The sequence below is a fragment of the Enterobacter sp. HMSC16D10 genome, from assembly GCF_001807145.1.
GTDB classification, from domain to species: domain Bacteria; phylum Pseudomonadota; class Gammaproteobacteria; order Enterobacterales; family Enterobacteriaceae; genus Enterobacter; species Enterobacter roggenkampii.
In genome coordinates this window covers 1-54,904 of sequence record NZ_KV787884.1, presented here as the reverse complement: position 1 = coordinate 54,904, position 54,904 = coordinate 1, and the positions used below count along the sequence as shown (strand labels likewise).

Sequence of the window (54,904 nt, the reverse complement as noted above, 5' to 3'; positions counted from 1 at the left end):
CGTAGGCCCGTGCAAGCGCAGCGCCGCCGGGCAATATGATGACGCCGAAGGCGCGCGTAAGCGTAGCGCCACCCGGCAAAAAAGATTACTCAGCCGTCAGCAGGTTCGCCACGGTACGCACGCCCAGACCGGTCGCGCCCGCGGACCACTGTTCTACCGCCGCTTTACGGTAGGTTGCAGAGCAGTCAATGTGCAGCCAGCCCTCGTGGTAGTTCTCAACAAAGTGAGACAGGAACCCTGCTGCGGTGCTTGCCCCCGCCGGGTACGCCGCGCTGGCGGTGTTGTTCAGCTCGGCAAAGTTGGACGGCAGCTGGCTACGGTGGAACTCGGCCAGCGGCAGACGCCAGAACGGTTCGTTTTCCGCCGCGGCGCTCGCCAGCAGGCGTGCGGCCAGCTTGTCGTCAAAGCTGAACAGCGCGTGGTAGTCATTGCCCAGGGCGGTTTTCGCCGCACCGGTCAGGGTCGCCATGTCGATAATCAGCTCTGGCTTCTGCGCTGAGGCGTCGATCAGGCCATCGGCCAGCACCAGTCGGCCTTCGGCGTCAGTGTTCATCACCTCAACGTTTTTGCCGTTACGGTAGCGAATGATGTCGCCCAGCTTGAAGGCGTTGCCGCTCACCATGTTGTCCGCGCAGCACAGGTACAGCTTCACGCGCTTTTTCAGACCGCGGGTGATGGCAAACGCCAGCGCGCCGGTGATGGTGGCCGCGCCGCCCATGTCGGACTTCATGGAGTCCATGAACGCGCTCTGCTTCAGGCTGTAGCCGCCGGTGTCGAAGGTGATGCCTTTACCTACCAGGCAGGCAAAGACAGGGGCGTCTTTATCGCCGGTTGGGTTGTAGTCCAGCGCCAGCAGCACCGGTGGACGCTCAGAACCACGGCCCACGGTGTGGATACCCATGTAGTTCTGCTCGCGCAGGTCTTCACCCTTGGTGATGCGGTAGGACATCTTGTCGCCCGCCACGCCGCACAGCAGGTCAACGGCGCGCTGCGCCAGCTGCTCAGGGCCTAACTCTTCCGCCGGAGCGTTAATGGTGTCGCGTACCCAGTCGATGATTTGCAGACGGCTTTCCAGCTCTTTCTGACCGGCTTCGTCGAGGTTCGCCCACTCAATTTTGCGGGTGCCTTTCGGCCCTTTGTAACCCGCCCAGAACGCCCAGCTGCGGTCGGTGTCCCAGCCTTCGCCTTCCAGCGAGACATGCTTAATGCCCAGACCGTCAATTTTACGCGCGGCGCGCTGGATCAGGCCCAAATCATCGTTGCCCGTCAGGTGCAGGGTAATACCGTCGTTGTTGATGCTGTAGCTGGCTTTCTCGCCCCAGCGTGCGTCAGCAGGCTGATTCGAGAGCGTAATCTTCATCGCTTCGGTCATTTTATTTTTCCTTATTAGCAACTAGCAAACGGGCCGCCTGAAGGCAGCCCGTTTTGTTATTTATTCTGCTTCATCTAACCAGACTAACAGAATCGCCTCCAGAATTTTTTCATTGGATGCGTTTGGATCGTCGTCGAAATCTTCCAGATCGCAGATCCACTGATGCATATCGGTGAATCGTACGGTCTTCGGATCGAGATCCGGGTTCGCGTCGTAGAGCGCTTCGCCGATTTCACGGCTGTCTGTCCACTTCAGTCCCATATTAATGCTCGCGTGCGTGGTTGATGGTGTAGCGTGGGAACTCCACGACCAGATCTTCATCGGTCACCGCAGCCTGGCAGCTTAAGCGGCTGTCTGGCTCTAGACCCCATGCTTTATCCAGCATGTCGTCTTCGTCTTCGGTGCTCTCGGCGAGAGAGTCAAAACCTTCACGCACGATGCAGTGGCAGGTGGTGCAGGCACAGGATTTTTCACAGGCGTGTTCCACTTCGATACCTGCACGCAGGGCAACATCGAGAATGGTTTCACCGGTCTTCGCTTCCAGAACAGCGCCATCCGGACAGAGGTCCGCATGAGGCAAAATTACAATCTTTGGCATATTAAACCTCGTCCACGGACTGGCCTTTCAGCGCGACGCGGACAGATTTGTCCATGCGGCGAGCAGCAAAGTCCTGGGTTTGTTTATCAACGTTTTTAATGGCTTCTTCTATTGCGTCAGCGTCATTGCCTTCGGCCACGGCGCTTAAGCGCGCGGCGGCTTCGTCAATCACCTGACGCTCAGCGGCGCTTAACAGCGCGGCGTCGGCAGCGAGCGCGCCGTTCAGGCTCTCCAGCACGCGTGCGGCTTCCACTTTTTGTTCAGCCAGCATACGCGCCTTCACATCCTGCTCGGCGTAGCTCATTGAGTCCTGAATCATGGAGGCGATTTCGCCATCGGTCAGGCCGTAGGACGGCTTCACCTGGATGGACGATTCCACGCCGGTGGATTTTTCCATCGCCGTGACGCTCAGCAGGCCGTCCGCGTCCACCTGGAAGGTGACGCGAATATGCGCCCCGCCCGCCGGCAGCGCCGGGATGCCTCGCAGCGCAAAGCGCGCCAGAGAGCGGCAGTCCTGCACCAGCTCGCGTTCGCCCTGCATCACGTGGATGGACATCGCGGTCTGGCCGTCTTTAAAGGTGGTGAACTCCTGCGCGCGCGCCACCGGAATGGTGGTGTTACGCGGGATCACTTTCTCCACCAGGCCGCCCATGGTTTCTAAACCGAGAGACAGCGGGATGACGTCCAGCAGCAGCATTTCGCTGTCCGGCTTGTTGCCGACCAGTATATCGGCCTGAATCGCGGCGCCCACGGCAACCACTTTGTCCGGGTCGATGGAGGTCAGCGGCGTGCGGCCAAAGAATTCGCCCACGCGCTCGCGCACCAGCGGCACGCGGGTCGAACCGCCCACCATGACCACTTCCAGCACTTCGCTAGCCTCAACGCCGGCATCTTTCAATGCGCGACGGCAGGCCAGTAAGGTGCGTTTCACCAGCGGGGCAATCAGTTCGTTAAACTGGTCGCGGGTGATGTCACCCTGCCAGCCCGCAACATTGACGGTAACCGTCTGCGCATCGCTCAGGGCGATTTTAGCGTCGATGGCCGCATCCAGCAGTTCACGCTGTATGCGGGCATCGCTGCGATCGCTGATGCCCGCCTGCTCGCGGATGTAGTCCGCCAGCAGATGGTCGAAGTCATCGCCGCCCAGCGCGGAATCCCCACCGGTCGCCAGCACTTCAAATACCCCGCGGCTCAGGCGCAGGATAGAGATATCAAATGTCCCGCCGCCGAGATCGTAAACCGCGATCACCCCTTCCTGACCGGAATCGAGGCCGTAGGCAATCGCCGCCGCCGTCGGTTCGTTCAGCAGACGCAGCACGTGCAGGCCCGCCAGACGCGCGGCGTCTTTGGTGCCCTGACGCTGTGCATCATCAAAGTAAGCAGGAACGGTGATCACCACGCCGTCCAGATCGCCGCCGAGCGTGGCCGTGGCACGCTCCGCCAGCGCTTTGAGGATGTCAGCGGAAACACGAATCGGGTTCAGCAGACCGGCCGCGGTCGCAATCATCGGCAGGCCGTTTTCACTGGCCTGCAGCTGATACGGCAGATGCGGGTAGCGGGTCTGAATATCGGCCAGCGAGCGGCCCATCATGCGCTTGACGGAGCTGATGGTGTTGGCCGGATCGCGCGCGGCGTTCGCGCGGGCGTCATAGCCTACCGCGTGACCCTGCTGCTGGTAGTGGACCACGGAAGGCAGCAGATGGCGGCCCTGCTCGTCAGCCAGCGTTTCCGCCTGGCCGCTGCGCACGGTCGCCACGAGGGAATTGGTGGTGCCCAGATCAATACCCACCGCCAGACGACGCTGGTGCGGTGCGGCACTTAAGCCAGGCTCACTAATTTGTAATAAGGCCATAATTGCTTCCGAAATTAAAAATCGAGCAGCTTTTCTTCGAGTTGTTCAGCACTGCTTCGCAGTTTATCGAGAAAACGGAGTTTGCGCACAGTGTCTGCCGCCACGTCCCAGGTCTCGTTGTTCAGTTGCTCCACCATCTGCTGATGGCGGGTATCGAACATGCCCTTCACGCGCGTGATGAAGCTTTCCAGACGCGCTTCGTCTTTGGCCTGTTCAATCTCATCCAGCTCTTCGCGCAGCTCCAGCTGCTCCATCAGAAACGCCGTGTCGCGCACGGTGTGCTGTTCGCTCGCCAGATCAAAACCGTGGAGCGAGAGCAGATACTCAGCGCGCGCCAGCGGATGGCGCAGCGTCTGCCAGGCCTGGTTGATGGTCGCGGATTGCGACACCGCAGCCAGCTGCTCTGCCTGAGTACCGCTCGCGAATTTGTCCGGATGGTACTGACGCTGCAGATCCTGAAAACGGATCGTCAGCGCCTGGAGATCGATCGGGTATTGAGCGGGTAGTCCGAAGAGAGTGAAGTAATCCATAACAATCTCAGGGGTAGCCTGTTAGAACAAACCCCACGCGTAGCGGGTAACGCCACGGTGGGGTTTCGGATGACGCGCGGTTAAACGTGGAAGCTTTCGCCGCAACCACACTCGTCTTTGACGTTCGGGTTCGTAAATTTGAACCCTTCGTTCAGGCCTTCTTTGACGAAGTCCAGCTGAGTGCCGTTGAGGAATTGCAGGCTTTTGCCATCGACCACCACCTTCACGCCCTTGTCTTCAAACACGATGTCGTCAGACGCCGGCTCGTCAACAAACTCCAGTACGTAAGCCATACCAGAACAGCCGGAGGTACGTACGCCCAGTCGCAGGCCAAAGCCTTTACCACGGTTCGCCAGAAAAGAGCTTACTCGCGCGGCAGCGCTGTCGCTAAGGGTAATCGACATACTCAAACCTCAATTATTTTGCTTCACGTTTGCTTTTGTAATCCGCAATGGCGGCTTTGATCGCGTCTTCTGCCAGAATTGAGCAGTGAATTTTCACCGGTGGCAGTTCGAGTTCTTCAGCAATATCCGTGTTCTTGATTGCCTGTGCTTCGTCCAGAGACTTGCCCTTCACCCATTCGGTGACGAGGGAGCTGGACGCGATAGCAGAACCGCAGCCGTAGGTCTTGAAGCGCGCGTCTTCAATGATACCTTCATTGTTGACTTTGATCTGCAACTTCATCACGTCGCCACACGCTGGCGCACCGACCATGCCGCTACCAACAGATTCGTCGCTGTTGTCAAAAGAGCCAACGTTGCGCGGGTTTTCGTAATGATCGATGACTTTTTCGCTGTATGCCATGATTGAATTCTCCTTATGTACCGATTAGTGATGTGACCATTCAATGCTGTTCAGATCCACGCCCTGCTTGAACATTTCCCACAGTGGAGAAAGGTCGCGCAGACGGCCAATGGAGTTGCGAACCAGCTTGATGGTGTAGTCAATCTCTTCTTCGGTAGTGAAACGACCTAAAGAGAAACGGATAGAGCTGTGTGCCAGCTCGTCAGTCATACCCAGCGCGCGCAGCACGTAGGATGGCTCAAGGCTTGCAGACGTACAGGCAGAACCGGAAGAAACCGCCAGGTCTTTCAGCGCCATGATCAACGACTCGCCTTCAACATAGTTGAAGCTGACGTTGAGGATGTTTGGTGCGCCCTGCTCGAGATCGCCGTTCAGATACACTTCTTCCATATCTTTCACGCCGTCCCACAGACGGTTACGCAGCGTGCGCAGGCGTGCCATCTCGGTTTCCATCTCTTCTTTTGCAATGCGGTAGGCTTCGCCCATGCCCACGATCTGGTGAACAGGCAGCGTACCGGAACGCATGCCGCGCTCGTGACCACCGCCGTGCATCTGTGCTTCGATGCGGATACGCGGTTTACGACGAACGTACAGCGCGCCGATGCCTTTCGGGCCATAGATTTTGTGGCCGGAGAAGGACATCAGGTCAACTTTCAGCTGGCTCAGGTCGATAGGCAGTTTGCCCACGCTCTGGGTCGCGTCCACGTGGTAGATGATACCGCGCGCGCGGCACATTTCGCCGATGGTCGCGATGTCTTGTACCACGCCGATTTCGTTGTTGACGTGCATGATGGAGACCAGAATGGTGTCATCACGCATGGCCGCTTCGAGCTCTTTCAGATCGATGATGCCGTTGCTCTGTGGCGCCAGATAGGTAACTTCGTACCCTTCACGCTCCAGCTGGCGGCAGGTGTCCAGCACGGCTTTGTGTTCGGTTTTGCTGGTGATAATGTGCTTGCCTTTTTTCTGATAAAAGTTGGCTGCACCTTTGATCGCCAGGTTGTCGGATTCGGTCGCACCGGAGGTGAAAACAATCTCACGCGGGTCGGCACCCACCAGGTCAGCAATCTGATTACGGGCGATATCAACCGCCTCTTCAGCATGCCAGCCAAAACGGTGTGAACGGGAAGCTGGGTTACCAAAGTTTCCGTCCAGGGTCAGACACTGCATCATTTTCTCGGCAACACGCGGGTCCACCGGCGTGGTTGCGGAGTAATCGAGATAAATCGGTAATTTCATTGCTCTTTAAACTCCGTACATCGCTTCAATGCAAGGAATCAGGCAACCGGCTGGATGTACGACCGAGTACACGGGGCGAGTCTACGCCCCGGCCTGATTCTGAAATACTTATCGTTTTATTACGCGCGTAATTTGACGTCGATAGCGTCCTGCGCGCGGGTGCTGCGTTGGGAATCATGGCTGTGCTGACGCCCCGAAACATCCAGAACTTCCTGGTTATTCACCAGCTCACCGAGGGTGATGTTGTTCAGGAAGCCGGTCAGACGGTCGCTCAGATCGCGCCACAGCGCGTGGGTCAGGCATTTATCGCCGCCCTGGCAGCCGCCTTTACCCTGGCAACGGGTCGCGTCAACGGATTCGTCAACGGCGCTGATCACTTCGCCAACTGCAATACTGCCCGCGTCTTTACCCAGCAGATAACCGCCGCCTGGGCCACGAACGCTGGAAACCAGTCCATTTTTACGCAGTCTGGAGAACAGCTGTTCCAGATAAGAGAGGGAGATCCCCTGTCGTTCAGAAATATCAGCCAACGGAACCGGGCCCGCTTCGGAGTTGAGCGCAACGTCCAGCATCGCGGTCACGGCATAACGCCCTTTAGATGTCAGTCTCATGTCTTACTTAACCTCAAACTCGCCCCTGCCCGGGGTTTTTTATTGTAAAATGGGGTATTGCATAGCAGGGCCAAGTCTGACATTCCTGACTAAAATGGTCAACTATTTACTTGACTGTTTTAGTCAGGTATTTAACCTTCTGTGCCGTTTTTTGTCGGGTGGCGCTTCGCTTACCCGACCCGCGGTTTTGTAGGCCGGATAAGCGAAGCGCCACCCGGCGAACAGACGACACTACTCTTTATTTTTCTGCTCAATCGACGCCAGGATCCCGCGCAGGATGTTCAGCTCCTGGCTTTCCGGACGCGCGCGGGTAAACAGACGGCGCAGCTTGTTCATCACCTGACCCGGGTGGCCTTCACGGATGAAACCGGTAGAGAGCAGCGTCTGCTCCAGGTGACCGTAGAAGCGCTCAAGGTCGTCCACCAGCGGATAGGCCGTCTCTTCTTTAGGCTCAATCTCTTTTTCCTGCGTCGCCAGCCACGCCATACGCACTTCGTAGGCGATAACCTGCACCGCCATCGCCAGGTTCAGCGAGCTGTACTCCGGGTTTGCCGCAATCGCCACGTGATAATGACACTTCTGCAGCTCGTCGTTGGTCAGGCCAACGCGCTCGCGGCCGAACACCAGCGCAACCGGTGCTTGTTCAGCCTCAGAGACACTTTTCAGGCCGCATTCACGCGGATCGAGCATTGGCCACGGCAGCGTGCGCGAACGCGCGCTGGTACCGACAACGAGGCTGCAGCCGGCCAGCGCTTCGTCAAGGGTATCGACGATCTGGGCGTTGCCGATCACGTCGCTGGCTCCGGCCGCCAGGGCGATGGCCTGCGAGTCTGGCTTCACCAGCGGGTTAACCAGCCACAGGTTCGTTAAGCCCATGGTTTTCATAGCGCGGGCAACGGAGCCCATGTTGCCGGTGTGCGATGTTTCGACCAGCACGATTCGAATGTTTTGCAGCATAATTTTTAATGTCTGGATTCAGTGTCTGAAGAATATTCGGGCATATTATCATAAACGGGAGACATAATCCGATCCCGCTGCTATACTCTGCGCCGATTTTCCTGTTCTTTAACATCCAGTGAGAGAGACCGATGCATCCGATGCTGACCATCGCCGTGCGCGCAGCGCGCAAGGCGGGTAATGTAATTGCCAAACACTACGAAACGCCAGACTCCGTAGAAACCAGCCAGAAAGGCAGCAATGATTTCGTGACGAACGTCGATAAAGCCGCAGAAGCGATTATTATCGAAACGATCCGCAAATCTTACCCACAGCACACCATCATCACCGAAGAAAGCGGTGAACATGAAGGTACCGATCAGGATGTTCAATGGGTTATCGATCCACTGGATGGCACCACCAACTTCGTCAAACGCCTGCCACACTTCTCTGTGTCTATCGCCGTACGCATTAAAGGCCGTACTGAAGTCGCCGTTGTGTACGATCCAATGCGTAACGAACTGTTCACCGCGACCCGCGGTCAGGGCGCGCAGCTGAACGGCTACCGTCTGCGCTGCAGCAACGCACGCGATCTGGACGGCACCATCCTGGCGACCGGTTTCCCGTTCAAGGCGAAACAGCACGCGACCACCTATATGAATATCCTGGGCAAACTGTTCACCGAATGCGCGGACTTCCGTCGCACCGGTTCTGCTGCACTGGATCTGGCCTACGTAGCAACCGGCCGCGTTGACGGTTACTTCGAACTCTCACTGAAGCCATGGGATTTTGCTGCGGGCGAGCTGATCGCGCGTGAAGCAGGCGCCATTGTTTGCGACTTCACCGGCGGCCATAACTATATGTCTACCGGCAACATCGTTGCGGGTAACCCACGCGTTGTTAAAGCCATGCTGGCCAACATGCGTGATGAACTGAGCGATGCGCTGAAGCGTTAATCCAGTTTGTTAAGCCCGGTGGCGCTACGCTTACCGGGCCTACAAAATCCCTCAGTACGCTAGAAAGGCCGCAATCCCCTTCCCACCGGCACCGCGCTCATCCACATCGTCACCGCCGCCACCAGCAGAATCACTCCCCCCGCCAGCGCAAGCGTTGTCCACCCTATCTGTCGCCACAGCACCGGCGTTTTACTGCCGCTGAGTTTGACCGCCAGCTGACGGAAGCTGTGAACCAGCAGCGCTAAAGACGAAATGGTGAGAGAGGTTCCTGCCGCCATCGCCAGCGCCGACAGCATTCCCCAGCCAAAGACACCTATTATCTTACTGAACAGCAGCACCATAATGGCACCCGAGCACGGGCGCATCCCCATCGAGAGAATAATCATCAGCCGGGCGCGCCAGTCGTCGCCGTTCTGTAATTGTTCCTGCGTGGGCAGATGCTGATGACCGCAGCCGCAGTGTTCATCATGAACGTGGTGCGGCGTAAAGGATTTGAACGTGGGCTTTTTCAGCAGCGCGCGCAGTTTTTTCAGCGCCCGCCAGCAGAGGATCAGCCCCAGCACGCCTACCAGCGCATAGCTGCCCTTCTCCAGCCAGAAGCTGCTCATGTGCAGCTGGCGCGCCGGAAGCTGTAATAGCGAAAGCACAACAACAACCAGCGCAATCGCCACGCTGCCCTGAAGCAGCGAAGAGGCCAGCGTCAGGCCGATGCTCGATTTCAGCTTTGACGGATGGGTGGCAAGCCAGGTGGTGATGACGACTTTGCCGTGCCCCGGCCCCAGCGCGTGCAGAACGCCATAGACAAAACTGAACGCCAGCAGCGAGCCGCCCGCTTTGGCCGGGTTATCCGCCACCGCCTTCAGCAGTCCGCTCATCTGCTGGTTGACTTCACGCTGCCAGATAATGCTTTTCATCATCACCTGCGGCCAGGCCTGCCACAGCCACAGCGCCCCACAAACCGCGAACAGCAAAAAGAGCGCCAGCGGCCAGAGGTGTAGCCAGCGGCGAGACTTCCGAACTGGAGAGGAGATCACTGACATTGTAACGTCACCTCCTGCGCGAACTGTTTACCCAGCTCCATGTCCTCAGGCGGGGCATCTGCTTTATCCAGCGAGATCGCAAAATTCAGCGTCTCTTCGCTGGGTTTCGGGGTGTGCACGCCAATTTTGCAGCTTTTTTGCAGCGCGTCCGGCAGCCGTACGTCGCTGTCTTTGTCATAGCGCATGTCGACATAGTAGGTTGGGTCAAAAGTGGAAAAGCGGTACGTTTGCCCGGCCAGCGGCTGAGGATGCGCCAGCGGAAGCACGAACGTCAGCACCGCCTGATGCCCGTCACGCGTCATCCCGTATTCCGTTGGACGGTTCTGAAATTTGACCTTTTGGCCGTTATGCCAGAATTCGGTGAAGTAGTGCTGGCCGAGCACGTTGGCCATTACTTCCGCCGCCAGTTTTTTCCAGATGTCGTCGCCGGGCTTCGCGTTTCCCGCATCATAGAGCAGGTCAGCCGAAGTGATTTCATCCATCGTCCAGCGCATTTTCAGGCCGCTCAGCTGCGTGCCGTCGGTGACCAGCTCGGTCTGGAGACCAATAAAACTGTGAGGGTGGGCGCTGGCGGTGAAGGTGATAACCGCCAAAAATAACGCCATCGCACTTTGTTTAACTGTTTGCATCAATTCCTCACGTCAAAAATTCTGTGATGTTCCCCTGCAATCCTGAGTGAAAGGCCTGCCGGCGCGCTTTTCAGCGCTCATCCTTTAGCTATTCTTATCAAACATTCACACTGGATACCCGACAGATGATGACGACGCTTGAAATTCCATCTGTGCTTTCCAGTTCGCAGCGCCGCTGCCAGGTGCTTTTGATGCTTTACCTGCCCGATGCTGCCGTCACCGCACAGAGCATAATCGCTGCCAACGGCGTGGACGACGCGATGGCACGGCAAGATATAGCCGAGACGCGCGATGAAATCCAGCGCTATCACCGGCTGGATATCGTCACGCACCACGACGGCTGCTACCGGATTGAAGGCACAGCCCTGAATCAGCGTTTATGCCTGCTGCACTGGCTGCGTCGGGCGCTGCGGCTCTGCCCGCAGTTTGTCTCGCACCAGTTTACCCCCGCATTAAAAACCGCGCTTAAACAACACGGCATCGCGCGCCCGCTTTACGACGATGCGAACCTGCGGGCGCTGATCGGCTTCTGCTCTCGCAAGCTGCAGCGCCAGTTTGAATGCCGCGATGTGCAGTTTTTACAGCTCTATCTGCAATATTGTCTTATTCAGCACCAGCTCGGGAATACGCCGCAGTTTTCGCATGCCCAGCGCAGCTGGACCCAGTCGCGGGGAGAGTATTTTACGGCGCAGGAGATTGTCCGCCACTGGAAGCGGCGCGTGCCACAGGGCGCGCACGTGGATGAACAGCTGTTTCTGGCGCTGCTGTTTATGATGCTCCGCACGCCCGATCCGGTTCTTGATAAGCACCAGCAGGATCAGCGTCTACGCCGGGCCATCGTGCGCATGGTGGCCCGTTTTCGCTCGCAGACCGGAATGAACTTCAGCGATGAGCAGGGGCTGACCGATCAGCTGTATATCCATCTGGCTCAGGCGCTGGACCGTTCGCTGTTTGAGATCGGCATCGACAACAGCCTGCCGGAGGAGATCCATCGCCTTTATCCCCGTCTGTTACGCACCACGAAAGAGGCGCTGTTTGAGCTGGAGGCGGAATTCGGGCTGCGTTTTTCCGACGAAGAGATGAGTCTGGTGGCGGTAATTTTCGGTGCCTGGCTGATGCAGGAAACCGATCTGCATGAAAAACAGGTGATCCTGCTGACGGGAGACGATAAAGCCAGTGAGGAACAGATCGAACAGCAGCTTCGCGAGCTGACGCTGCTGCCGCTCAACATTCGCTACCTGACGCTGCAGGCCTTTCAGAAAGAGGGGGCGCCGCGCGAAGCCGCGCTGGTTATCACCCCCTACCCTACGGCCCTGCCGCTGTTCTCGCCGCCGCTGATCCATGCCGTTGAGACACTGAACGCGCAGCAGCAAGAACATATTCGCGCCATGCTGGAATCATAGCGACGCGCGGGCGGCCACTTTAGGGCGAACAACAGTGGCGGGCAAGGCAACGAGCGCCATCACCCAGAAGACGCCGTGCCCCAGATGCTGATAGAGGAACCCCGCAAAGACCGTCATGATCGCAATACTGCCCCCCATTGCCACTGCCGAATAGACGGCCTGCAGGCGAATCACGTCCCCGCCCTCGCGCGCAGCGATATAGCGCATGGCCGCCAGATGGCACACGGTAAAGGTGCCGCAGTGAAGAATTTGCGCCACAATCAGCCACGGCAGATCGGTCGTCCAGCCCATAATCCCCCAGCGCGCCACGCCGCACACGGCGGAAAGCAGCAGCAGGTCACGCGCGCCAAAGCGACGGAACAGTTTTTTGCTCAGGGCAAAGATAATGACTTCGGCCACCACGCCCAGCGACCACAGATAGCCCACGGCGGAAGCGGAATATCCTGCGCCTTGCCAGTAGATGGCGCTGAAACCATAGTACGCCGCATGTGCCCCCTGAAGGAGGCATACGCACGCCAGAAAACGCCAGCTCTGTGCGACCAGGCTCCGCCAGGCGGGCCAGCCTGCGCTCTCCTGATGGCGGCTTTCCCCCTGCGGCATCACCGACGGTCGCAGCAACATACCCAGCAGCATTGAGGCAATACCGATGCTCAGCAGGGCAAGAATGGCGCGGTAATCGTAAAGGCTGACCAGTTTGCCCACCAGCGCCGAGCCAATCACAAAGGCGATAGAGCCCCACAGGCGCACGCGACCGTAGTCCATGGTGATCTGTTTCTGCCAGGTGTTCGCCAGGGCATCCGTCAGCGGCACCAGCGGTGAGAAGAACAGGTTAAAGCCGACCATCACCACCATCAGCCAGGCAAACTGGTGGCTGACCCAGAAGCAGGCCACAAAGACCAGGGTCAGCAGAGCCAGAATGCGTACGGCCTTGATCAATAAGGAGGGATCGCTGACGCGCGGGGCGATCAGGAGGCTGCCGAGGAAACGCGCCACCAGCCCGGCCCCCAGCAGAACGCCGATGGTCTCGGGCGTCAGGCCGATACCCTTAAGCCAGACGCTCCAGAAAGGCAGAAAAATGCCGTAGCTAAAGAAATAGGTGAAATAACTGAGCGCCAGCCAGCGCGTGGAATGCAAGACCATGAATCCCTCCCGAAATCGAGGCCATAGTCTGGCGAGAATATAAAAATTAAGCAAGTAGATAGCCTGCTATAAATTAACGAAAAATTAACATCTTGTGCAGTCGTCTGGCTTATGGCAGGGAATGAAAATGTGTATTACGTTTAAATTACTCCATTTGCAGAGGTATTTCTGCCATGAACTCACTACGTTATCTCGATTTTGGTCAGTCGCGTCATCTGCTGCTGCTCATTGGCCGCATCGCGCTTGTCGTGCTGTTTATTATCTTTGGTTACCCGAAACTGACGGGGTTTAGCGGTACCGTACAATATATGACCTCGCTGGGTACGCCGATGCCCATGCTGGCGGCCATTATTGCGGTGGTGATGGAAGTGCCTGCTGCGATCCTGATCGTACTGGGCTTTTTCACCCGTCCTCTCGCGGTACTGTTTGTCTTCTATACGCTGGGCACGGCGATTATCGGTCACCACTACTGGGATATGACCGGTGATGCGGTCGTACCGAATATGATTAACTTCTACAAAAACGTCAGTATTGCTGGCGCCTTTATTTTGCTGGCGATTGTCGGACCTGGCGCCATCTCCCTGGACCGGCGTTAAGCCATAAAAAAAGGCCGCATGCGCGGCCTTTTTTATTTCTGCAAAGCAGAGGAATTATGCGTATACCGGGAAGCGTGCGCAGATATCCAGAACTTTACCTTTAACGCGCTCGATAACCGCTTCGTCATTGATGTTGTCCAGAACGTCACACATCCAGCCCGCCAGCTCTTTTACTTCCGCTTCTTTGAAGCCGCGGCGAGTCACGGCCGGAGAACCGATACGGATACCGGAGGTCACGAACGGGCTCTTCGGATCGTTTGGCACGCTGTTTTTGTTCACGGTGATGTTGGCGCGGCCCAGGGCAGCGTCAGCTTCTTTACCGGTCAGGTTCTTATCAACCAGATCCAGCAGGAACAGGTGGTTTTCAGTCCCGCCGGATACCACTTTGTAGCCACGGTTCAGGAACACTTCCACCATCGCTTTGGCGTTCTTAGCAACCTGCTGCTGGTAAACCTTGAACTCTGGCTCCATCGCTTCTTTCAGCGCGACCGCTTTTGCCGCGATAACGTGCATCAGCGGGCCGCCCTGCGCGCTTGGGAACACCGCGGAGTTCAGTTTTTTGTACAGCTCTTCGTCACCGCCCTTCGCCAGGATCAGGCCACCGCGTGGACCCGCCAGGGTTTTGTGGGTGGTGGTGGTCACAACGTGCGCATGCGGAACCGGGTTAGGGTAAACGCCAGCAGCGATCAGGCCCGCTACGTGCGCCATGTCAACGAACAGGTAAGCACCGATGCTGTCTGCGATTTCACGCATTTTTGCCCAGTCAACGATGCCGGAGTAAGCAGAGAAGCCACCGATGATCATCTTCGGTTTGTGCTCTTTAGCCTGCTTCGCCATGTCTTCGTAGTCAATTTTACCGGACTCATCAATACCGTAAGGGATGATGTTGTACAGTTTGCCGGAGAAGTTAACCGGGGAGCCGTGAGTCAGGTGGCCGCCCTGCGCCAGGTTCATACCCAGAACGGTATCGCCCGGCTGCAGCAGCGCGGTGTAGACCGCGAAGTTAGCCTGAGAGCCAGAGTGCGGCTGGACGTTTGCATAGTCAGCGCCAAAAAGTTCTTTCGCACGATCGATAGCCAGCTGCTCAACGATATCAACGTACTCGCAACCGCCGTAATAGCGTTTGCCCGGGTAACCTTCAGCGTATTTGTTGGTCAGCTGAGACCCCTGCGCCTGCATCACGCGCGGGCTGGTGTAGTTTTCGGAGGCGATCAGTTCGATGTGCTCTTCCTGACGTACTTTTTCCTGCTCCATAGCCTGCCACAGTTCGGCATCATAATCGGCAATGTTCATTTCACGCTTTAACATCCGCATCTCCTGACTCAGCTAACAAGTAAATTTTGGCCTGAAAAGGCAGTCCTGTTGGACGACGGGCAACAGTATAACTGATTAGTTCTGTGATAACAGGTCTTGACAAACGATTTTACGCAAACGTTTTCCTACCCGCCACGCAAGGGTTTGAGGAATAAAGCGCTCGCCCTTTCCAGCGGATTTCTTTTCAGGTTTGTGATGCATATTTTTCATCTTGCAAAGAACCATTTACAACGCAGGGGTATTTTTTATAAGATGCATTTAAAATACATCATTAAAATGACATCAGAAGGACGCGCTCATGCTCGACGCTCAAACCATCGCTACCGTAAAAGCCACTATTCCCCTGCTGGTGGAAACCGGCCCTAAACTCACCGCCCATTTCTACGACCGCATGTTCACGCACAACCCGGAGCTCAAAGAGATTTTCAACATGAGCAACCAGCGTAACGGCGATCAGCGTGAAGCGCTGTTCAACGCCATCGCGGCTTACGCCAGCAATATTGAAAACCTGGCTGCGCTGCTGCCCGCGGTGGAAAAAATCGCGCAGAAACATACCAGCTTCCAGATCCAACCCGAGCAGTACAACATCGTCGGCACTCACCTGCTGGCGACGCTGGACGAAATGTTCAGCCCGGGTCAGGAGGTGCTGGACGCGTGGGGTAAAGCCTACGGGGTGCTGGCAAACGTGTTTATCAACCGTGAAGCGCAGATTTACAGTGAAAACGCCCGCAAGAACGGCGGCTGGGAAGGTACCCGCGCATTCCGCATCGTTGAGAAAACGCCGCGCAGCGCGTTAATCACCAGCTTCGAGTTTGAGCCGGTGGACGGTAAACCGGTGGCCGATTACCAGCCAGGACAGTATCTGGGCGTGTGGCTGAAGCCTGAAGGTTTCCCGCATCAGGAGATCCGCCAGTATTCTCTTACCCGCAAGCCAAACGGCAAAGCCTACCGCATTGCGGTGAAGCGTGAGGACGGCGGTCAGGTTTCCAGCTGGCTGCACAACGAAGCTAACGTGGGCGACGTGGTCTATCTGGCCGCGCCAGCGGGCGACTTCTTCATGGCCGTTGAAGCGAATACCCCGGTGACGCTGATCTCTGCGGGTGTCGGCCAGACGCCAATGCTGGCCATGCTCGATACGCTGGCAAAATCACACCACGGTGCGCAGGTTAACTGGTTCCATGCCGCCGAAAACGGCGACGTGCACGCCTTTGCGGATGAGGTGAAAACGCTCGGAGCCTCCCTGCCGCGTTTCACCGCGCATACCTGGTATCGTCTGCCGACGGAAGCGGATCGCGCTGCCGCGCAATTTGACAGCGAAGGGTTGATGGATTTACGCCAGCATGAAGGTGCGTTCAGCGCACCGGAGATGCAGTTCTACGTCTGTGGACCGGTGGCGTTTATGCAGTATGCCGCGAAGCAGCTGGTTGAGCTGGGCGTGAACAAAGACAACATTCATTACGAATGTTTCGGGCCGCATAAGGTGCTGTAATGCAAAAAGCCCCTCGTTTGAGGGGCTTTTTTTCGTCGGGTGGCGGCTGCGCCTTACCCGGCCTGGAAAATGTTTAAATCGCGGCGTCGTCTTCTTCGCCGGTACGGATACGGATCACGCGCGCCACGTCAAAGACGAAGATTTTACCGTCGCCGATTTTGCCCGTCTGCGCCGTGCGGATAATGGTGTCCACACAGGTATCGACGATATCGTCGCTGACCACGATTTCAATTTTCACTTTCGGCAGAAAGTCGACCATGTACTCTGCGCCACGGTAAAGCTCGGTGTGACCTTTCTGACGACCAAAACCTTTCACTTCCGTCACGGTCATCCCGGTGATGCCGACTTCCGCCAGCGCTTCACGCACATCATCCAGTTTGAAAGGTTTAATAATCGCATCAATCTTTTTCATGGTGGGTCCTTAAACTCTTGCCTGTAAGCTGCCTCGTAATCGATTGCCCACAGTACCATATTCAGGCAAATTTTGCGGTACTACTCTTTAAAATCGTTCGCTTCCAGCTCGTGGCGCGAGAGCAGCTTGTAAAACTCGGTGCGGTTGCGCCCGGCCATCCGCGCCGCGTGGGTCACGTTGCCTTTGGTGATCTGCAATAGCTTGCGCAGATAGTTCAGCTCGAACTGATTCCGCGCTTCGGCAAACGTCGGCAGCGCCGTGTTTTCCCCTTCCAGCGCCTGCTCCACCAGCGCATCGCTGATGACCGGTGAGGAGGTCAGCGCCACGCACTGCTCAATCACGTTGACCAGTTGACGCACGTTACCCGGCCAGCTTGCGGCCATCAGCCGCTTCATCGCATCGGTGGAAAACGCGCGCACGAACGGTTTATGACGATCGGCCGCCTGACGCAAAAGATGGTTCGCCAGCAGCGGGATGTCTTCCGCACGTTCGGCCAGCGCCGGGATCTTCAGGTTGACCACGTTCAGACGGTAGTAGAGATCTTCGCGGAACTCGTTGCGGGCCATCACTTTTGGCAGATCGCGGTGGGTAGCGGAGATAATTCGCACGTTAATATCGATATCGCGGTTGCTGCCCAGCGGGCGCACTTTGCGCTCCTGCAGCACGCGCAGCAGCTTGACCTGCAGCGGCGCGGGCATGTCGCCAATCTCGTCCAGGAAAAGCGTGCCGCCTTCCGCCGCCTGGAACAGCCCTTCACGGCTGCTTACCGCGCCGGTGAATGCGCCGCGGGCATGACCAAACAGTTCGGATTCAAGCAGCTGCTCCGGTAGCGCGCCACAGTTAATGGCGATAAAGGCGTTTTTACTGCGCGGGCTGGCGTTATGAATCGCCTGCGCCAGGATCTCTTTCCCGGTTCCGCTCTGGCCGTTGATGAGCACGCTAACGTCCGACTGCGCCACCATCCTCGCCTGTTCAAGCAGGCGCAGCATCACGGGACTGCGCGTGACGATAGACTCCCGCCACGCTTCATCCCCCGCCGGAGCGGCATGTTCCAGCGCGCTGTCGATAGCCTTATACAGCGCGTCTTTGTCCACCGGCTTGGTCAGGAAGCTGAATACCCCCTGCTGCGTCGCGGCAACCGCATCCGGGATCGACCCGTGCGCGGTCAGGATAATCACGGGCATCCCCGGCTGCTGCTTCTGGATCTCCGCAAACAGCTGCAGGCCGTCCATTTCATCCATCCGCAGGTCGCTTATCACCAGATCGATTTTCTCGCGGCTGAGAATTTTCAGCCCCTCCAGCCCGCTTTCCGCGGTCACGACGCTGTAGCCTTCACTCACCAGACGCATCCCCAGCAGCTTTAACAGACCGGGATCGTCATCCACCAGTAAGAGATGGGCTGGTTTACGGCTCGTCATGCTTCACATCCTCTTGTTTCGGCGTATCGCTGTCCGGCGCAGCGGAGGAACTCCCCGGCTGATATTTACGCGACGAGAGCTGTCTTTCGATATCGGTCAGGTTCTCCAGCTTACGCGTCGTGGTATCCAGCTGCGTACGTAAATGTTGCTGCTGTTGGCGCAGTGTATCAAGCTCGCTATCGGTTGACTGTTGCAGCTTGCTGTAGCGGGAGCGCTCTTCAGAAAGCTGAAGCTGTAGCGTCTGGCCATCGCGCCAGAGCTGGTATACCGGGCGGATCTGTACCGGAAGATTGACGACAAAGGTGTCCAGCCGGGTCACGTTGGCGCGGCGTTCGACGGGGGTAATTTTCGCATCTGCGAGTAAAATCCCACGCTTGAAGGCGTCCTGCCAGGTGTCATCATCCAGCATCGCCGCTTTCGCGCGGGCGTCGACCGGCGCCAGACGCTGGGCGCAATCTATCCCGCGCAGCCAGAACAGCGGGTTAGTTTCGACGTCATGGCCTGAGAGGTTCCAGATGTCGTCACAGCGGGTTGAGAGGAAATCAGCCAGCTGGTTATCGGGCCATTTATCTTCTTGTTTATCGCTAATCGCACTTTGTGGCACATGGGAAACACACCCTGCCAGAAATACACAGGGCAGGCTCAGGCGAAGCGTGCTGCGGGAAAACACCGCGCGTACGGCGCGGGAAAAGACGTGTGACATACTCACCAGACATAGATTCATTTTATTGATTTTTCCGGCTCAGGGGCAGTTCAATACGGAAGCAAACATCCGAACGTTCGTCCGTGGCGATGTTAAGCTCACCCTGCATGCGTCGTATGCAGTCCCGGGCGATGCTTAAGCCCAGACCACTGCCTTTCACCGCACCTTTCCGCTGATGACTCCCCTGGAAAAAGGGCTCGAAGATCATGGTTTTTTCGTCATCGGGGATCGGGGTGCCGGTGTTAGCGACGTCTATAAACACCCGGGAACCCTTCGTATAGCTTCGGATATAAATGTTACCGGATTCAGTACCATAGTGCACCGCATTGGAATAAAGATTATCCAGCACGCTCATTAACAGCATGGGTTCAGCGAGACAGGTCGGCGCATTCAGCTCTACACCGGTATGCATCATTTTAGCTCTTGCTGGCAGGCTATGGGCGGAGATCACCATATCCACCAGCGGTTCAATGTCGACGTTTTCCAGTACGACCGCTCCGTCAGCCAGCTTGCGGTTGTAATCCAGCAGCTGCTCAATCAGCTTCTGCAGATTGCGGCTGCTGTTATCCAGGATCTCGACAATTTCTTTCTGTTCGGGCGTAAGCGGCCCTGCCACTTCGTCCGCCAGCAGTTCCGTCCCTTCGCGCATGCTGGCCAGCGGCGTTTTAAGCTCATGGGAGATATGGCGCAGGAACTGATGACGCTGTGATTCAAGCCACGCCAGGCGCTCGGACAGCCAGATAATACGCTGACCGACGGAACGCAATTCGCGGGGACCTTTAAAAGCGACCGTATCACCCAGCGATTTTCCCTCCCCCAGGCGGTTGATCATCCGCTGGATCCCCTTCACCGGGCCGATGATCATGCGGGTAAAGAGCAGAACCAGCCCGAGGCTCACGAGGAACAGCACCAGCGCCTGCCAGCCGAAGAACTGGCCGCGCTCGGCAATCTCCTGCTGAAGCTGCTGGCCGCGAGAGAAAATTACCGTGCGGGTTGACTGCACCATCTCGGTATTGGCGTTGGCGAAGGCTTCAAGACGCGCGGCGGCGGCGGCATCGGGTCCACTGTTGTGGCACTGCAGCTGCGCAAGATCGTTCAGATCCTGACGTAACGCCTGATACAGCTTGTCGTCAGGCAATACGCCGGCGTGGGCGTCCAGCATTTCGCTATAGCGCTTGCGCTGACTCTGGTACACCTTTTCCAGCGTGCGATCGTCAAGCACGCAGTATTGACGATAGCTACGCTCCATCTCAAGCGCGGCGTTGGTCATGGCTTCACTGCGTCTTGCGTCAATAAGCGTCGTGCGGTTCGTCAGTGCCGCCTGGGCACTCAACGCGTTCAGGCTTTGCCAGGCCTGCCAGGCAAGGATCAGCAACGGCAGCAGGATCAGCAGGAAGGCCATCATCACGAGCTGTCGCAGGGAACGGGGAAAGACGGGCCAGCGTTTCAACGCATTACTCTCTTAATGGGGATATACGCAGAGCGTAACTGAGTCTGCCCTTCAGATACAACAAAGCCGGGTAAAAACCCGGCTTTGTCATGGAATGAGGCGGTGCCTAACTCGACGTTTCGCCCTGGCCTGATAAAGCATCGCTATGATCAGTAGTTGGACGGCAGGCACCTTTTTGTGCGTCATTCGAAGTTTATGTAGCACGTCCCGAAGGGGCTGACATAAGAAGGTGAATGAGCCACTGGTTAATATTATGCAACACCCATGCCAAAATGCAAAACAAAATATTAACACATTGAAATATATGCTTTTTATTCACTTAACCCGTTCATTATCGGTTGAATGATTTCCAGGCTAAGTGTCGCTATTCAGCAACACCTTAACGGGAACCTTTTCTGCCACATATAAATCAATGGGTTAAATGTCTCCTTTTGGAGACACTTAAACCAGAGGGTTGTCGCGATTTTGCGACAGAGACAAAAAAGCCCGGTGGCGCTCGCGCCTACCGGGCCTACAGTCAGGATGCTGAAACTTAACCCAGCTGTTTACGGGCGTTGCGGAAGATGCGCATCCACGGGCTGTCCTCGCCCCAGTTTTCCGGGTGCCAGGAGTTGCTCACGGTACGGAACACACGTTCCGGATGCGGCATCATGATGGTTGCACGACCGCTTTCACTGGTTACCGCGGTAATACCGTTCACCGAACCGTTCGGGTTAGCCGGATAGGTTTCTGTCACCTTGCCGAAGTTATCGACAAAGCGCAGCGCCACCAGACCTTTGCTCTCCAGCTGAGCCAGATGCGCAGCATCACGCACCTCTACCTGACCTTCACCGTGGGAAACGGCGATTGGCATTTGCGACCCGACCATCCCCTGCAGCAGCAGAGACGGGCTCTGAGTCACTTCTACCAGGCTGAAGCGCGCCTCAAAGCGGTCTGACTGGTTACGCACAAAGCGCGGCCAGGCTTCGCTGCCTGGGATCAGTTCGCGCAGGTTAGACATCATCTGGCAGCCGTTGCACACGCCCAGCGCCAGCGTTTGCGGACGGTGGAAGAAGGTTTCGAACTCGTCGCGCACGCGGCTGTTGAACAGAATGGACTTCGCCCAGCCTTCGCCCGCACCCAGCACGTCGCCGTAGGAGAAGCCGCCGCACGCCACCAGCGCCTGGAAATCTTCCAGACCGGTACGGCCTGCCAGCAGGTCGCTCATGTGGACGTCGATAGCGTCAAAGCCCGCGCGGTGGAAGGCAGCCGCCATCTCAACGTGGGAGTTAACGCCCTGCTCGCGCAGCACGGCCACTTTCGGACGCGCGCCGGTCGCAATGTACGGCGCGGCGATGTCTTCGTTGATGTCGAAGGAGAGCTTCACGTTCAGGCCTGGATCCTGGTCATTGGCCTTCGCGTTGTGCTCCTGATCGGCACATTCCGGGTTATCACGCAGGCGCTGCATCTGCCAGGTGGTTTCCGCCCACCACATGCGCAGCGTGGTGCGGCTTTCGCTGAACACGGCGTGACCGTCAGCTTCAATGACGAAGCGGTCGCCCTGAACGGCTTTACCCAGATAGTGCACGCAGTCAGCCAGGCCATGCTGCGCCAGAATCGCTTCAACCGCATCGCGATCCGCCGCACGCACCTGAATCACGGCGCCCAGCTCTTCGTTAAACAGCGCAGCCAGACGGTCTTCGCCAAGCGTCGCAATGTTCGCTTCCACGCCACAGTGGCCGGTGAAGGCCATCTCTGCCAGGGTCACCAGCAGGCCGCCGTCGGAACGGTCGTGGTAGGCCAGCAGCTTACGCTGCGCCACCAGCGCCTGAATCGCGTCGTAGAAGCCTTTCAGCTGCGCCACGTCGCGCACGTCGGCGGGCTTGTCGCCGAGCTGACGGTAAACCTGCGCCAGCGCGGTCGCGCCCAGCGCGTTGTTGCCTTTGCCCAGATCAATCAGCAGCAGGGCGTTGTCTTCCGTCGCAAGCTGCGGCGTAACGGTGTGACGCACGTCTTCCACGCGGGCAAACGCGGTGATCACCAGCGACAGCGGGGAGGTCATCTCGCGCTGCTCGCTGCCTTCCTGCCAGCGGGTTTTCATCGACATGGAGTCTTTGCCCACCGGAATGGTCAGGCCGAGGGCAGGACACAGCTCCTCGCCCACCGCCTTCACGGCTTCATACAGGCCCGCGTCTTCGCCAGGGTGACCGGCAGCGGCCATCCAGTTTGCGGAGAGCTTAATACGTTTGATATCGCCAATCTGAGTCGCGGCGATGTTGGTCAGCGCTTCACCGACGGCCAGACGGGCAGAGGCCGCGAAGTCCAGCAGCGCGACCGGGGTGCGTTCACCCAGCGCCATCGCTTCGCCGTAGTAGCTGTCGAGGCTCGCGGTGGTCACGGCGCAGTTCGCCACCGGGATCTGCCACGGGCCGACCATCTGGTCACGGGATACCATACCGGTCACGGTACGGTCGCCGATGGTCACCAGGAAGGTTTTCTCAGCAACAGCTGGCAGGTGCAGCACGCGATTAACGGCTTCAGCTACGGTAATGCCCTGGCGATCCAGCGCTTTGCCCGCCGCTTTACGGGTCTGCACGTCGCGGGTCATCTTCGGCGTTTTACCGAGCAGGACGTCGAGCGGCAGATCGATCGGCTGGTTGTCGAAATGGGTGTCGCTCAGAGTCAGGTGCTGCTCTTCGGTCGCTTCACCGATGACGGCATACGGCGCGCGCTCGCGGCGGCACAGCTCGTCAAACAGCGGCAGCTGATCCTCCGCAACGGCCAGCACGTAGCGCTCCTGGGATTCGTTACACCAGATTTCCAGCGGGCTCATGCCCGGCTCATCGCTCAGGATATCGCGCAGGTTGAAACGGCCACCGCGGCCGCCGTCGCTCACCAGCTCCGGCATGGCGTTGGACAGACCGCCCGCGCCCACGTCGTGGATAAAGAGGATCGGGTTAGCATCGCCCAGCTGCCAGCAGCGGTCGATCACTTCCTGGCAGCGACGCTCCATCTCAGGGTTGTCACGCTGCACGGACGCGAAGTCGAGATCCGCATCAGACTGGCCTGAGGCCATCGAAGAGGCCGCACCGCCGCCCAGACCGATGTTCATCGCCGGGCCGCCGAGCACGATCAGCTTCGCGCCGACGACGATCTCGCCTTTCTGCACGTGATCGGCACGGATGTTGCCGATCCCGCCCGCCAGCATGATCGGTTTGTGGTAGCCGCGCAGCTCTTCGCCGTTGTGGCTCTCCACTTTCTCTTCATAGGTACGGAAGTAACCGTTCAGCGCCGGACGACCAAATTCGTTGTTAAACGCCGCGCCGCCCAGCGGGCCTTCGGTCATGATATCCAGCGCGGTCACGATGCGCTCTGGCTTGCCGAAATCTTCTTCCCACGGCTGTTCAAAGCCCGGGATACGCAGGTTGGAGACGGAGAAACCGACCAGACCCGCTTTTGGTTTTGCACCACGACCGGTCGCCCCTTCGTCACGGATTTCACCGCCGGAGCCGGTCGCCGCACCCGGCCACGGGGAGATCGCGGTCGGGTGGTTGTGGGTTTCCACTTTCATCAGGATATGCGCTGGCTCCTGATGGAAGTCATAGCGCCCTGCTTCGCGATCGGCGAAGAAGCGGCCCACCTCGGAACCTTCCATCACCGCGGCGTTGTCTTTATAGGCAGACAGCACGTGGTCAGGCGTTTGTTCCATGGTGTTTTTGATCATTTTGAACAGCGACTTTGGCTGCTGTTCGCCGTCAATAATCCAGTCGGCATTGAAAATCTTGTGGCGGCAGTGCTCCGAGTTCGCCTGCGCGAACATGTAGAGTTCAATGTCGTTCGGGTTGCGGTTGAGCTTAACGAACGCATCCTGCAGGTAGTCGATCTCGTCTTCTGCCAGCGCCAGGCCGAGACGCAGGTTGGCGTCAATCAGCGCCTGACGGCCCTGCCCCAGCAGGTCCACGCTCTGTACCGGCGCAGGCTGATGGTGGGAGAAAAGCTTCTGCGCGTCATCAAGAGAGGCAAATACGCTCTCCATCATGCGGTCGTGCAGTTCAGCCGCAACCGCCTGCCACTGCGCGTCGCTCAGGGTAGAGGCTTCCACGTAGTACGCCACGCCGCGCTCCAGACGGTTAATCTGGCTCAGGCCACAGTTGTGGGCGATGTCGGTGGCTTTGGAAGACCAGGGGGAGATGGTGCCCGGACGCGGCGTCGCAAGGATCAGTTTGCCGGTTGGCGTATGGCTGCTGAGGCTTGGGCCATACTTGAGCAGGCGTTCCAGCTGTACGCGCTCCTCTGCATTCAGGGGGGCATTCAGGTCAGCAAAATGGACATACTCAGCGTAAATATTGCTTACCGGAAGGTCGGCCGCCTGAAAACGTGCCAGCAGTTTGGTAATACGGAAGGCAGACAGTGCAGGCGAACCACGCAGAATTTCCATCATAAGTCTCTCGTCTTCGAAGCGCCGGGGCGCTTACAGTGTGCGCAAGGGGGGAAAACGGGCGTCATTATAGAGAATCCTGAGCGCCGACGAAACCGTTTGCGTCGAAATAAAATTGGCAAAGAGATTTAACAATAGATGTGACCTGTCTCTCTAATTGGTTGCCAAGTGGCGCAAGTTTACGCAAAATGCCGCTCATTCAATGGCAAACCTTATTGTTAACATGGCTACAGCAGACTGAGGCAACCGGCGTCGCAGAGAATTAACTAATTGAAAAAATTAAAGATTAATTATCTGCTCATCGGCATTGTAACGTTGCTGTTGGCAGTGGCCCTCTGGCCTTCCATCCCCTGGATCGGCAAAGCCGAAAACCGTATTGCCGCCATTCAGGAGCGGGGGGAATTGCGCGTCAGTACCCTCAACTCTCCGCTGATTTACAGCGACATCAACGGCAAAATCATTGGGCTGGATTATGAACTGGCACAACAGTTCGCCGATTATCTTGGCGTGAAGCTAAAAATCACCGTCCGCCAGAATATCAACCAGCTGTTTGACGACCTCGATAACGACGATGCCGATATGCTGGCCGCCGGGCTGGTGTATAACAGCGAGCGCAGCAAAAACTATCAGCCAGGCCCGACCTACTACTCCGTTTCGCAGCAGCTGGTTTACCGCGTCGGGAGCCTGCGCCCGCGCTCGCTGGCGTCGATTAACGATCGGCAGCTGACGATTGCCCCCGGTCACGTGGTAATTGACGATCTGCGCGAGCTCAAGGAGAAGAAATATCCCGACCTGAGCTGGACGGTGGATGCGAAACTCGGCACGACGGAGCTGCTGGAGCAGGTAAAAGATCAGAAAGTCCCTTACACCATCGCCGATTCGGTCGCGATCAGCCTGTTCCAGCGGGTACATCCAGAAATCGCCGTGGCGCTGGACGTCACCGACGAGCAGCCTGTGACCTGGTTTACTCAGCTCGATGACGATCAGACCCTCTCTGCCGCGATGCTCGATTTCTTCAACACCATGAATGAAGACGGTACGCTGGCGCGCCTGGAGGAGAAGTACCTCGGGCATGGTGATGACTTTGACTACGTTGATACCCGCAGCTTCCTGCGTGCGGTAGACAGCGTCCTGCCGGACCTGCAGCCGCTGTTCGAAAAATACGCCCAGGAAATTGACTGGAAACTGCTGGCGGCTATTTCTTATCAGGAATCCCACTGGGATACCCAGGCCACGTCTCCGACTGGCGTACGTGGTTTGATGATGTTAACTAAAAATACCGCGCTGAGCCTCGGCGTCAATGACCGTACCGATGCGGAACAGAGCATCAGCGGCGGCGCGCGCTACCTGCAGGATATGATGGCCAAAGTCCCGGAAACGGTGCCGGAAGAGGAGCGGATCTGGTTCGCGCTGGCGGCCTACAATATGGGCTATGCGCATATGCTGGATGCGCGAGCGCTGACGGCCAAAACGAAAGGCAACCCGGACAGCTGGTCAGACGTAAAGCAGCGCCTGCCGCTGCTGAGCCAGAAGCCATGGTATAACAAGCTGACGTACGGCTACGCGCGTGGGCATGAAGCCTACGCCTACGTGGAAAATATCCGTAAATATCAGATCAGCCTGGTCGGTTATCTGCTGGAGAAAGAGAAAGAGGCGACAGAGGCCAAACGGCTGGCCCAAAGCTACCCTGTCGTGGCGCCGGACGAGCTTAACCGTCCGTCGGCTTCAATTCTGCCTTTTGCTGCTTTTTCTGCTGACGGCGCATTCGAAAGAAATCGCTTAATAGCCCCGAACACTCTGGTGCAAGCACCCCGCCGATAGTCTTCACCTGGTGGTTCATCCCCGGGTGACCCAGCACGTCCATCAGCGAACCGGCCGCACCGGTTTTTTCATCTCGCGCACCGAAGACCAGAGTTCCGATCCGGCTGTGTACCATCGCCCCGGAGCACATCACGCACGGCTCCAGCGTCACATACAGCGTGGTATCAAGCAGGCGATAGTTTTGCAGCACCAGACCGCCCTGACGAAGCGCCATGATTTCGGCGTGCGCCGTCGGATCGTGGCGGCCAATGGGACGGTTCCACCCTTCACCAATCACCTGGTTATTATGGACCAGCACGGCGCCCACGGGCACTTCGCCCTCGTCCCAGGCACGCTGAGCGAGCGTTAGCGCGTGGCGCATCCAGTATTCATGTGAGAATTCAGGGTTGGACAACGGTTGATACTCCAGTCGAAAAGCGGGCGGCATTATACACACCCCTTATGGATAAGACTATTCGAGTTGCTGAAGTTCACCTGATGGCGTGACGCGCCAGCGATGCTGGCAAAAATAGAGCAGCGGGTTGTCCTGCTTGCTGTCGCTGTAGCCGCTGTACAGGCGCAGTGGCGTGCCGATACGTTTTTCCAGCTGGACCACTTTTTCATGCCCCAGGCAGCGCATCGTCAGCACCCAACCGCCGTAACCGCGGGCAATTTGCGTGGCGATAAGATTTACGCGCGGAAGCCAGGGGGTATCAAAGTAGACCTGCTCCACCAGCGTCTGCGGGGAGCCGGTAATCAGCCAGATGTCGGCATCGTTCGCGTCGAGATAGCCGGTCAGGCGCGCCTGCACCACCGGGAATGCGGCAACGTGGCCGCGGAACCACTGCGCAAAATCCTGCTCGAGCTGTTTAAGCCGCGCTTCGCTGTGCCCAAACGTACATCCCCACAGCAGCAGGCTCATCGGCCATCGCGCCGCACGGCCTTTCACCAGCAGCGCGATCCCGATAACAGGTAAGAGCGGTAGCACGAGCAGCGCATTCAGAGGCTGACGCCGCAGCAGGTAACGCATAAACGTACCAAACATATCCTGCTGATGCAGCGTGCCATCCAGGTCGAAAAAGACAACGCGACGCCCGTGATTTGCCAAACCTTACTCCTCTGGGTCGTTGAAACCTAACAGCCAGGTAAACAGGAACCCGGCGATCACCGCTACTAAATAGCCTAACAGATAGAGCACCACTTTTCCGGTCACGATGGTTAATGCCAGCGGTAACCCCGAGAGACCAAAGGTGATGACGGTGGCAACTTTCCAGTAGCTGATCAGCGCCCCGCCTACCGCGCCGCCCAGACAGGCCGCGAGGAACGGTTTACCCAGCGGCAGCGTAACGCCGAAAATCAGCGGCTCGCCAATGCCGAGCAGTCCGACCGGGAGTGCGCCTTTAATCATTTTTTTCAGACGCGCGTTGCGGGTTTTCATCAGTACCGCAATTGCCGCACCGACCTGCCCTACACCCGCCATCGACAGGATAGGCAGCAGCGCGTTATAGCCGTGCGCCTGCACCAGCTCGACGTGGATCGGTACCAGCCCCTGATGCAGGCCGGTCAGCACCAGCGGCAGGAAAGTACCCGACAGCACCGCGCCCACTAACAGGCCGCCGCGATCAATCGCCAGCGACGCACCGTGGGCAATGGCCTCAGAGATCCACCCGCCTAACGGCTGGAGGGCCACAATCGCTACGCTACCGGTAATCAGCGTGGTCAGCAGCGGGTTGAGAATCAGCTCGATGGAGCCTGGCAGAACCGCGCGCAGCCGTTTCTCGATCCAGCACATCAGGATGACCACCAGCAGCACCGCGATCACCCCGCCGCGGCCCGGCTGGAGCGCCTCACCAAACAGCGTGATCTGCGCCAGCTGCGGGCTGGACAAGATGCCCGCCATCACCCCGCCCATCGCCAGCGATCCGCCAAACACCTTCGCGGTATTCACCCCGACCAGAATGTTCATGATGGTGAACACCGCGCTGCCGAAGATCCCGAGAATCCCCAGCAGGTTCGGATACTGCGTGGCGAAATCCCCCACAATATCCGGCCGCTTGAGGATATTGATGATCCCGGTGATCAGGCCTGAGGCAATAAACGCCGGGATCAGCGGAATAAAGACATTTGCCAGCTGTCGCAGCGCATCGCTCATCGGGGCTTTGTATTTCGCCTTTGCCTGGACTTTGGTGCGCTCAGCATCGTCAATCGATACGCTCGCACTCACGCCCATCAGCGCGCGCATGGCATCGACAACCTGCGCCGCTTTCCCTGGGCCGACGATCAGCTGGTGCTGCTGCCCCTGCTTCACGTAGCCGCTGACGCCGGAAAGCTGCTTCAGACCCGGCACGTCAAGCTGGTCGTCGTCATGCACCTCGACGCGCACGCGCGTCATGCAGTTTTCGAGACGCTGAATATTTTGTTCCCCACCAATCCCCCGCAGGATACCGCTGGCGAGCGCTGCTGTTTTGTCCATACACGCCTCTGTTAGTGTTCTAATGCCGCCCGTAAGAAACCGTTATGCGCATCGAGTTTGGCTCTTGCGGCCGCCGCATCCAGCCCGCTTAAGATCATCAAAATGGCCGGTTTAACATCGTGATCGGTCTGTTTGAGTACCGCTTCCGCCTCTTCGCGGCCTGCGCCCGTCGCCTCCATCACCATGCGGCAGGCTCTGTCCACCAGCTTGACGTTGGTGGCCTGCATATCCACCATCAGGTTCTGATACACCTTGCCGAACTTCACCATCGCGCCGGTGGAGATCATATTGAGCACCAGCTTTTGCGCGGTCCCGGATTTCAGGCGCGTGGAGCCGGTGAGCGCTTCCGGCCCGACAACTGGCGAGATAGCAATAGCGGCCACCTGCGCAATCGGTGAGCCAGGGTTGCAGGAGATGGCGACCGTCGTGCAGCCGGTCTGGTTGGCGTATTCCAGCCCGCCAATCACGTACGGCGTGCGCCCGGATGCCGCCAGCCCGACCACCAGATCCTTCGCGGTCAGATTAAGATCCTTCAGGTCATCCTCACCCAGCTGTTTGTTGTCTTCCGCCCCTTCAACGGCTTTCAGCAGCGCACCGGGGCCACCGGCGATCAGCCCAACTACCAGACCATGCGGGACCCCAAAGGTTGGCGGACATTCTGACGCGTCCAGGACCCCTAAACGCCCGCTGGTCCCCGCCCCCATGTAAATAATGCGTCCACCGGCCTTAAGAGCTTCCGCAGCCGCATCGACCGCTTTCGCCACCTCTGGTAATGTCTCTTTCACAGCCTGCGCGACCAGCGTATCCTGTTGATTAAAGCGGTTAACCAGCTCCAGGGTGGAGAGCGCATCCAGATCCATGGTTTGCGGGTTACGTGTTTCAGAAACAAGTGAGCCAAGATTCATTTTTGTACCTCAAGAATTTTTAATTCATAATAATCACACTATAATGGAATATAAAATTCATTCAGGCGAGCAAAATCCGTATTTGCGCAGATAATCACATTTTCGCCAGGAGACCGTATGAACTGTTTAATTCGCATTCGCCAGCGCTACGCAGGCTTTGCCCAAAGCGACAAGAAGCTGGCGGATTTTCTGCTTTCTCAACCCGATCGCGCGCGCCATCTCAGCTCGCAGCAGCTGGCGAGTGAAGCCGGGGTGAGCCAGTCCAGCGTGGTGAAATTTGCGCAGAAGATTGGCTTTAAGGGATTCCCTGCCCTCAAGCTGGCGATCAGTGAAGCGCTGGTCAGTAACCCTAACCCGCAGTCCATGCCGGTGCATAATCAGATCCGCGGAGACGATCCGATGCGGCTGGTCGGCGAAAAGCTGATCAAAGAGAACGTGGCGGCCATGCATGCGACGCTCGATGTGAATACGGAAGAGAAGCTGCTGGAGAGCGTGGCGATGCTGCGCGGCGCGCGGCGGATCGTTCTGACCGGCATCGGCGCGTCCGGACTTGTGGCGCGTAACTTTGGCTGGAAGCTGACAAAAATTGGCCTTAACGCCATCGTCGAGCAGGATATGCACGCCCTGCTGGCGACCGTACAGGCGATGGATCCTGACGATCTGCTGCTGGCGATCTCCTATTCCGGCGAGCGCCGTGAGATCAACATGGCCACCGACGAAGTCCTGCGCGTCGGCGGTAAAATTCTGGCGATCACCGGTTTTACGCCGAATGCCCTACAGCAGCGGGCCACGCGCTGTTTATATACCATTGCCGAGGAACAGGCCACGCGCAGCGCGGCTATCTCGTCCACCAGCGCACAAATGATGCTGACGGACCTGCTGTTTATGGCACTGGTGCAGCAGGATCTGGAGCGTGCGCCCGAGCGCATTCGCCACAGCGAAGAACTGGTAAAGAAACTGGTTTGACGCGTATAATGCCCGCCCAGTTTGTGTTGTTTCTGAGAATTTCCTGATGGCGCTGTTAATTACCAAAAAATGCATTAATTGCGATATGTGCGAGCCCGAATGCCCGAACCAGGCCATTTCGATGGGCGACAGCATTTATGAGATTAACAGCGACCGCTGCACCGAATGCATCGGCCACTATGAGACGCCGACCTGTCAGAAAGTGTGCCCGATCCCCAATACCATCCTGAAGGATCCGGCACACGTCGAGAGCGAAGAGCAGCTGTGGGATAAGTTTGTCCTGATGCACCACGCGGACAAACTTTAACTTTCGATGATCACCGTTGCGCTGGCATAGTGACGCTCATCCGCGATCGTCACGTGCATGTGATTCACGCCCAGCTTCTCGGCCAGCTTTTGCGCCTCGCCCCATAAGCGCAGGCTTGGCTTACCCAGCTCATCGTTAAACACTTCAAACTGGTTGAACGCCAGACCGTTACGAATGCCGGTCCCGAAGGCTTTGGCGGCCGCCTCTTTTACCGCAAAACGCTTCGCCAGAAAACGCACCGGCTGCTGATGCGCTTCCCAGATGGCCCATTCGTTATCGCTCAGCACGCGCCTTGCGAGGCGATCGCCGCTGCGGGCGATCACCGCTTCAATGCGGGCTATTTCAACGATATCGGTGCCTAAGCCCAGAATGGCCATTACTGACGCGCTTCCAGCATCAGGCGTTTCATCTCGGCGACCGCCTCTTTCAGGCCGCTCATTACCGCGCGGCCAATGATCGCGTGACCGATGTTCAGCTCGTGCATTTCCGGGATGGCGGCAATGGCCTTCACGTTATGGTAGGTCAGGCCGTGACCGGCATTGACCTTCAGACCCAGGCTCGCCGCGTAGGTGGCCGCTTTAGCAATACGCTCCAGCTCTTTCGCCTGCTCGGCATCGTTTTTGGCATCGGCATAGCAGCCGGTGTGAATTTCGATATACGGCGCGCCCACGTCGGCTGCCGCTTTAATCTGGGTGAAGTCGGCGTCAATAAACAGCGAAACAAGGATACCGGCATCTGCCAGGCGCTTGCAGGCATCGCGCATTTTGTCGAGCTGGCCGGCCACGTCCAGACCGCCTTCGGTCGTGACTTCCTGGCGTTTTTCCGGCACCAGGCAGCAGAAGTGCGGCTGGGTCTCACAGGCAATCGCCAGCATCTCTTCGGTGACTGCCATCTCCAGATTCATACGGGTGTCCAGCGTCTGACGCAGAATGCGAACGTCGCGGTCAGTGATGTGGCGACGGTCTTCACGCAGGTGAACGGTAATGCCGTCGGCGCCAGCCTGTTCAGCGATAAACGCCGCCTGAACCGGATCGGGATACGCCGTGCCGCGCGCATTACGCAGCGTGGCGATGTGATCGATGTTGACGCCTAACAGTAATTCAGCCATGACAATCCTCGGTTTTCTTTTCGATTCTGTGGTCTAACGTTTCGGCACAAACTGCCTGAATAATTCGCGGCTCTTTAAGGGCTTGCCGCCAAGATACGGCTTGAGGGCAATCCGGGTAAAGCGTTTTGCTGCGCGCAGGGTATCCTGATCGGGAAACTCGCGCTCATAAAGCGCCCGGAGCTGACGCCCGGTAAAGGTGCTGTTGTCGATCACGACGCTGGCAATGAAGCCTTTTTCTTCACGGTAGCGGTAGGTCATGGTGTCTTCCACTTCGTCACCGCTGCCCGCACAGTGCAGAAAATCGACCCCGTACCCAAGATGGCCCAACAGCGCCAGCTCAAAACGCCGCAGCGCAGGCTCGGGCGTACCGGTTGCGCCAGCCAGCGCCTGGATACAGTGCAGATAATCAAAGAAAAGTTCAGAGAAGCGGGTCTCATGTTCAAGAACGCGTGAGATGAGTTCATTGACATACAGACCGCTGTAGAGCGTGATGCCGGAGAGAGGAAGCGCCAGGGAGACGGCTTCGGCGCTGCGCAGGGTTTTGACTTCCCCTCGCCCACCAAAGCGGACCAGCAACGGCGTGAAAGGCTGTAAGGCACCTTTCAGGTTAGAACGTTTGGAACGTGCGCCTTTTGCAACCAGGCGCACGCGGCCCGACTCTTCCGTGAAGACGTCCAGCATCAGGCTGGTTTCGCTCCAGGGACGACTATGCAGGACAAAGGCGCGCTGCCATCCATCCATATGCTCGTCGTCTTGTGTTACTGGTCTTCGCCGTAACCGAGGCTGCGCAGAGCACGCTCATCATCGGCCCAGCCAGATTTCACTTTCACCCACAGTTCAAGGTGAACCGGCGCTTCGAACATCTCCTGCATGTCCTTTCGGGCTTCGATACCGATGGTTTTGATCTTGGCGCCTTTATTGCCGATCACCATCTTCTTCTGCCCTTCACGCTCAACGAGGATCAGGCCGTTGATGTCGTAGCCGCCACGCTCGTTGCTCTGGAAACGCTCGATCTCCACCGTCACAGAGTACGGCAGCTCAGCGCCCAGGAAACGCATCAGCTTTTCACGGATAATTTCAGACGCCATAAAGCGCTGAGAGCGATCGGTGATGTACTCTTCCGGGAAGTGATGAATCGCTTCCGGCAGATGTTTGCGCACGATGCCCGCGATGGTATCCACGTTCAGACCCGTCTCCGCAGACAGCGGAACGATGTCGAGGAAGTTCATCTGGCTACCGAGCCACTGCAGATGCGGCAGCAGATCGGCCTTTTCCTGCACGTTGTCCACTTTGTTGACGGCGAGGATGACCGGCGTTTTGCCGTCGCGCAGCTTGTTCAGCACCATCTCGTCGTCCGGCGTCCAGCGGGTGCCTTCCACAACGAAAATCACCAGCTCCACGTCGCCAATCGAGCTGCTCGCCGCCTTGTTCATCAGACGGTTGATGGCACGCTTCTCTTCCATGTGCAGGCCCGGGGTATCGACGTAGATCGCCTGATACGCGCCTTCAGTATGGATACCGACGATGCGGTGACGCGTGGTCTGCGCCTTACGCGAGGTGATAGAAATCTTCTGCCCAAGCAGATTATTCAACAGGGTGGATTTGCCGACGTTCGGACGTCCGACGATGGCAATAAATCCGCAATAGGTCTTTTCTTCGCTCATTCCAGCTCCAGCATTTTTAACGCCTGTTCGGCGGCAGCCTGTTCAGCCTTACGACGGCTTGAACCTGTGCCCACCACCGGTTCACTCAGGCCACTGACCTGGCAATGGATGGTAAATTCCTGATCGTGCGCTTCGCCACGAACCTGCACCACCAGATAAGATGGCAGCGGCAGATGACGGCCCTGCAAATATTCCTGCAGACGCGTTTTGGGATCTTTTTGTTTATCGCCCGGGCTGATTTCGTCCAGACGGGTCTGATACCAGTTCAGGATCAGCTTTTCGACGGTCTGGATATCGCTGTCCAGGAACACACCACCAATTAATGCTTCGACCGTATCGGCAAGAATAGATTCACGACGGAAGCCGCCGCTTTTCAGTTCACCCGGCCCAAGACGCAGACATTCGCCCAGCTCAAATTCGCGCGCGATTTCCGCAAGGGTATTACCCCGAACCAGCATGGCACGCATGCGGCTCATATCACCTTCATCCACGCGCGGGAAACGATGATAAAGCGCATTCGCAATCACGAAACTTAAAATAGAGTCGCCTAAAAACTCGAGACGCTCATTATGTTTGCTGCTGGCACTGCGGTGGGTTAATGCCTGTTGCAACAACTCCTGATGATGAAAAGTGTAGCCCAGCTTCCGTTGAAGCCGATTAATTACGATGGGGTTCATGCGATACCAATAAATGAATGCGTCAAAAATGCAGCACACGAAACCGACCTGAGAAAACCAACGCGGTTTCGTGTGCCGTGGCACCCTTGCAGGGCCAACCTTAAACTTCGGGGGAATATTCTATACACAACGACAGGGGATGTCGTTAGTTCGAAGAGATTTATCGGTGAAATAATTCGTGTAGCCGCGTTAATTCGCGGCTACACGTTCATTTAGTGAGAATTAATGGATTCCGCCAATACGAGTCAGGCGTACGCCGGTCGGCCATTCGCCTTCCTGCTTCTCAAAACTCATCCAGATTGCGGTCGCTTTACCCACCAGATTCGCTTCCGGCACAAAGCCCCAGTAACGGCTGTCCGCAGAATTATCGCGGTTGTCACCCATCATGAAGTAATGGCCTGGCGGTACAATCCAGCTTGCCAGCTGCTGGCCCGGCTGACGATAGTACATACCCACTTGATCCTGCGCGATTGGCACGGTGAGGATACGGTGCGTCACGTCACCCAGCGTCTCTTTGCGCTCAACCAGACGAATACCGTTATCTTTGGTTTCGCCTTTCGGTACCTGGAAGAATCCGCTGCTCGCTTCGCCGCCGTTGTGACGGGCAAAGGTCTGCACAAAATCACTTGGCTCAACGTTCGAGTAAGTGATTGGCAGCGCGTTTTCACATGCGGTACCGGAGCTGCAGCCTGGCTGAACGGTGACTTCTTTCGCAACCGGATCGTAAGTCACTTTGTCACCCGGCAGACCTACCGCGCGCTTGATGTAGTCCAGGCGCGGATCTTCCGGATATTTGAACACCACGATGTCGCCACGTTTCGGATGACCGGTCTCGATCAGCGTTTTCTGGTAGATCGGATCTTTAATGCCGTAGGCAAACTTCTCTACCAGAATAAAATCACCAATCAGCAGCGTTGGCATCATTGAACCTGATGGGATCTGGAACGGTTCGTAAATAAACGAACGTACCACCAGCACAATCGCCAGCACCGGAAACACCGAGGCACCCGTTTCCAGCCAGCCCGGTTTCGGACCGACTTTCTTCAGGGTTTTCGCGTCAATACCATCGCCAGTGGCTACCTGTGCGGCAGCCTGACGTTCACGACGTTTTGGGGCGAAGATAAACTTATCCAGACACCACAGCAGACCTGTCACCAGGGTAGCAATGACCAGGATCAGGGCAAACATGTTCGCCATGCCAACTCCTTAGGGTTATTTGCCGTCTTTACCAACATGAAGGATGGCAAGGAATGCTTCCTGCGGCAGCTCGACGTTACCGACCTGCTTCATACGCTTCTTACCTTCTTTCTGCTTCTGCAGCAGCTTTTTCTTACGGCTGACGTCACCGCCATAGCACTTCGCCAGAACGTTTTTACGCAGCTGTTTCACGGTAGAACGCGCGATAATGTGGTTGCCAATGGCCGCCTGAATCGCGATATCGAACTGCTGACGCGGGATCAGATCTTTCATCTTCTCAACCAGCTCGCGGCCACGGTATGGCGCATTGTCGTTGTGGGTGATCAGCGCCAGCGCATCCACACGCTCGCCGTTGATCAGCACGTCCACACGCACCATGTTGGAGGCCTGGAAGCGTTTGAAGTTGTAATCCAGTGACGCATAGCCACGGGAGGTGGACTTCAGACGGTCGAAGAAGTCGAGTACCACTTCCGCCATCGGGATTTCGTAGGTCAGTGCGACCTGGTTACCGTGGTAAACCATGTTGGTCTGCACGCCGCGCTTCTCAATACACAGCGTAATGACGTTACCGAGGAATTCCTGCGGCAGCAGCATATGACATTCGGCAATAGGCTCACGCAGCTCGTGAATATTGTTCAGCGGGGGCAGCTTGGACGGGCTGTCGACGTAGATCACTTCTTTCGAGGTGGTTTCAACTTCATACACTACCGTCGGCGCGGTGGTGATGAGGTCCAGATCGTATTCACGCTCCAGACGTTCCTGAATGATCTCCATGTGCAGCAGGCCGAGGAAGCCGCAGCGGAAGCCGAAGCCCAGCGCCGTTGAGCTTTCTGGCTCGTAGAACAGAGAGGCATCGTTCAGGCTCAGTTTGCCAAGCGCATCACGGAAGTTTTCGTAGTCGTCAGAGCTGACCGGGAACAGGCCCGCGTAAACCTGCGGCTTCACCTTTTTAAAGCCTGGCAGCGCTTTTTCTGCCGGGTTACGCGCACCTGTCAGGGTATCGCCCACCGGCGCACCGAGGATGTCTTTGATGGCGCACACCAGCCAGCCTACCTCGCCGCATGTCAGCTCGGTACGGTCAACCTGTTTTGGCGTGAAGATACCCAGACGGTCGGCGTTATAGACCTGTCCGGTACTCATAACCTTGATTTTGTCGCCTTTGCGCATGGTGCCGTTTTTAATACGCACCAGGGAGACAACGCCCAGATAGTTATCGAACCAGGAGTCAATAATCAGCGCCTGCAGCGGGGCATCCGGATCGCCTTCCGGGGCCGGAATATCACGTACCAGACGTTCCAGAACGTCGGTCACGCCGACGCCGGTTTTCGCAGAGCAGCGCACGGCATCGGTCGCGTCAATGCCGACAATATCTTCAATCTCTTCCGCGACGCGCTCAGGATCGGCGGCTGGCAGGTCAATCTTGTTCAGAACCGGCACAACTTCGAGATCCATTTCCATCGCGGTGTAGCAGTTTGCCAGGGTCTGGGCTTCTACGCCCTGCCCGGCATCGACTACCAGCAGCGCGCCTTCACAGGCCGCGAGCGAGCGTGAAACCTCATAGGAGAAGTCAACGTGGCCTGGGGTGTCGATAAAGTTCAGCTGATAGGTTTCGCCATCAGCCGCCTTGTAATCCAGCGTGACGCTCTGCGCCTTGATGGTGATGCCGCGTTCGCGTTCCAGGTCCATGGAGTCCAGAACCTGGGCTTCCATTTCACGATCAGACAGGCCACCGCAAATCTGGATAATACGGTCAGACAGCGTCGACTTACCGTGGTCAATGTGAGCAATGATCGAAAAGTTACGTATGTTCTTCATATAGTTAAATAATTATGCCTTACGAATTCCTGGAGGCCGCTGTTCTTAGCCTGACGTTTTTCAGTGCGAAAACGCAGCATTCTACACTACATCTCCGCTACCTGGAAATGGACTTAGCGCCAGGTATAGCGTGAAGAAAGGACGTTTTCTGTTTTAAGACGTAAAAATGACAAAGCCCGATGAATCACCGGGCCTCAGAAGAGAGCGTCTCAACGCGAAGCTGGTCTGGCGCCAGCCCAACGCTGAGAATGACAGGCTGCCACTCCTCGCGCGCGGCAAGCGTCGGGGAGAGGCCTTTGGCAAGCCAGAATCCCCCCAGACCACCTAATGCGGCACCGCACATGGCGGCACCGTCGGTGCCAAACAGCATCTGGAAAACGCCGCCCATGATAAACAGCCCGAGCAGCGGAGAGAGATAGACCAGCATGGCGGAGCTGAGCAGACTGCCTTCCGCGATGCCGAGTTCAACTTTCTGCCCGGCCATCAGCGGCTGTTCGCTCGGCACAGAAATCGTGTGCGAGGTTTGCGGCCCGAGCTTATTCAGCACGCGGCTGCCGCAACCGGCTCGGGATGCGCAGCTATTGCATGAGGCTTTTACATCGCAGCTCACCAGCGCAATGCCGTTTTGCCACGAGACTACCGTCGCCCATTCTTTGATCATTGTGCGGCCCTGAATTTAATGCTGTCGGAGATGCGCTTCGCCGTTTGCGGAGGAAGTTCCCCCACAATGGTGATCTCTGCATTATCGCGTACCGTTGTGCTCACCGTGCGGCGCCCGGTACGCAGAATTTGTTCAGTGCTGTTTGCCGTTGCGCGATTGATATTCACCGAGAAGCTGAACAAACCATCGGAATAGAGGCGTGATTCCACCGGCGTTTCAATCGTTGGCAGCTGGCGACGGCTGCTGGACACTTCGCTAAATCCTTGCGGGATCCAGGCAGGTACCCAGTTGAAATTAACGGAATCGCCTGCCGGAACGGAAAGCAGCGGCGGCAGGCTGGCCTTAGCCAGATTCTGCATGCTGTTGCCAACCTGGTTATTCACGCTAAAGGAGATAACGCGGAACTGTTCCAGCGTTTCACCGTCACGGTCAAGCAGGTCTACACGCATGGGTAGTTTGGTTTCCGCGTCAATCCAGACAATATAGCTGTAGCGCGTTCCATCCCGGGCGACAACGCGGATCACCTCACACAGTCTGTCCGCAATACGCGTACGCCCTACCGAAATAAAATCGTAGTAAGGGGCAAGCCGTTTGAAGTCGGTGTAAATGAGTGACGGCAGGGAATCAACGATATAGTCGCCATTGAGCGTGAAAGGCTCCAGGCCGGGTTCGAAATAGCTGATTTCGTTACCACGCTGGACAACTTCCCGACGCGGGCCATCCATCTGTAAAAGCTGGGCGAGCGGCTGATTATCAAGACGGGCATGGCGATAGCGTAACGACTCGACGCCCTGCTTATTGATGCTGATAAATGCCAACTCGTAATTGAGTGACTGGCTGGCCAGATTCATTTGCTGCAACAACGCCCCGGATGATACATCAGCCGAGGCGTTGGCAGAGAAGAACAGGCTACCCGCCATCAGAGACATGGCGAACCAAAGTTGCTTCATTACTGCGATTGCGTTCCTAAAGTTTGGTTTCCGGGCACCTGCACAGCAGCTTGCTGTGTCTGCGCCTGCTCAAACTGAAGCTGTTCAGAGTGCAGACGACGCTGCAACTCGTAATCCTGCAACATCGCATTAATGCGACGGCGCTGCTCCTGAACCTGCTGTTGCTGGCCGCCGCTGGCGGAAGCATCAGCCGGTACGCCCAGGCTTACCGGGCTGGCTTTACCCATCATCGGCAGTGTGTTAAACACTGGCGCTTCTGGCTGCTGATTAGTTTCAGACTGAGTATTATAGTGCTGGACGCCAACGATAACTGCAAGCGATACGCATGCAGCCACACCCATTTGGGTAAGCTGGCTGGCCCACGGACGCACCTTTTGCCAGAATGGCATTTTCTGCCACTGGTGAGGTGCGGGTTGAGCTTCAGGAATCAGCGGAGTGGTCTGATGAACAGGCTCATTCTCAATCGCCGCCATGACGCGGGCTGAGATATCGAAATGGAGAACCTCGCCGGTGTCACCGCGAAGGGTGTCACGAATGAGATGGTAACTCTCCCAGGTCTCTTGCATTTCGGGAGAATGAGACAGCTCGTTGAGCAGCTCACTATCCACCGTTTCACCATCCATTAAAGCGGAAAGTTTTTCTTTCTGCATGCCTAATACCTTTTCCAGTATCCCGCTATCGTCAACGCCTGATAAGCGGTTGAACTTTATTATCAATAGCTTCTCGCGCACGGAAAATTCGTGAACGTACCGTGCCGACCGGACAATCCATGATAGCGGCTATCTCTTCATAGCTCAGACCATCCAGCTCCCGTAACGTAATTGCCATGCGTAAATCTTCCGGGAGCGACTCGATCGTGCGAAAAACGATTTGTCTCAGTTCTTCTGACAACATTAAGTTCTCAGGGTTCGAAATTTCTTTCAATGCGCCGCCACTTTCGAAGTTTTCGGCGTCGATTGCGTCCACATCACTAGAAGGCGGACGACGGCCCTGAGCGACCAGATAATTCTTTGCCGTATTGACCGCAATACGGTACAGCCAGGTATAAAAAGCACTATCTCCCCGGAACGAATCCAGCGCGCGATAGGCCTTAATAAAAGACTCTTGCACCACATCAGGCACATCACCTGACGGTACATAGCGGGAAACCAGGCTCGCCACCTTATGCTGGTAGCGCACCACCAGTAAGTTAAAGGCTTTCTGATCTCCCTTCTGGACCCGTTCAACCAGGACCTGGTCCGTTAACTGCTCGCTCATCCGAGGTAATGTCTCCCCAAACCTAAATTCCACGCGTTATCGAAACGCCACTCTAAAAATACCGCACTTTGAGCAAGCACCGAATTAGAGTGTCTGATCTTCAATAAGTTCCGTAACGCCTTTGTTTTTGTTCATCGCGCCGCAGACTGTTCATTTTCTCTCATTATAAGTCTGTTCACGATACGCACCACTTTCTGACAAGAAACATCTTTTTCCCGCCAGAAGAGTAACGCAACCCAGTCTTTATTTCATCACAAAATCTGACGCTAACGATCTGCTTCGCAAAATAATTTCACTCATTTACCCTCCGTTTACCTCCGCTTACGCGTTTAGCCATTGCAACACCCGTTAAAAAAAACGTGCGATAAATCGCATTCAGGTGCTATTCTGAGCCAACACTGTTTAGTAAATTAAACAACAATCATGGACACAACACCTGAACTCCATTGTGATGTACTGATCATCGGCAGCGGCGCTGCCGGTCTCTCTCTGGCGCTACGCCTGGCCGAGCATCAAAACGTTATCGTTCTGAGTAAAGGGCCGATAAGCGAGGGTTCCACGTTTTATGCCCAGGGCGGGATTGCCGCCGTGTTTGATGAGACAGACAGCATTGCCTCCCACGTCGACGATACGCTGATTGCCGGGGCCGGGATCGTGGATGCGCACGCCGCAGAGTTTGTTGCCAGCAATGCCCGCCATTGCGTGCAGTGGCTCATCGACCAGGGCGTCTTATTCGATACGCAGGTTCAACCCAACGGTGAAGAGAGCTATCACCTGACGCGCGAAGGCGGCCATAGCCACCGCCGCATCCTGCACGCAGCGGATGCCACCGGAAAAGAAGTGGAGACCACGCTGGTCGGCAAGGCGCTGAGCCATCCTAATATTCGGGTGCTTGAACGAAGTAACGCCGTTGATCTGATTATCTCCGACAAGATTGGCCTGCCGGGCACGCGTCGTGTGGTGGGCGCCTGGGTGTGGAACCGCAATAAAGAGAAGGTGGAAACCTGCCAGGCGAAGGCTGTGGTGCTGGCCACGGGCGGCGCCTCTAAAGTGTATCAGTACACCACGAACCCGGACATTGCCTCCGGAGACGGTATCGCGATGGCCTGGCGCGCTGGCTGCCGGGTGGCGAATCTTGAGTTCAATCAGTTTCACCCAACCGCCCTGTTCCATCCTCAGGCGCGCAACTTCCTGCTGACGGAAGCCCTGCGCGGCGAAGGCGCCTATCTGAAACGCCCTGACGGCACCCGCTTTATGCCGGACTTTGACGCCCGTGGCGAACTGGCCCCGCGCGATATCGTTGCCCGCGCCATCGACCATGAAATGAAGCGTCTTGGCGTGGACTGCATGTATCTTGATATCAGCCACAAGCCAGCAGAGTTTATTCGTCAGCACTTCCCGATGATTTACGAAAAACTGCTCAACCTTGGCATCGATTTAACCCGCGATCCGGTACCCATTGTGCCAGCCGCCCACTACACCTGCGGTGGGGTGATGGTTGACGATCATGGGCGTACCGATGTGGATGGTCTTTATGCTATTGGTGAGGTCAGTTATACCGGACTTCACGGCGCGAACCGTATGGCCTCTAACTCGCTGCTGGAGTGCCTGGTCTACGGCTGGTCGGCCGCAGAAGACATCACGAAACGCATGCCCTACGCCCGCGAAACAGAGCGCCTGCCTGCCTGGGATGAAAGCCGCGTGGAAAATCCGGACGAGCTGGTCGTGATCCAGCACAACTGGCATGAGCTACGGTTGTTTATGTGGGATTACGTCGGGATTGTGCGCACCACGAAACGTCTTGAGCGCGCGCTGCGCCGCATCACGATGCTGCAGCAGGAAATTGACGAGTATTATGCCAATTTTCGCGTATCGAATAATCTGCTGGAGCTGCGCAACCTGGTGCAGGTTGCCGAGCTAATCGTTCGCTGCGCGATGATGCGTAAAGAGAGCCGGGGGTTGCACTATACCCTGGACTACCCGGATCAGCTTGCTGAATCCGGCCCGTCGATCCTCGCCCCGCAGCTTTACATAAACAGATAAAACGCCTGGGTCAGGGCAGTGTAATCTTCGGAATAACGCTGGTCTGGCCCACGGATCACCATTCGATCGTTAAAGCATTCCCCCTCTTTCGGCGAGAGCGCCAGCAGCACGCGGTGCGGCAGTCGGCCTTCGGTATCCGAAATGTCGGTACGCAGACGCAACGTCCAGCCGATCTCCTGCGCGATACCGATGAACGTGTTGCCCGTACTCTCAGGCAGGACCACGCAGAAAAAACCCTCTTCGGAGATAAGCTCGGCCGCGCTGGTGAGCAGCGCTTTATGATCGAGGGAACGGGTATAACGCGCCTGTTCGCGCTCGGGTGTCCCGCACTCAACGCCGGGCTCGTAGTAGGGAGGGTTGCTGACGATTAAATCGTAACGCGCGGTTTGTTCAGGCGCCCAGGCGAGCACATCCGCACATTCCACTTTCATGCGGGCTGCCCAGGGCGATTCGGCCATATTGTCACTCGCCTGCTCTGCCGCCTGCGCGTCCAGTTCGACGGCATCAATGGTGACATGCTCTTCCGTGCGCTGCGCCAGCATCAATGCCACCAGCCCGCTGCCGGTACCGATATCAAGAATACGCTTAACCCCTGCGACAGGCGCCCACGCTCCCAGTAAAATACCGTCTGTACCGACCTTCATGGCACAGCGATCGTGAGCGACAAAAAATTGTTTAAACGTAAAACCATCGCGGCGCAGCTGCGCTTTGAGTTGAGACATGTCGGGGCAACCTTCTAAGTGAAACTGGAGTAGCATAGGGGAAAGCGAAGTGGCCGAAAAGCGATATCCATACAAACAGATGAAGATTACAGCCGTAACGTCTATAATCAGCGCCCCACACAGAGGTAGAACATGACTGTAACGACTTTTTCCGAACTTGAACTCGATGAAAGCCTGCTCAATGCACTTGAGAGCAAAGGCTTCACACGCCCGACCGCCATTCAGGCAGCGGCCATTCCGCCTGCGCTTGAGGGCCGCGATGTGCTCGGTTCTGCGCCAACCGGTACGGGGAAGACTGCAGCCTATTTGTTGCCTGTGTTGCAGCATCTGCTCGACTTCCCACGCAAAAAATCTGGCCCGCCGCGTATTTTAATCCTGACGCCGACGCGCGAACTGGCCATGCAGGTGGCCGATCACGCGCGTGAACTCGCGGCAAATACCCATCTGGATATCGCCACCATCACCGGCGGCGTTGCGTATATGAACCACGCCGAAGTGTTCAGCGAAAACCAGGACATCGTCGTTGCGACGACAGGCCGCCTGCTGCAGTACATAAAAGAAGAGAACTTCGACTGCCGCGCGGTTGAAACGCTGATCCTCGACGAAGCCGACCGCATGCTGGACATGGGCTTCGCACAGGATATCGAGCATATTGCGGGTGAAACGCGCTGGCGTAACCAGACGATGCTGTTCTCTGCCACCCTTGAAGGGGAAGCGATTAAAGACTTCGCTGAGCGTCTGCTGGAAGATCCGGTAGAAGTGTCGGCGACGCCGTCCACCCGTGAGCGTAAGAAGATCCACCAGTGGTACTACCGCGCGGACAACCTTGAGCACAAGGTCGAATTGCTCAAACACCTGCTGAAGCAGGAAGATGCGCTGCGCACAATCGTGTTTGTGCGTAAGCGCGAGCGCGTGCACGAGCTGGCAGAAATGCTGCGTAATGCCGGGATCAACAACTGCTATCTCGAAGGCGAGATGGCGCAGATCAAGCGTACCGAAGGCATTAAGCGCCTGACCGACGGTCGCGTTAACGTGCTGGTTGCCACAGACGTGGCCGCTCGCGGGATCGACATTCCGGACGTCAGCCACGTCATTAACTTCGATATGCCGCGCAGCGGCGATACCTATCTGCACCGTATTGGCCGTACCGGCCGCGCGGGCCGCAAAGGTATTGCGATTTCACTGGTCGAAGCGCATGACTACCTGCTGCTGCAGAAAATTGGCCGCTATGTTGATGAGCCGCTGAAAGCGCGGGTTATTGATGGCTTGCGCCCAACCACGCGTGCGCCGAGTGAAAAAATGACGGGTAAACCGTCCAAGAAAGCGCTCGCGAAACGTGCTGAGAGAAAAGAGAAAGAAAAAGAGAAACCGCGCGTGAAGCAGCGTCACCGCGATACCAAAAATATTGGTAAACGCCGTAAGCCAAGCTCTGCCGCGCCAGAGACAAAAACGGAAGAGTAAAAAAAGCCGGGGAAATCCCCGGCTTTTTTATTCCCCCCGTAGCTGAAGCCTTACAGGCTTTCAGTAAAGGTACGCGCGATAACGTCGCGCTGCTGTTCTGGGGTCAGAGAGTTGAAGCGTACCGCATAACCAGACACGCGAATGGTCAGCTGCGGGTATTTTTCTGGGTGCTCAACCGCGTCCATCAGCGTTTCGCGGCGCAGTACGTTTACGTTCAGGTGCTGACCACCTTCCACGCGCACTTCTGGCTTCACTTCCATTGGAATTTCACGGTACTCGATTTCGCCCAGTTTGCTCACTGGCACGATTTCGTCTTCTGCAAAACCCGCTTTCGCGACGACACAGCGCGCTTCGTTTTTCTCGCTGTCCAGCAGCCAGAAAGAGTTGAGCAGATCGTCATTTGCAGCTTTAGTAATCTGGATACCTGTAATCATGTGTTGCCTCCCTTAGGCTACATTAACTGATGTCGGCCTCTCGCGGCCAATTGGTAAAACCATTGTTTCTTGTGTGTATATATATCATTCACACCCCGGTGATTTATTGATTTAAATCAACAAAAACACCAACCACATAAAGAGTGTGGTTTGAGTTTATTGCTTTAGATCAATTTTACGACCTTACCAATTCAATTTATCCTGCACATTTTCAACATAAATTTAGCTACCTAGCGCACATTTCGGCGTGGAATTTTGCTCACCGGGCTTTAGCAGGTAAGCTAGTCAGAGATTGAGATTCGCAGGAGAGCGAGATGACGACACCTTTAACCTGGCATGACGTGCTGGCAGAAGAAAAGCAGCAGCCCTATTTTATCAATACGCTCAACACCGTTGCGGCTGAGCGTCAGTCCGGACAGACGATTTACCCGCCGCAGAAAGATGTGTTCAACGCCTTTCGCTACACCGAGCTGAGCGATGTGAAAGTGGTCATTCTGGGCCAGGATCCCTATCACGGTCCGGGCCAGGCGCATGGGCTGGCGTTTTCCGTACGTCCGGGCGTGGCGATCCCCCCTTCTCTGCTCAATATGTATAAAGAGCTTGAAGGAACCGTGCCCGGGTTTACCCGACCAAACCACGGCTATTTGGAAAGCTGGGCGCGCCAGGGCGTGCTGTTATTGAACACGGTACTCACCGTGCGGGCCGGCCAGGCGCACTCTCATGCCAGCCTGGGCTGGGAGACGTTCACCGATAAAGTCATCAGCCTGATCAACGAACACCGTGAAGGGGTCGTGTTTTTACTCTGGGGATCGCATGCGCAGAAGAAAGGGGCGATTATTGACCGCCAGCGTCATCACGTGTTGAAAGCGCCGCACCCGTCACCGCTGTCTGCACATCGCGGTTTCTTTGGCAGTAATCATTTTGTTCTGGCGAACGAATGGCTGGAAAAACGTGGCGAAACGCCAATTGACTGGATGCCTGTGTTACCGGCAGAGAGCGAGTAGTATTTGAATGTGCCGGGTCAGGCCCGGCACATGAAGAGGCTTATGCCTTATTCTGACGCCACCATTCGGCCAGCAGTACGCCGGTTGCAACGGACACGTTCAGACTTTCCACATTGCCTGTCCCATCGATTGAGACGCTCAGATCCGCACTGGAGAGCGCCGCATCAGACAGACCATCGCGTTCCTGACCCAGCACCAGCACCATCTTGCGTGGCAGCGTCGCTTTAAACAGCGGCGTACCGGCATGGCTCGAGGTAGTCACGATGGAATAACCCGCTTTACGGAACTGCTCAAGGGCATCCAGCACGCTGTCGCCGGTGATCGGCTGGACGTGCTCGGCTCCACCTTCCGCAGTACGGATCGCAGCGCCGGATTCCAGCAGCGCGGCATCCTGCAGCAGCACGCCTTTCACGCCAAAGTGCGCGCAGCTACGCATCATTGCGCCCAGGTTATGCGGGTTGCCCACATCTTCCAGCGCCAGCACGCAGTCATCGGCATCCGCCTGGCTGACCCACTGCTGCACGGTGGTGCCGTTACGTTTTTTGATCAGGAAGCAGACGCCGCCGTGGTGCTCGGTACCGGATGCTTTGGTCAGCTCGGCATCATCAACCACGTGGTAGGCTTTGCGGTTTGCCGCCATCCAGCGCAGCGCTTCTTTAAAGCGCGGGGTTACGCTCTGAATAAACCAGGCGCGGACGATACATTCAGGACGGCTCTGGAACAGCGCCTGGCAGGCGTTCTCGCCATACACGCGGGTCTCTTCCGCACGCTGACGGCGCAGCACTTCCGGGTCGATAAAGCTTTTACCGCTGATACCGCCGTGATCGGCCTTTTCTGGCGTTTCGTCGCCAGGGGCACGAGAAACGGTGCGCCACGGGGAGGCGTTATCACGTGAGAAGTCATCCCGCGGACGGTCATCGCGTTTGCGATCGTCACGCTTGCGGTCATCACGTTTGCGGTCATCACCGCGGTTGTTTCTGTCATCGCGGGCGGGGCGACGGCCACCGTCTGCACGAGAAGACGCCGGACGCCCGCCACCTTTTCCGGTACGCGGATTTTGGGTGCGTTTATCAGAGTCATCATCACTGCGGACATACATCACTTTGACCTTGCCGCTTTTGTTTTTCATTTCGTCGTTCATGCTTTTCTCCACCAGCGCTGCGCGAAGCGCGCAGATTACCCGATGTGCCAGCGCATAGCCATAATTTCGTACAAAAGCCTGTGACTATTGTTCTCATTGAATAAAACGCATTGTTGTTTCAAACAGGCTCATTGATAATATGTAACATATTAGAAACATTATCGGCGTCTTGCCGCTGTCCCACGGCTCTATCAGAGGTTAGTTATGAATACCGTATGTGCCAACTGTCAGGCTCTTAACCGCATTCCGGACGATCGGATTGAAGATGGTGCGAAATGCGGACGTTGTGGCCATGAATTGTTTGATGGCGATGTCATTAACGCGACGGGTGCTACGCTGGACAAACTCCTCAAGGACGATCTGCCTGTCGTAGTGGATTTCTGGGCGCCCTGGTGCGGCCCGTGCCGAAGCTTCGCGCCGATCTTCGAAGACGTGGCCGAAGAACGCAGCGGGAAAATACGTTTCGTTAAGGTCAATACTGAAGCTGAACCTGAACTGAGCGCCCGTTTTCGCATTCGCAGCATCCCGACGATTATGATTTTCAAAAAGGGTGAAGTGGTCGACATGCTCAACGGTGCGGTGCCTAAAGCCCCGTTTGATAGCTGGCTTAACGAATCACTGTAACATTCACGGGGCACATCTTGTGCCCCGTTCCCGCCTCTGCGAAAATAGGGTTTTTCCTGCATTTCGCCCATGACTGATAACGCTGTTCTTCAATTACGCGCCGAACGCCTTGCGCGCGCCACCCGTCCGTTCCTCGCGCGCGGAAACCGTATTCGCCGCTGTCAGCGTTGCCTGCTGCCGCTGAAGGTTTGCCTGTGCGAGACGCTGGCCCCGAGTTCGGCACAGAGCCGTTTTTGTCTGGTCATGTTTGATACCGAGCCGATGAAGCCCAGCAATACCGGTCGCCTGATTGCCGATATTCTGCCGGATACCGCAGCATTTCAGTGGTCCCGCACGGAGCCCCCTCAGGCCCTGCTCGACTTAGTGGCAAGCCCGGACTATCAGCCGACGGTCGTTTTCCCTGCGTCATATGCAGGTGTCGATCGTCAGGTGCTTTCGACGCCGCCATCCGGTAAACCGCCGTTGTTTATTATGCTGGACGGCACCTGGACCGAAGCGCGAAAAATGTTTCGCAAAAGCCCGTATCTCGACGCACTGCCGGTGATTTCTGTCGATCTGTCCCGCGTCTCCGCCTACCGCCTGCGTGAAGCGCATGCTGACGGGCAATACTGCACCGCCGAAGTGGCCATTGCGCTTCTGGATCTGGCGGGTGATACCGCTGCGGCTGGCGCCCTGGGCAACCATTTCTCCTGTTTCCGGGAACGCTATCTGGCAGGAAAAACCGTTCATAAGGGCAGCGTCACAGCAGCCGAGACGGAAAGCGTTTAAAATCATCAGGTCGCTTGCATTCACAGGAGGCCTGCATGAGCCAGCGAGGGTTAGAAGCGCTACTTCGTCCTAAATCCATTGCCGTCATCGGCGCATCAATGAAACCGGATCGTGCTGGCTATCTGATGATGCGCAACCTGCTGGCCGGAGGATTTAATGGACCCGTCATGCCCGTCACGCCCGCGTATAAGGCAGTTCAGGGAGTGCTTGCATGGCCTGATGTACAGAGCCTGCCTTTCGTACCGGATCTGGCCGTACTGTGTACAAACGCGAAACGGAATCCGGAGCTGCTGGAATCGCTCGGCAAGAAAGGCTGTAAAACCTGCATTATTCTCTCGTCTCCGCCTGAACAGAAAGCCGAGCTTCTGGCCTGCGCCAGCCGCTATCAAATGCGCATTCTTGGACCAAACAGTCTCGGCCTGCTCGCCCCCTGGCAGGGCTTAAATGCCAGCTTCTCTCCGGTTCCGATCCGCAAAGGCAAGCTCGCGTTTATCTCGCAGTCGGCTGCGGTATCGAACACCATCCTCGACTGGGCGCAGCAGCGTGAAATGGGATTCTCCTACTTCATTGCTCTCGGCGACAGTCTGGATATCGACGTTGATGAGCTGCTGGATTTTCTGGCGCGCGACGGTAAAACCAGTGCGATTCTGCTTTATCTTGAGCACCTCAGCGACGCACGTCGTTTTGTCTCGGCTTCGCGAAGCGCGTCGCGCAATAAGCCGATCCTGGTAATCAAAAGCGGGCGCAGCCCTGCGGCTCAGCGTCTGCTGCAGTCGCATTCCGGCATGGATCCCGCCTGGGACGCCGCTATTCAGCGCGCGGGTTTGCTGCGGGTACAGGATACGCACGAGCTTTTTTCCGCCGTTGAAACGTTAAGCCATATGCGCCCGTTGCGCGGCGAGAAGTTAATGATTGTCAGTAACGGCGCCGCCCCTGCTGCACTCGCCCTTGATGAGCTGTGGCGGCGCTTCGGCAAGCTGGCCACGCTGAGTGAAGAGACGCTGCAGCGCCTGAAAGACGCGCTTCCGACCAGCGTGACGCCCGGCAATCCGCTTGATCTACGCGATGACGCCAGTAGCGACCGCTATATCAGGGCCATTTCCATTTTGCTGGATAGCCAGGATTTCGACGCGCTGATGATTATCCACTCCCCCAGCGCGGTCGCGCCGGGCAGCGAAAGCGCGCGCGCGCTCATTGATGCCGTGCGCAATCATCCGCGAGGCAAATATGTCACCCTGCTCACCAACTGGTGCGGTGAGTTTTCTTCGCAGGAGGCGCGACGCCTGTTCAGCGAAGCCGGACTGCCAACCTACCGCACGCCGGAAGGCACCATAACCGCGTTTATGCATATGGTGGAATATCGCCGCAACCAGAAACAGCTCCGCGAGACGCCGGCGTTGCCCGGGAATTTGACGGCCAATACCGTTGACGTTCACCGGCTGTTGCAGCAGGCGATTGAAGAAGGCGCGACGTCGCTGGATACGCATGAGGTCCAGCCCATTCTGGGCAGCTACGGGATGCAGACCCTGCCGACCTGGATCGCCAGCGACAGCGCTGAGGCCGTGCATATTGCCGAGCAGATTGGCTATCCGGTTGCCCTGAAGCTGCGTTCGCCGGATATTCCGCATAAGTCTGACGTTCAGGGGGTGATGCTCTACCTGCGGACGGCGGCAGAGGTGCAGCAGGCAGCCGATGCCATCTTCGATCGGGTCAAAATGGCCTGGCCGCAGGCAAGGATCCACGGCTTGCTGGTGCAAAGCATGGCTAACCGCGCAGGCGCTCAGGAGTTACGCGTGGTGGTCGAACACGATCCCGTTTTCGGCCCGCTCATCATGCTGGGTGAAGGCGGCGTGGAGTGGCGCCCGGAGGAGCAGGCCGTGGTGGCGTTACCGCCGCTGAACATGAACCTGGCGCGTTATCTGATCATCCAGGCGATTAAAAGCAAAAAGATCCGCGGCCGGAGCGCGCTGCGTCCGCTTGATATTGCCGGGCTAAGTCAGTTCCTGGTGCAGGTCTCTAACCTGATTGTGGATTGCGCCGAGATCCAGCGGCTGGACATTCATCCGCTGCTCGCCTCCGGCAATGAGTTTACGGCGCTGGACGTGACCCTGGATATCGCGCCCTTTGAAGGAGACAGAGAGAGCCGTCTGGCGATCCGCCCGTATCCCCTGCAGCTGGAGGAGTGGGTTGAGATGAAAAATGGGGAACGCGCCCTGTTCCGCCCTATTCTGCCGGAAGATGAGCCCCAGCTGCGGGCCTTTATCTCTCAGGTCACGAAAGAGGATCTTTATTATCGCTATTTTAGCGAAATCAACGAATTTACCCACGATGATTTAGCCAATATGACCCAGATCGACTACGATCGAGAAATGGCGTTTGTTGCCGTTCGTCGCGCCGATGAGGGTGATGAGATCCTCGGCGTCACGCGTGCCATTTCTGACCCGGATAACGTCGATGCGGAGTTTGCCGTGCTGGTGCGCTCCGATCTTAAAGGTCTGGGCCTGGGAAGACGACTGCTGGAAAAACTCATCAGTTATACGCGAGATCACGGATTGTTACGCCTTAATGGCATTACTATGCCTAACAACCGCGGTATGGTGACCCTGGCGCGAAAACTTGGGTTTGACGTTGATATTCAGCTGGACGAAGGTATTGTTGCCTTATCCCTCAGTCTGACATCAGCAGACAAACGCGAGTAAGCTACTGGAAATGTTACCCACTTTGGACGGGACTGGTGGTATCATTGTCCGCTTATGTTGTTTGCATAGTACAGACAACCCTTCAATGAACAGAGAAGAAACGCACTGTGATGTTGTCAAAATTTAAGCGTAATAAACATCAACAACACCTTGCTCAACTACCGAAGATTTCTCAGTCAGTTGATGATGTAGAGTTCTTTTACGCTCCCGCTCATTTTCGGGAGACGCTTCTGGAAAAGATAGCCAGCGCCACGCGACGCATTTGCATTGTGGCACTGTATCTTGAACAGGATGAAGGCGGGCGCGCGATCCTGAACGCGCTCTATGAAGCCAAACGTCAGCGTCCGGAACTGGATGTTCGCGTGCTGGTAGACTGGCATCGCGCCCAGCGTGGCCGTATTGGCGCTGCTGCATCAAACACCAATGCTGACTGGTATTGCCGCACGGCGCAGGAAAATCCTGGCGTTGACGTGCCTGTTTATGGCGTCCCGGTGAATACCCGTGAAGCGCTCGGCGTTCTTCATTTCAAGGGGTTCATCATTGATGACAGCGTGCTTTACAGCGGCGCCAGCCTCAATGATGTCTACCTTCATCAGCTCGATAAATATCGCTATGACCGCTACCATCTGATCCGTAATCCGCAGATGGCCGATATCATGTTCAACTGGGTTGATAAAAATCTGGTTCATGGCCGTGGCGTTAATCGTCTTGACGATCCCGAGCGCCCTAAAAGCCCGGAGATCAAAAACGATGTTCGCGCCTTCCGCCAGGAGCTGCGCGATGCGGTCTATCATTTCCAGGGCGATGCGAACAACGAAGAGTTATCCGTTACCCCGCTGGTAGGGCTCGGCAAATCAAGCCTGCTGAACAAAACGATTTTCCATCTGATGCCGTGCGCGGAGCAGAAACTGACTATCTGCACGCCGTATTTCAACCTTCCTGCCGTGCTGGTGCGTAATATCATTCAGCTGCTGCGCGAGGGTAAAAAAGTGGAAATCATCGTGGGTGATAAAACGGCAAATGACTTCTTCATTCCCGAAGATCAGCCGTTCAAAATCATTGGTGCGCTGCCTTATCTCTATGAGATTAACCTGCGTCGTTTCCTGAGCCGCTTACAGTATTACGTCAACACTGACCAGCTGGTTGTGCGTCTCTGGAAAGATGAAGACAATAGTTACCATCTCAAAGGCATGTGGGTCGACGATGAGTGGATGCTGCTGACAGGTAACAACCTGAACCCGCGCGCATGGCGACTGGATCTGGAAAACGCTATCCTGATTCATGACCCGCAGCATGAGTTAGCCGCCCAACGTGAACGCGAGCTGGAGCTGATTCGCACCCATACGACCGTCGTGAATCACTACCGCGAACTGCAGAGCATTGCCGATTATCCGGTAAAAGTTCGCAAGCTTATTCGCCGCTTACGTCGTATCCGTATCGACCGACTTATCAGCCGTATTCTGTAATATCCAGGCCCTGTCACCCGCAGGGCTTTTTTATGGAGCCCGTTGATGCGTATTCCTCTGGTACTGAGTGTGCTCTTCCTGAGTGGCTGTAGCCACATGGCTAACGATAGCTGGTCCGGACAGGACAAAGCACAGCATTTCCTCGCTTCCGCGATGTTGTCCGCAGCCGGTAATGAATATGCCCAGCACCAGGGATACAGCCGGGATCGTAGCGCGGCGATCGGGTTAATGTTCTCAGTAGGTCTTGGGGCATCAAAAGAACTGTGGGATAGCCGCCCCGCAGGGAGCGGCTGGAGCTGGAAAGATTTCGCCTGGGATGTCGCTGGCGCAACGACCGGCTATGCCGTATGGCAGATGGCGCGCTATTAAAGTCGAATGCCTTTCCCTTTGCGATGCAGCATCAGGGAGACAACAAACGCCAGTGCCCCCATTCCCGTTACGTACCAGAAGAATGTCGTTTCGCTTCCCCATGATTTAAGCGACAGCGCGACGTACTCCGCCGATCCGCCAAACACCGCGTTGGCTACCGCATAAGAGAGCCCTACCCCTAACGCACGGACCTGCGCCGGGAACATCTCGGCTTTCAGTATCCCACTGATGGAGGTATAGAAACTGACAATCACCATCGCCACCATCACCAGCGCGAAGGCGGCATACGGTGAAGAGACATGCTGAAGCGCTGTCAGAATGGGAACGGTACATAATGCCGATAATCCGCCAAAAATGAGCATTGAGGTACGTCGGCCAATTTTATCCGAGAGCGCACCGACGATCGGCTGTATGAGCATAAAGACAAACAGCGCCGCGGTCATGACCACACTGGCGACGTTGGCGTGCATGCCGGTGGTATTCACCAGGTACTTTTGCATATAGGTGGTGAACGTATAAAAACTGAGAGAGCCACCCGCAGTGAAGCCCAGCACCATCAGGAAAGCTTTGCGGTTACGCCATAACCCTTTGAATGTTCCCGCCTCCTTCAGCATCCGGACCTCTTTCTGAGAGGTTTCATCTAACTGACGGCGTAGCCAAAGTGCGACAATCGCCAGCACGGCCCCCATTGCGAAGGGAATTCGCCATCCCCAGGCATGAAGTTGTTCGTCCGTCAAAATCTGCTGCAGGATCACCACCACAAGAATGGCCAGCAGTTGACCGCCAATCAGCGTGACGTACTGGAATGAGGCGTAAAAACCTTTACGGCCTTCCAGTGCAATTTCGCTCATGTAGGTCGCACTGGTACCGTATTCACCGCCCACCGATAATCCCTGAAATAAGCGGGCCAGCAAAAGCAGCGCCGGTGCCCAGGTGCCAATCGATTCATATCCCGGTAAGCAGGCGATCACCAGCGAGCCAAAGCACATCATACACACCGAGATCAGCATCGAGGCCTTACGCCCGCGACGATCCGCAATACGGCCGAACAGCCAGCCCCCGATGGGTCGCATTAAAAATCCTGCGGCAAAAACCCCAGCCGTTTGTAGCAGCTGTGTAGTGGTGTTGCCGGATGGGAAGAAAATATGTGCGAAGTAGAGTGAACAGAATGAGTAGACGTAAAAGTCGAACCATTCAACCAGATTCCCTGAAGAGGCGCTGATGATTGCCCATACCCTTCTTCGGGTATCACTGTGAGCCAGTGTCCCGTGTGATGTCATGCTTTCTGTCATTGTGATTATGCTCCTGCCATAAACTGCGGCGTATTGAGCCAGAAGGCTCAATAACCTCGTAAATGAAATGTTATAATTTTGTTATAAATAACATTGCGACAGGGATCACACATTCCATTAGCAGGATAAGGGATTAAGAGAAAGGCCAGGATGGAGATAAAAGCAAAAAACCCCGCACCTTTCGGTACGGGG

At 56.7% G+C, this 54,904-nt stretch carries 54 protein-coding genes; 15 read left to right on the top strand and 39 right to left on the bottom strand.

Features of this window, described 5'->3' with window-relative positions; genetic code table 11:
• Window positions 1-85 precede the first annotated feature (85 nt).
• The 10 genes from pepB to trmJ form a co-directional block, all read right to left on the bottom strand.
• Complete coding sequence (pepB, locus tag HMPREF3143_RS14020; protein WP_070533409.1) at window positions 86-1,372, bottom strand: aminopeptidase PepB; 1,287 nt, start codon at window positions 1,370-1,372, stop codon at window positions 86-88.
• A gap of 60 nt (window positions 1,373-1,432) precedes the next feature.
• Window positions 1,433-1,633, bottom strand: coding sequence for a Fe-S cluster assembly protein IscX (gene iscX / locus HMPREF3143_RS14015; protein ID WP_003860650.1), 201 nt, complete (start codon window positions 1,631-1,633; stop codon window positions 1,433-1,435).
• A 1-nt stretch (window position 1,634) separates the two neighbouring features.
• Window positions 1,635-1,970, bottom strand: a complete 336-nt coding sequence (gene fdx / locus HMPREF3143_RS14010; protein ID WP_003860652.1) for an ISC system 2Fe-2S type ferredoxin — start codon at window positions 1,968-1,970, stop codon at window positions 1,635-1,637.
• A 1-nt stretch (window position 1,971) separates the two neighbouring features.
• Complete coding sequence (hscA, locus tag HMPREF3143_RS14005) at window positions 1,972-3,822, bottom strand: Fe-S protein assembly chaperone HscA (RefSeq protein WP_070533407.1); 1,851 nt, start codon at window positions 3,820-3,822, stop codon at window positions 1,972-1,974.
• 14 nt (window positions 3,823-3,836) lie between these two features.
• Complete coding sequence (gene hscB / locus HMPREF3143_RS14000; protein WP_008502155.1) at window positions 3,837-4,352, bottom strand: co-chaperone HscB; 516 nt, start codon at window positions 4,350-4,352, stop codon at window positions 3,837-3,839.
• Between the two features lie 80 nt (window positions 4,353-4,432).
• Window positions 4,433-4,756 (bottom strand): iron-sulfur cluster assembly protein IscA, encoded by a 324-nt coding sequence (gene iscA, locus HMPREF3143_RS13995; protein ID WP_008502156.1) that lies wholly within the window; start codon window positions 4,754-4,756, stop codon window positions 4,433-4,435.
• Window positions 4,757-4,769: 13 nt separating this feature from the next.
• On the bottom strand, window positions 4,770-5,156 hold the full coding sequence (gene iscU / locus HMPREF3143_RS13990; protein ID WP_003860661.1) for a Fe-S cluster assembly scaffold IscU: 387 nt from the start codon (window positions 5,154-5,156) through the stop codon (window positions 4,770-4,772).
• 24 nt (window positions 5,157-5,180) lie between these two features.
• Window positions 5,181-6,395, bottom strand: coding sequence for a cysteine desulfurase (gene iscS / locus HMPREF3143_RS13985; protein WP_008502157.1), 1,215 nt, complete (start codon window positions 6,393-6,395; stop codon window positions 5,181-5,183).
• A 119-nt stretch (window positions 6,396-6,514) separates the two neighbouring features.
• On the bottom strand, window positions 6,515-7,006 hold the full coding sequence (iscR, locus tag HMPREF3143_RS13980; RefSeq protein WP_008502158.1) for a Fe-S cluster assembly transcriptional regulator IscR: 492 nt from the start codon (window positions 7,004-7,006) through the stop codon (window positions 6,515-6,517).
• Between the two features lie 231 nt (window positions 7,007-7,237).
• Window positions 7,238-7,963, bottom strand: coding sequence for a tRNA (cytosine(32)/uridine(32)-2'-O)-methyltransferase TrmJ (gene trmJ, locus HMPREF3143_RS13975; protein ID WP_070533405.1), 726 nt, complete (start codon window positions 7,961-7,963; stop codon window positions 7,238-7,240).
• Window positions 7,964-8,094: 131 nt separating this feature from the next.
• Here trmJ and suhB point away from each other — a divergent pair, with 131 nt between their 5' ends.
• The gene (gene suhB / locus HMPREF3143_RS13970) at window positions 8,095-8,898 is read left to right on the top strand and encodes an inositol-1-monophosphatase (RefSeq protein WP_003860668.1); all 804 of its coding nucleotides are present in this window, start codon (window positions 8,095-8,097) and stop codon (window positions 8,896-8,898) included.
• 59 nt (window positions 8,899-8,957) lie between these two features.
• Here the strand turns inward: suhB and HMPREF3143_RS13965 are convergent, their stop codons facing one another.
• Window positions 8,958-9,938: a nickel/cobalt transporter gene (locus tag HMPREF3143_RS13965; protein ID WP_021241867.1), complete on the bottom strand. Its 981-nt coding sequence runs from the start codon at window positions 9,936-9,938 to the stop codon at window positions 8,958-8,960.
• Window positions 9,929-10,567: a DUF1007 family protein gene (locus tag HMPREF3143_RS13960; protein WP_023344691.1), complete on the bottom strand. Its 639-nt coding sequence runs from the start codon at window positions 10,565-10,567 to the stop codon at window positions 9,929-9,931. The genes HMPREF3143_RS13965 and HMPREF3143_RS13960 overlap by 10 nt, the downstream gene beginning before the upstream one ends.
• 125 nt (window positions 10,568-10,692) lie before the next feature.
• Here HMPREF3143_RS13960 and csiE point away from each other — a divergent pair, with 125 nt between their 5' ends.
• Window positions 10,693-11,970 carry a stationary phase inducible protein CsiE gene (gene csiE, locus HMPREF3143_RS13955; protein WP_063618362.1) on the top strand — a complete coding sequence of 426 codons (1,278 nt, stop codon included), beginning with the start codon at window positions 10,693-10,695 and terminating at the stop codon, window positions 11,968-11,970.
• Here the strand turns inward: csiE and HMPREF3143_RS13950 are convergent.
• On the bottom strand, window positions 11,965-13,110 hold the full coding sequence (locus tag HMPREF3143_RS13950) for a 3-phenylpropionate MFS transporter (protein WP_070533403.1): 1,146 nt from the start codon (window positions 13,108-13,110) through the stop codon (window positions 11,965-11,967). The genes csiE and HMPREF3143_RS13950 overlap by 6 nt on opposite strands.
• A gap of 173 nt (window positions 13,111-13,283) precedes the next feature.
• On the opposite strand from HMPREF3143_RS13950, the gene HMPREF3143_RS13945 reads away from it, so the two are divergent.
• Window positions 13,284-13,706, top strand: a complete 423-nt coding sequence (locus HMPREF3143_RS13945; RefSeq protein WP_023615984.1) for a DoxX family protein — start codon at window positions 13,284-13,286, stop codon at window positions 13,704-13,706.
• A 54-nt stretch (window positions 13,707-13,760) separates the two neighbouring features.
• Here the strand turns inward: HMPREF3143_RS13945 and glyA are convergent, their stop codons facing one another.
• Window positions 13,761-15,014: a serine hydroxymethyltransferase gene (gene glyA / locus HMPREF3143_RS13940; RefSeq protein ID WP_008502165.1), complete on the bottom strand. Its 1,254-nt coding sequence runs from the start codon at window positions 15,012-15,014 to the stop codon at window positions 13,761-13,763.
• A gap of 304 nt (window positions 15,015-15,318) precedes the next feature.
• Here glyA and hmpA point away from each other — a divergent pair, with 304 nt between their 5' ends.
• Complete coding sequence (hmpA, locus tag HMPREF3143_RS13935) at window positions 15,319-16,509, top strand: NO-inducible flavohemoprotein (RefSeq protein WP_070533401.1); 1,191 nt, start codon at window positions 15,319-15,321, stop codon at window positions 16,507-16,509.
• A gap of 73 nt (window positions 16,510-16,582) precedes the next feature.
• Here hmpA and glnB read toward each other — a convergent pair whose 3' ends face one another.
• From glnB to purL, 5 genes are all read right to left on the bottom strand, one after another.
• Entirely contained in the window at window positions 16,583-16,921 is a 339-nt protein-coding gene (gene glnB, locus HMPREF3143_RS13930; RefSeq protein WP_003860685.1) for a nitrogen regulatory protein P-II, read from the bottom strand.
• A gap of 80 nt (window positions 16,922-17,001) precedes the next feature.
• On the bottom strand, window positions 17,002-18,339 hold the full coding sequence (glrR, locus tag HMPREF3143_RS13925; RefSeq protein WP_021241871.1) for a two-component system response regulator GlrR: 1,338 nt from the start codon (window positions 18,337-18,339) through the stop codon (window positions 17,002-17,004).
• Window positions 18,326-19,063: a two-component system QseEF-associated lipoprotein QseG gene (qseG, locus tag HMPREF3143_RS13920; protein ID WP_070533399.1), complete on the bottom strand. Its 738-nt coding sequence runs from the start codon at window positions 19,061-19,063 to the stop codon at window positions 18,326-18,328. The genes glrR and qseG overlap by 14 nt, the downstream gene beginning before the upstream one ends.
• A 1-nt stretch (window position 19,064) precedes the next feature.
• On the bottom strand, window positions 19,065-20,492 hold the full coding sequence (gene qseE, locus HMPREF3143_RS13915; protein WP_021241873.1) for a two component system sensor histidine kinase QseE/GlrK: 1,428 nt from the start codon (window positions 20,490-20,492) through the stop codon (window positions 19,065-19,067).
• Between the two features lie 532 nt (window positions 20,493-21,024).
• Window positions 21,025-24,912 carry a phosphoribosylformylglycinamidine synthase gene (gene purL, locus HMPREF3143_RS13910; RefSeq protein ID WP_070533397.1) on the bottom strand — a complete coding sequence of 1,296 codons (3,888 nt, stop codon included), beginning with the start codon at window positions 24,910-24,912 and terminating at the stop codon, window positions 21,025-21,027.
• A gap of 267 nt (window positions 24,913-25,179) precedes the next feature.
• On the opposite strand from purL, the gene mltF reads away from it, so the two are divergent.
• Complete coding sequence (gene mltF / locus HMPREF3143_RS13905; protein WP_021241875.1) at window positions 25,180-26,730, top strand: membrane-bound lytic murein transglycosylase MltF; 1,551 nt, start codon at window positions 25,180-25,182, stop codon at window positions 26,728-26,730.
• On the opposite strand, the gene tadA is transcribed toward mltF, so the two are convergent.
• The 4 genes from tadA to murQ are packed head-to-tail and all read right to left on the bottom strand — an operon-like array spanning window position 26,618 to window position 30,087.
• Window positions 26,618-27,157 (bottom strand): tRNA adenosine(34) deaminase TadA, encoded by a 540-nt coding sequence (gene tadA, locus HMPREF3143_RS13900; RefSeq protein ID WP_008502172.1) that lies wholly within the window; start codon window positions 27,155-27,157, stop codon window positions 26,618-26,620. The genes mltF and tadA overlap by 113 nt on opposite strands.
• A gap of 24 nt (window positions 27,158-27,181) precedes the next feature.
• Window positions 27,182-27,817 carry a phosphatidylglycerophosphatase C gene (gene yfhb, locus HMPREF3143_RS13895; RefSeq protein WP_021241877.1) on the bottom strand — a complete coding sequence of 212 codons (636 nt, stop codon included), beginning with the start codon at window positions 27,815-27,817 and terminating at the stop codon, window positions 27,182-27,184.
• Between the two features lie 3 nt (window positions 27,818-27,820).
• Window positions 27,821-29,182, bottom strand: a complete 1,362-nt coding sequence (locus HMPREF3143_RS13890) for a PTS transporter subunit EIIC (protein WP_070533394.1) — start codon at window positions 29,180-29,182, stop codon at window positions 27,821-27,823.
• Between the two features lie 11 nt (window positions 29,183-29,193).
• Window positions 29,194-30,087, bottom strand: a complete 894-nt coding sequence (gene murQ / locus HMPREF3143_RS13885; RefSeq protein ID WP_021241879.1) for an N-acetylmuramic acid 6-phosphate etherase — start codon at window positions 30,085-30,087, stop codon at window positions 29,194-29,196.
• A gap of 117 nt (window positions 30,088-30,204) precedes the next feature.
• Between murQ and HMPREF3143_RS13880 the strand changes: the two genes are divergently transcribed.
• Complete coding sequence (locus HMPREF3143_RS13880; protein ID WP_008502176.1) at window positions 30,205-31,053, top strand: MurR/RpiR family transcriptional regulator; 849 nt, start codon at window positions 30,205-30,207, stop codon at window positions 31,051-31,053.
• A 46-nt stretch (window positions 31,054-31,099) separates the two neighbouring features.
• On the top strand, window positions 31,100-31,360 hold the full coding sequence (locus HMPREF3143_RS13875) for a YfhL family 4Fe-4S dicluster ferredoxin (RefSeq protein WP_008502177.1): 261 nt from the start codon (window positions 31,100-31,102) through the stop codon (window positions 31,358-31,360).
• On the opposite strand, the gene acpS is transcribed toward HMPREF3143_RS13875, so the two are convergent.
• The 12 genes from acpS to rseD form a co-directional block, all read right to left on the bottom strand.
• Window positions 31,357-31,737: a holo-ACP synthase gene (gene acpS / locus HMPREF3143_RS13870; protein ID WP_023294331.1), complete on the bottom strand. Its 381-nt coding sequence runs from the start codon at window positions 31,735-31,737 to the stop codon at window positions 31,357-31,359. The genes HMPREF3143_RS13875 and acpS overlap by 4 nt on opposite strands.
• Window positions 31,737-32,468, bottom strand: coding sequence for a pyridoxine 5'-phosphate synthase (gene pdxJ, locus HMPREF3143_RS13865; protein ID WP_008502179.1), 732 nt, complete (start codon window positions 32,466-32,468; stop codon window positions 31,737-31,739). Before pdxJ ends, acpS begins: the two co-directional genes overlap by 1 nt.
• A 33-nt stretch (window positions 32,469-32,501) precedes the next feature.
• Entirely contained in the window at window positions 32,502-33,209 is a 708-nt protein-coding gene (gene recO, locus HMPREF3143_RS13860; RefSeq protein ID WP_008502180.1) for a DNA repair protein RecO, read from the bottom strand.
• Window positions 33,210-33,226: 17 nt separating this feature from the next.
• Window positions 33,227-34,132 carry a GTPase Era gene (era, locus tag HMPREF3143_RS13855; RefSeq protein ID WP_008502181.1) on the bottom strand — a complete coding sequence of 302 codons (906 nt, stop codon included), beginning with the start codon at window positions 34,130-34,132 and terminating at the stop codon, window positions 33,227-33,229.
• Window positions 34,129-34,809 (bottom strand): ribonuclease III, encoded by a 681-nt coding sequence (gene rnc, locus HMPREF3143_RS13850; RefSeq protein WP_070533495.1) that lies wholly within the window; start codon window positions 34,807-34,809, stop codon window positions 34,129-34,131. Before rnc ends, era begins: the two co-directional genes overlap by 4 nt.
• Before the next feature lie 222 nt (window positions 34,810-35,031).
• Complete coding sequence (gene lepB, locus HMPREF3143_RS13845; RefSeq protein ID WP_070533390.1) at window positions 35,032-36,006, bottom strand: signal peptidase I; 975 nt, start codon at window positions 36,004-36,006, stop codon at window positions 35,032-35,034.
• Between the two features lie 15 nt (window positions 36,007-36,021).
• Window positions 36,022-37,821 (bottom strand): translation elongation factor 4, encoded by a 1,800-nt coding sequence (gene lepA / locus HMPREF3143_RS13840; protein WP_008502183.1) that lies wholly within the window; start codon window positions 37,819-37,821, stop codon window positions 36,022-36,024.
• A 184-nt stretch (window positions 37,822-38,005) separates the two neighbouring features.
• The gene (gene rseC, locus HMPREF3143_RS13835) at window positions 38,006-38,482 is read right to left on the bottom strand and encodes a SoxR-reducing system protein RseC (protein WP_008502184.1); all 477 of its coding nucleotides are present in this window, start codon (window positions 38,480-38,482) and stop codon (window positions 38,006-38,008) included.
• On the bottom strand, window positions 38,479-39,432 hold the full coding sequence (gene rseB, locus HMPREF3143_RS13830; RefSeq protein ID WP_008502185.1) for a sigma-E factor regulatory protein RseB: 954 nt from the start codon (window positions 39,430-39,432) through the stop codon (window positions 38,479-38,481). The genes rseC and rseB overlap by 4 nt, the downstream gene beginning before the upstream one ends.
• On the bottom strand, window positions 39,432-40,082 hold the full coding sequence (gene rseA, locus HMPREF3143_RS13825; protein ID WP_008502186.1) for an anti-sigma-E factor RseA: 651 nt from the start codon (window positions 40,080-40,082) through the stop codon (window positions 39,432-39,434). Before rseA ends, rseB begins: the two co-directional genes overlap by 1 nt.
• 31 nt (window positions 40,083-40,113) lie before the next feature.
• Window positions 40,114-40,689, bottom strand: coding sequence for an RNA polymerase sigma factor RpoE (rpoE, locus tag HMPREF3143_RS13820; RefSeq protein ID WP_006176728.1), 576 nt, complete (start codon window positions 40,687-40,689; stop codon window positions 40,114-40,116).
• Window positions 40,686-40,769, bottom strand: coding sequence for a rpoE leader peptide RseD (gene rseD, locus HMPREF3143_RS26470; RefSeq protein WP_223605340.1), 84 nt, complete (start codon window positions 40,767-40,769; stop codon window positions 40,686-40,688). The genes rpoE and rseD overlap by 4 nt, the downstream gene beginning before the upstream one ends.
• Before the next feature lie 343 nt (window positions 40,770-41,112).
• On the opposite strand from rseD, the gene nadB reads away from it, so the two are divergent.
• Complete coding sequence (nadB, locus tag HMPREF3143_RS13815; RefSeq protein WP_070533387.1) at window positions 41,113-42,732, top strand: L-aspartate oxidase; 1,620 nt, start codon at window positions 41,113-41,115, stop codon at window positions 42,730-42,732.
• Here nadB and HMPREF3143_RS13810 read toward each other — a convergent pair.
• Complete coding sequence (locus HMPREF3143_RS13810; RefSeq protein ID WP_032675352.1) at window positions 42,717-43,454, bottom strand: tRNA(1)(Val) (adenine(37)-N(6))-methyltransferase TrmN; 738 nt, start codon at window positions 43,452-43,454, stop codon at window positions 42,717-42,719. The genes nadB and HMPREF3143_RS13810 overlap by 16 nt on opposite strands.
• Window positions 43,455-43,586: 132 nt before the next feature.
• On the opposite strand from HMPREF3143_RS13810, the gene srmB reads away from it, so the two are divergent.
• Entirely contained in the window at window positions 43,587-44,915 is a 1,329-nt protein-coding gene (gene srmB, locus HMPREF3143_RS13805) for an ATP-dependent RNA helicase SrmB (protein WP_023344704.1), read from the top strand.
• A gap of 50 nt (window positions 44,916-44,965) precedes the next feature.
• Here the strand turns inward: srmB and grcA are convergent, their stop codons facing one another.
• Window positions 44,966-45,349, bottom strand: coding sequence for an autonomous glycyl radical cofactor GrcA (gene grcA, locus HMPREF3143_RS13800; protein ID WP_008502190.1), 384 nt, complete (start codon window positions 45,347-45,349; stop codon window positions 44,966-44,968).
• 314 nt (window positions 45,350-45,663) lie between these two features.
• Here grcA and ung point away from each other — a divergent pair, with 314 nt between their 5' ends.
• Window positions 45,664-46,353: a uracil-DNA glycosylase gene (gene ung / locus HMPREF3143_RS13795; protein ID WP_023294333.1), complete on the top strand. Its 690-nt coding sequence runs from the start codon at window positions 45,664-45,666 to the stop codon at window positions 46,351-46,353.
• A gap of 40 nt (window positions 46,354-46,393) precedes the next feature.
• Here ung and HMPREF3143_RS13790 read toward each other — a convergent pair whose 3' ends face one another.
• Entirely contained in the window at window positions 46,394-47,494 is a 1,101-nt protein-coding gene (locus HMPREF3143_RS13790; RefSeq protein ID WP_008502192.1) for a tRNA/rRNA methyltransferase, read from the bottom strand.
• 204 nt (window positions 47,495-47,698) lie between these two features.
• Between HMPREF3143_RS13790 and trxC the strand changes: the two genes are divergently transcribed.
• The 5 genes from trxC to HMPREF3143_RS13765 all read left to right on the top strand — a co-directional run bounded on the left by trxC (window position 47,699) and on the right by HMPREF3143_RS13765 (window position 53,420).
• Entirely contained in the window at window positions 47,699-48,118 is a 420-nt protein-coding gene (trxC, locus tag HMPREF3143_RS13785; RefSeq protein WP_021241886.1) for a thioredoxin TrxC, read from the top strand.
• A gap of 69 nt (window positions 48,119-48,187) precedes the next feature.
• Complete coding sequence (tapT, locus tag HMPREF3143_RS13780) at window positions 48,188-48,886, top strand: tRNA-uridine aminocarboxypropyltransferase (protein WP_070533385.1); 699 nt, start codon at window positions 48,188-48,190, stop codon at window positions 48,884-48,886.
• Window positions 48,887-48,921: 35 nt separating this feature from the next.
• The gene (gene pat / locus HMPREF3143_RS13775; RefSeq protein WP_063616232.1) at window positions 48,922-51,585 is read left to right on the top strand and encodes a bifunctional acetate--CoA ligase family protein/GNAT family N-acetyltransferase; all 2,664 of its coding nucleotides are present in this window, start codon (window positions 48,922-48,924) and stop codon (window positions 51,583-51,585) included.
• 110 nt (window positions 51,586-51,695) lie between these two features.
• Window positions 51,696-53,051, top strand: coding sequence for a CDP-diacylglycerol--serine O-phosphatidyltransferase (pssA, locus tag HMPREF3143_RS13770; RefSeq protein ID WP_023294337.1), 1,356 nt, complete (start codon window positions 51,696-51,698; stop codon window positions 53,049-53,051).
• A 45-nt stretch (window positions 53,052-53,096) separates the two neighbouring features.
• Window positions 53,097-53,420 carry a YfiM family lipoprotein gene (locus HMPREF3143_RS13765; RefSeq protein ID WP_008502197.1) on the top strand — a complete coding sequence of 108 codons (324 nt, stop codon included), beginning with the start codon at window positions 53,097-53,099 and terminating at the stop codon, window positions 53,418-53,420.
• Here the strand turns inward: HMPREF3143_RS13765 and HMPREF3143_RS13760 are convergent.
• Window positions 53,417-54,712: an MFS transporter gene (locus HMPREF3143_RS13760; RefSeq protein WP_008502198.1), complete on the bottom strand. Its 1,296-nt coding sequence runs from the start codon at window positions 54,710-54,712 to the stop codon at window positions 53,417-53,419. The two genes, HMPREF3143_RS13765 and HMPREF3143_RS13760, sit on opposite strands and share 4 nt — an antisense overlap.
• Between the last annotated feature and the right edge of the window lie 192 nt (window positions 54,713-54,904).

Coding starts and splice junctions, on each gene's coding strand:
- era (WP_008502181.1), bottom strand. CDS start 34,132: ATGAGCGAAGAAAAGACCTATTGCGGATTTATTGCCATCGTCGGACGT.
- nadB (WP_070533387.1), top strand. CDS start 41,113: ATGGACACAACACCTGAACTCCATTGTGATGTACTGATCATCGGCAGC.
- pat (WP_063616232.1), top strand. CDS start 48,922: ATGAGCCAGCGAGGGTTAGAAGCGCTACTTCGTCCTAAATCCATTGCC.
- iscR (WP_008502158.1), bottom strand. CDS start 7,006: ATGAGACTGACATCTAAAGGGCGTTATGCCGTGACCGCGATGCTGGAC.
- glnB (WP_003860685.1), bottom strand. CDS start 16,921: ATGAAAAAGATTGATGCGATTATTAAACCTTTCAAACTGGATGATGTG.
- HMPREF3143_RS13875 (WP_008502177.1), top strand. CDS start 31,100: ATGGCGCTGTTAATTACCAAAAAATGCATTAATTGCGATATGTGCGAG.
- HMPREF3143_RS13960 (WP_023344691.1), bottom strand. CDS start 10,567: ATGCAAACAGTTAAACAAAGTGCGATGGCGTTATTTTTGGCGGTTATC.
- murQ (WP_021241879.1), bottom strand. CDS start 30,087: ATGAATCTTGGCTCACTTGTTTCTGAAACACGTAACCCGCAAACCATG.
- glrR (WP_021241871.1), bottom strand. CDS start 18,339: ATGACGAGCCGTAAACCAGCCCATCTCTTACTGGTGGATGACGATCCC.
- HMPREF3143_RS13890 (WP_070533394.1), bottom strand. CDS start 29,182: ATGGACAAAACAGCAGCGCTCGCCAGCGGTATCCTGCGGGGGATTGGT.
- HMPREF3143_RS13790 (WP_008502192.1), bottom strand. CDS start 47,494: ATGAACGACGAAATGAAAAACAAAAGCGGCAAGGTCAAAGTGATGTAT.
- grcA (WP_008502190.1), bottom strand. CDS start 45,349: ATGATTACAGGTATCCAGATTACTAAAGCTGCAAATGACGATCTGCTC.
- fdx (WP_003860652.1), bottom strand. CDS start 1,970: ATGCCAAAGATTGTAATTTTGCCTCATGCGGACCTCTGTCCGGATGGC.
- hscB (WP_008502155.1), bottom strand. CDS start 4,352: ATGGATTACTTCACTCTCTTCGGACTACCCGCTCAATACCCGATCGAT.
- iscX (WP_003860650.1), bottom strand. CDS start 1,633: ATGGGACTGAAGTGGACAGACAGCCGTGAAATCGGCGAAGCGCTCTAC.
- pepB (WP_070533409.1), bottom strand. CDS start 1,372: ATGACCGAAGCGATGAAGATTACGCTCTCGAATCAGCCTGCTGACGCA.
- hscA (WP_070533407.1), bottom strand. CDS start 3,822: ATGGCCTTATTACAAATTAGTGAGCCTGGCTTAAGTGCCGCACCGCAC.
- HMPREF3143_RS13945 (WP_023615984.1), top strand. CDS start 13,284: ATGAACTCACTACGTTATCTCGATTTTGGTCAGTCGCGTCATCTGCTG.
- pssA (WP_023294337.1), top strand. CDS start 51,696: ATGTTGTCAAAATTTAAGCGTAATAAACATCAACAACACCTTGCTCAA.
- iscA (WP_008502156.1), bottom strand. CDS start 4,756: ATGTCGATTACCCTTAGCGACAGCGCTGCCGCGCGAGTAAGCTCTTTT.
- tadA (WP_008502172.1), bottom strand. CDS start 27,157: ATGCCGCCCGCTTTTCGACTGGAGTATCAACCGTTGTCCAACCCTGAA.
- HMPREF3143_RS13765 (WP_008502197.1), top strand. CDS start 53,097: ATGCGTATTCCTCTGGTACTGAGTGTGCTCTTCCTGAGTGGCTGTAGC.
- purL (WP_070533397.1), bottom strand. CDS start 24,912: ATGATGGAAATTCTGCGTGGTTCGCCTGCACTGTCTGCCTTCCGTATT.
- HMPREF3143_RS13950 (WP_070533403.1), bottom strand. CDS start 13,110: ATGGTCTTGCATTCCACGCGCTGGCTGGCGCTCAGTTATTTCACCTAT.
- tapT (WP_070533385.1), top strand. CDS start 48,188: ATGACTGATAACGCTGTTCTTCAATTACGCGCCGAACGCCTTGCGCGC.
- glyA (WP_008502165.1), bottom strand. CDS start 15,014: ATGTTAAAGCGTGAAATGAACATTGCCGATTATGATGCCGAACTGTGG.
- HMPREF3143_RS13880 (WP_008502176.1), top strand. CDS start 30,205: ATGAACTGTTTAATTCGCATTCGCCAGCGCTACGCAGGCTTTGCCCAA.
- iscS (WP_008502157.1), bottom strand. CDS start 6,395: ATGAAATTACCGATTTATCTCGATTACTCCGCAACCACGCCGGTGGAC.
- srmB (WP_023344704.1), top strand. CDS start 43,587: ATGACTGTAACGACTTTTTCCGAACTTGAACTCGATGAAAGCCTGCTC.
- hmpA (WP_070533401.1), top strand. CDS start 15,319: ATGCTCGACGCTCAAACCATCGCTACCGTAAAAGCCACTATTCCCCTG.
- qseG (WP_070533399.1), bottom strand. CDS start 19,063: ATGAATCTATGTCTGGTGAGTATGTCACACGTCTTTTCCCGCGCCGTA.
- acpS (WP_023294331.1), bottom strand. CDS start 31,737: ATGGCCATTCTGGGCTTAGGCACCGATATCGTTGAAATAGCCCGCATT.
- HMPREF3143_RS13760 (WP_008502198.1), bottom strand. CDS start 54,712: ATGACAGAAAGCATGACATCACACGGGACACTGGCTCACAGTGATACC.
- rseB (WP_008502185.1), bottom strand. CDS start 39,432: ATGAAGCAACTTTGGTTCGCCATGTCTCTGATGGCGGGTAGCCTGTTC.
- ung (WP_023294333.1), top strand. CDS start 45,664: ATGACGACACCTTTAACCTGGCATGACGTGCTGGCAGAAGAAAAGCAG.
- trxC (WP_021241886.1), top strand. CDS start 47,699: ATGAATACCGTATGTGCCAACTGTCAGGCTCTTAACCGCATTCCGGAC.
- rnc (WP_070533495.1), bottom strand. CDS start 34,809: ATGAACCCCATCGTAATTAATCGGCTTCAACGGAAGCTGGGCTACACT.
- HMPREF3143_RS13965 (WP_021241867.1), bottom strand. CDS start 9,938: ATGTCAGTGATCTCCTCTCCAGTTCGGAAGTCTCGCCGCTGGCTACAC.
- recO (WP_008502180.1), bottom strand. CDS start 33,209: ATGGATGGATGGCAGCGCGCCTTTGTCCTGCATAGTCGTCCCTGGAGC.
- rseC (WP_008502184.1), bottom strand. CDS start 38,482: ATGATCAAAGAATGGGCGACGGTAGTCTCGTGGCAAAACGGCATTGCG.
- csiE (WP_063618362.1), top strand. CDS start 10,693: ATGATGACGACGCTTGAAATTCCATCTGTGCTTTCCAGTTCGCAGCGC.
- suhB (WP_003860668.1), top strand. CDS start 8,095: ATGCATCCGATGCTGACCATCGCCGTGCGCGCAGCGCGCAAGGCGGGT.
- rseA (WP_008502186.1), bottom strand. CDS start 40,082: ATGCAGAAAGAAAAACTTTCCGCTTTAATGGATGGTGAAACGGTGGAT.
- lepA (WP_008502183.1), bottom strand. CDS start 37,821: ATGAAGAACATACGTAACTTTTCGATCATTGCTCACATTGACCACGGT.
- rpoE (WP_006176728.1), bottom strand. CDS start 40,689: ATGAGCGAGCAGTTAACGGACCAGGTCCTGGTTGAACGGGTCCAGAAG.
- iscU (WP_003860661.1), bottom strand. CDS start 5,156: ATGGCATACAGCGAAAAAGTCATCGATCATTACGAAAACCCGCGCAAC.
- trmJ (WP_070533405.1), bottom strand. CDS start 7,963: ATGCTGCAAAACATTCGAATCGTGCTGGTCGAAACATCGCACACCGGC.
- pdxJ (WP_008502179.1), bottom strand. CDS start 32,468: ATGGCTGAATTACTGTTAGGCGTCAACATCGATCACATCGCCACGCTG.
- lepB (WP_070533390.1), bottom strand. CDS start 36,006: ATGGCGAACATGTTTGCCCTGATCCTGGTCATTGCTACCCTGGTGACA.
- HMPREF3143_RS13810 (WP_032675352.1), bottom strand. CDS start 43,454: ATGTCTCAACTCAAAGCGCAGCTGCGCCGCGATGGTTTTACGTTTAAA.